Origin of the sequence: Fulvivirga lutea (assembly GCF_017068455.1) — a bacterium.
In the GTDB taxonomy this organism is placed as follows: Bacteria; Bacteroidota; Bacteroidia; order Cytophagales; family Cyclobacteriaceae; genus Fulvivirga; species Fulvivirga lutea.
This window is the reverse complement of record NZ_CP070608.1, coordinates 2501000-2558670: the sequence shown is the minus strand read 5'-3', so window position 1 is coordinate 2558670 and position 57671 is coordinate 2501000. Positions and strand designations below refer to the sequence as shown.

The 57671-nt window shown below is 37.3% G+C and carries 46 protein-coding genes (2 of these 46 running past the window's edge); 31 read left to right on the top strand and 15 right to left on the bottom strand.

Annotated elements, in window-relative coordinates:
• The 6 genes from JR347_RS11530 to JR347_RS11505 all read right to left on the bottom strand — a co-directional run.
• A protein-coding gene (locus tag JR347_RS11530; RefSeq protein ID WP_205720759.1) for an alpha-amylase family glycosyl hydrolase crosses the window boundary here: on the bottom strand, positions 1-51 show its 5' portion. It extends 3054 nt beyond the left edge of the window; the window shows 51 of its 3105 coding nt (coding positions 1-51); the start codon lies at positions 49-51; the stop codon falls past the left edge of the window.
• Positions 52-113: 62 nt separating this feature from the next.
• Positions 114-1571, bottom strand: coding sequence for a SusF/SusE family outer membrane protein (locus JR347_RS11525; protein WP_205720758.1), 1458 nt, complete (start codon positions 1569-1571; stop codon positions 114-116).
• A gap of 11 nt (positions 1572-1582) precedes the next feature.
• Complete coding sequence (locus JR347_RS11520) at positions 1583-2404, bottom strand: DUF4961 domain-containing protein (protein ID WP_205720757.1); 822 nt, start codon at positions 2402-2404, stop codon at positions 1583-1585.
• 1 nt (position 2405) lies between these two features.
• Positions 2406-2918 carry a DUF5004 domain-containing protein gene (locus JR347_RS11515; RefSeq protein WP_205720756.1) on the bottom strand — a complete coding sequence of 171 codons (513 nt, stop codon included), beginning with the start codon at positions 2916-2918 and terminating at the stop codon, positions 2406-2408.
• Between the two features lie 19 nt (positions 2919-2937).
• Positions 2938-4314 (bottom strand): RagB/SusD family nutrient uptake outer membrane protein, encoded by a 1377-nt coding sequence (locus tag JR347_RS11510; protein ID WP_205720755.1) that lies wholly within the window; start codon positions 4312-4314, stop codon positions 2938-2940.
• A gap of 13 nt (positions 4315-4327) precedes the next feature.
• Positions 4328-7339, bottom strand: coding sequence for a SusC/RagA family TonB-linked outer membrane protein (locus tag JR347_RS11505; RefSeq protein WP_205720754.1), 3012 nt, complete (start codon positions 7337-7339; stop codon positions 4328-4330).
• 442 nt (positions 7340-7781) lie between these two features.
• Between JR347_RS11505 and JR347_RS11500 the strand changes: the two genes are divergently transcribed.
• The 6 genes from JR347_RS11500 (at position 7782) to JR347_RS11475 (ending at position 16345) form a co-directional block, all read left to right on the top strand.
• Positions 7782-8813 (top strand): LacI family DNA-binding transcriptional regulator, encoded by a 1032-nt coding sequence (locus JR347_RS11500; RefSeq protein WP_205720753.1) that lies wholly within the window; start codon positions 7782-7784, stop codon positions 8811-8813.
• Positions 8814-8993: 180 nt separating this feature from the next.
• Positions 8994-11420, top strand: coding sequence for a glycoside hydrolase family 31 protein (locus JR347_RS11495; protein ID WP_205720752.1), 2427 nt, complete (start codon positions 8994-8996; stop codon positions 11418-11420).
• Between the two features lie 37 nt (positions 11421-11457).
• Positions 11458-12822 (top strand): alpha-amylase family glycosyl hydrolase, encoded by a 1365-nt coding sequence (locus tag JR347_RS11490; RefSeq protein WP_205720751.1) that lies wholly within the window; start codon positions 11458-11460, stop codon positions 12820-12822.
• A gap of 26 nt (positions 12823-12848) precedes the next feature.
• Positions 12849-14372, top strand: a complete 1524-nt coding sequence (locus JR347_RS11485; RefSeq protein ID WP_205720750.1) for an MFS transporter — start codon at positions 12849-12851, stop codon at positions 14370-14372.
• The gene (locus tag JR347_RS11480; RefSeq protein ID WP_205720749.1) at positions 14362-15552 is read left to right on the top strand and encodes an alpha/beta hydrolase-fold protein; all 1191 of its coding nucleotides are present in this window, start codon (positions 14362-14364) and stop codon (positions 15550-15552) included. Before JR347_RS11485 ends, JR347_RS11480 begins: the two co-directional genes overlap by 11 nt.
• A 43-nt stretch (positions 15553-15595) precedes the next feature.
• Complete coding sequence (locus JR347_RS11475; protein WP_205720748.1) at positions 15596-16345, top strand: transporter; 750 nt, start codon at positions 15596-15598, stop codon at positions 16343-16345.
• Here JR347_RS11475 and JR347_RS11470 read toward each other — a convergent pair.
• Together JR347_RS11470 and JR347_RS11465 are read right to left on the bottom strand one after the other, a co-directional pair.
• Positions 16342-17916: an ArnT family glycosyltransferase gene (locus tag JR347_RS11470; protein ID WP_205720747.1), complete on the bottom strand. Its 1575-nt coding sequence runs from the start codon at positions 17914-17916 to the stop codon at positions 16342-16344. The genes JR347_RS11475 and JR347_RS11470 overlap by 4 nt on opposite strands.
• Positions 17917-17936: 20 nt before the next feature.
• Positions 17937-19610, bottom strand: coding sequence for an AMP-binding protein (locus tag JR347_RS11465; protein WP_205720746.1), 1674 nt, complete (start codon positions 19608-19610; stop codon positions 17937-17939).
• A 376-nt stretch (positions 19611-19986) separates the two neighbouring features.
• Between JR347_RS11465 and JR347_RS11460 the strand changes: the two genes are divergently transcribed.
• From JR347_RS11460 to JR347_RS11420, 9 genes are all read left to right on the top strand, one after another.
• Positions 19987-20463 (top strand): Lrp/AsnC ligand binding domain-containing protein, encoded by a 477-nt coding sequence (locus JR347_RS11460; RefSeq protein WP_205720745.1) that lies wholly within the window; start codon positions 19987-19989, stop codon positions 20461-20463.
• A gap of 114 nt (positions 20464-20577) precedes the next feature.
• Positions 20578-22023, top strand: a complete 1446-nt coding sequence (gene sufB / locus JR347_RS11455) for a Fe-S cluster assembly protein SufB (protein WP_205720744.1) — start codon at positions 20578-20580, stop codon at positions 22021-22023.
• A gap of 56 nt (positions 22024-22079) precedes the next feature.
• On the top strand, positions 22080-22838 hold the full coding sequence (sufC, locus tag JR347_RS11450) for a Fe-S cluster assembly ATPase SufC (RefSeq protein WP_205720743.1): 759 nt from the start codon (positions 22080-22082) through the stop codon (positions 22836-22838).
• A 7-nt stretch (positions 22839-22845) separates the two neighbouring features.
• Positions 22846-24162, top strand: a complete 1317-nt coding sequence (gene sufD / locus JR347_RS11445) for a Fe-S cluster assembly protein SufD (protein WP_205720742.1) — start codon at positions 22846-22848, stop codon at positions 24160-24162.
• A 1-nt stretch (position 24163) separates the two neighbouring features.
• Positions 24164-25408 carry an aminotransferase class V-fold PLP-dependent enzyme gene (locus JR347_RS11440; protein ID WP_205720741.1) on the top strand — a complete coding sequence of 415 codons (1245 nt, stop codon included), beginning with the start codon at positions 24164-24166 and terminating at the stop codon, positions 25406-25408.
• Entirely contained in the window at positions 25405-25839 is a 435-nt protein-coding gene (locus JR347_RS11435; protein ID WP_205720740.1) for a SufE family protein, read from the top strand. Before JR347_RS11440 ends, JR347_RS11435 begins: the two co-directional genes overlap by 4 nt.
• Entirely contained in the window at positions 25836-26162 is a 327-nt protein-coding gene (locus tag JR347_RS11430) for an SUF system Fe-S cluster assembly protein (protein ID WP_205720739.1), read from the top strand. Before JR347_RS11435 ends, JR347_RS11430 begins: the two co-directional genes overlap by 4 nt.
• A gap of 46 nt (positions 26163-26208) precedes the next feature.
• Positions 26209-26625, top strand: coding sequence for a BrxA/BrxB family bacilliredoxin (locus JR347_RS11425; protein ID WP_205720738.1), 417 nt, complete (start codon positions 26209-26211; stop codon positions 26623-26625).
• Positions 26626-26856: 231 nt separating this feature from the next.
• Positions 26857-27792 (top strand): ion channel, encoded by a 936-nt coding sequence (locus JR347_RS11420; RefSeq protein WP_205720737.1) that lies wholly within the window; start codon positions 26857-26859, stop codon positions 27790-27792.
• A gap of 14 nt (positions 27793-27806) precedes the next feature.
• On the opposite strand, the gene JR347_RS11415 is transcribed toward JR347_RS11420, so the two are convergent.
• From JR347_RS11415 to JR347_RS11405, 3 genes are read right to left on the bottom strand one after another with little or no spacing between them, the layout of a single operon-like run.
• Positions 27807-29789 (bottom strand): cation:proton antiporter domain-containing protein, encoded by a 1983-nt coding sequence (locus JR347_RS11415; protein ID WP_205720736.1) that lies wholly within the window; start codon positions 29787-29789, stop codon positions 27807-27809.
• 46 nt (positions 29790-29835) lie between these two features.
• Positions 29836-30756, bottom strand: a complete 921-nt coding sequence (locus tag JR347_RS11410; RefSeq protein WP_205720735.1) for an NAD-dependent epimerase/dehydratase family protein — start codon at positions 30754-30756, stop codon at positions 29836-29838.
• Positions 30753-31433: a phosphoadenylyl-sulfate reductase gene (locus tag JR347_RS11405; RefSeq protein WP_317192599.1), complete on the bottom strand. Its 681-nt coding sequence runs from the start codon at positions 31431-31433 to the stop codon at positions 30753-30755. Before JR347_RS11405 ends, JR347_RS11410 begins: the two co-directional genes overlap by 4 nt.
• A gap of 72 nt (positions 31434-31505) precedes the next feature.
• Between JR347_RS11405 and JR347_RS11400 the strand changes: the two genes are divergently transcribed.
• Entirely contained in the window at positions 31506-31751 is a 246-nt protein-coding gene (locus tag JR347_RS11400) for an acyl carrier protein (protein ID WP_205720734.1), read from the top strand.
• Positions 31748-32932, top strand: a complete 1185-nt coding sequence (locus JR347_RS11395; protein WP_205720733.1) for a cytochrome P450 — start codon at positions 31748-31750, stop codon at positions 32930-32932. The genes JR347_RS11400 and JR347_RS11395 overlap by 4 nt, the downstream gene beginning before the upstream one ends.
• On the opposite strand, the gene JR347_RS11390 is transcribed toward JR347_RS11395, so the two are convergent.
• Positions 32925-33413 carry a hypothetical protein gene (locus JR347_RS11390; protein WP_205720732.1) on the bottom strand — a complete coding sequence of 163 codons (489 nt, stop codon included), beginning with the start codon at positions 33411-33413 and terminating at the stop codon, positions 32925-32927. The genes JR347_RS11395 and JR347_RS11390 overlap by 8 nt on opposite strands.
• A 170-nt stretch (positions 33414-33583) precedes the next feature.
• On the opposite strand from JR347_RS11390, the gene JR347_RS11385 reads away from it, so the two are divergent.
• The 8 genes from JR347_RS11385 (at position 33584) to JR347_RS11350 (ending at position 45716) form a co-directional block, all read left to right on the top strand.
• On the top strand, positions 33584-37414 hold the full coding sequence (locus JR347_RS11385; RefSeq protein WP_205720731.1) for an FG-GAP-like repeat-containing protein: 3831 nt from the start codon (positions 33584-33586) through the stop codon (positions 37412-37414).
• A 1-nt stretch (position 37415) separates the two neighbouring features.
• Positions 37416-38318, top strand: coding sequence for a PorP/SprF family type IX secretion system membrane protein (locus JR347_RS11380; protein ID WP_205720730.1), 903 nt, complete (start codon positions 37416-37418; stop codon positions 38316-38318).
• Positions 38319-38406: 88 nt separating this feature from the next.
• Entirely contained in the window at positions 38407-38814 is a 408-nt protein-coding gene (locus JR347_RS11375) for a 6-pyruvoyl trahydropterin synthase family protein (protein ID WP_205720729.1), read from the top strand.
• Positions 38777-39466, top strand: coding sequence for a GTP cyclohydrolase I FolE (folE, locus tag JR347_RS11370; protein ID WP_205720728.1), 690 nt, complete (start codon positions 38777-38779; stop codon positions 39464-39466). Before JR347_RS11375 ends, folE begins: the two co-directional genes overlap by 38 nt.
• A 147-nt stretch (positions 39467-39613) precedes the next feature.
• Positions 39614-41881: an aconitate hydratase gene (locus JR347_RS11365; protein WP_205720727.1), complete on the top strand. Its 2268-nt coding sequence runs from the start codon at positions 39614-39616 to the stop codon at positions 41879-41881.
• Between the two features lie 98 nt (positions 41882-41979).
• On the top strand, positions 41980-43122 hold the full coding sequence (locus tag JR347_RS11360) for a hypothetical protein (protein WP_205720726.1): 1143 nt from the start codon (positions 41980-41982) through the stop codon (positions 43120-43122).
• Positions 43119-43781 carry an IPT/TIG domain-containing protein gene (locus tag JR347_RS11355; RefSeq protein WP_205720725.1) on the top strand — a complete coding sequence of 221 codons (663 nt, stop codon included), beginning with the start codon at positions 43119-43121 and terminating at the stop codon, positions 43779-43781. Before JR347_RS11360 ends, JR347_RS11355 begins: the two co-directional genes overlap by 4 nt.
• 150 nt (positions 43782-43931) lie before the next feature.
• Positions 43932-45716, top strand: coding sequence for a glycoside hydrolase family 15 protein (locus tag JR347_RS11350; RefSeq protein ID WP_205720724.1), 1785 nt, complete (start codon positions 43932-43934; stop codon positions 45714-45716).
• Here JR347_RS11350 and JR347_RS11345 read toward each other — a convergent pair.
• On the bottom strand, positions 45703-47883 hold the full coding sequence (locus JR347_RS11345; protein WP_205720723.1) for a bifunctional alpha,alpha-trehalose-phosphate synthase (UDP-forming)/trehalose-phosphatase: 2181 nt from the start codon (positions 47881-47883) through the stop codon (positions 45703-45705). The genes JR347_RS11350 and JR347_RS11345 overlap by 14 nt on opposite strands.
• Before the next feature lie 170 nt (positions 47884-48053).
• On the opposite strand from JR347_RS11345, the gene JR347_RS11340 reads away from it, so the two are divergent.
• The 5 genes from JR347_RS11340 to JR347_RS11320 all read left to right on the top strand — a co-directional run bounded on the left by JR347_RS11340 (position 48054) and on the right by JR347_RS11320 (position 54860).
• The gene (locus tag JR347_RS11340; protein WP_205720722.1) at positions 48054-48683 is read left to right on the top strand and encodes a helix-turn-helix transcriptional regulator; all 630 of its coding nucleotides are present in this window, start codon (positions 48054-48056) and stop codon (positions 48681-48683) included.
• Between the two features lie 113 nt (positions 48684-48796).
• Positions 48797-49882, top strand: a complete 1086-nt coding sequence (locus JR347_RS11335; protein ID WP_205720721.1) for a hypothetical protein — start codon at positions 48797-48799, stop codon at positions 49880-49882.
• 73 nt (positions 49883-49955) lie between these two features.
• Positions 49956-51065, top strand: a complete 1110-nt coding sequence (locus tag JR347_RS11330) for an imelysin family protein (RefSeq protein ID WP_205720720.1) — start codon at positions 49956-49958, stop codon at positions 51063-51065.
• Positions 51066-51081: 16 nt separating this feature from the next.
• Positions 51082-52446 (top strand): HTTM domain-containing protein, encoded by a 1365-nt coding sequence (locus JR347_RS11325; protein WP_205720719.1) that lies wholly within the window; start codon positions 51082-51084, stop codon positions 52444-52446.
• Positions 52446-54860 carry a TonB-dependent receptor gene (locus JR347_RS11320; RefSeq protein ID WP_205720718.1) on the top strand — a complete coding sequence of 805 codons (2415 nt, stop codon included), beginning with the start codon at positions 52446-52448 and terminating at the stop codon, positions 54858-54860. The genes JR347_RS11325 and JR347_RS11320 overlap by 1 nt, the downstream gene beginning before the upstream one ends.
• Positions 54861-54955: 95 nt before the next feature.
• Here the strand turns inward: JR347_RS11320 and JR347_RS11315 are convergent, their stop codons facing one another.
• Complete coding sequence (locus JR347_RS11315; RefSeq protein ID WP_205720717.1) at positions 54956-55486, bottom strand: ferritin; 531 nt, start codon at positions 55484-55486, stop codon at positions 54956-54958.
• Between the two features lie 353 nt (positions 55487-55839).
• Complete coding sequence (locus tag JR347_RS11310) at positions 55840-56022, bottom strand: hypothetical protein (RefSeq protein WP_205720716.1); 183 nt, start codon at positions 56020-56022, stop codon at positions 55840-55842.
• A 240-nt stretch (positions 56023-56262) separates the two neighbouring features.
• On the opposite strand from JR347_RS11310, the gene JR347_RS11305 reads away from it, so the two are divergent.
• Positions 56263-57671 carry the 5' portion of a TonB-dependent receptor gene (locus JR347_RS11305; RefSeq protein WP_205720715.1) on the top strand. The gene runs 1051 nt beyond the window's last position, so 1409 of the gene's 2460 nt are visible here — the first part of the coding sequence; it begins with the start codon at positions 56263-56265; its stop codon lies off the right edge, out of view.

Genomic DNA, 57671 nt, shown 5'->3' with positions numbered 1-57671 from the left:
AATGAACTGAGAGCCAACAAAAAGCAGTAAAAAAGAAAAGATATATTTCATAAGAATGCTTTTAAAAAGAAATAGCGTGGCGAGCCACGCTATTTCTGATAAATAATATTGATTTATTCTTCAATCAAAGCATATCGACCATCCAAATCATTGAACCAAATTGTATAAGTTGCTTCAGTAACTGGAATATTTGGTCCTCCAAAAGAACCTTGACCATAGGGAGCAGTGTCTGAGCCCCAATTTACATCCCAGCCATCATTTGCTCTAAATTTCATTTCTCCATTAACTAAAGATTCAGACGTAATAAACCAGATGTGAGAATCAACGGTAGACTGAACCATATCGGTATCAGGATCATTCCAACCATTTGGAGTAGCGCTACCAATAATTGCAACTGTAGTATATGAAGCAGAACCTGTAATATCAACAGGTTCAAAGGTATAAGTTCTTGTAGCCCCATTAAACACAAACTCATAATAACCAGCAGAACTCACATTTATTGTTCCAGGGTCGCTACCTGTACCATCATTAACCCCCAAAATGCCGTCTCCTACACTTCCCCACTGTGGTTGCCATTGACCTTTTACTTCCAATATTTTGAAAGCTCCGGCATTAAAGTATCCTTTATAATAAAACTTACCCGTATTAACCGGATCTCTGAACAAGGCTGGGTTGTTATTATTATTATCCCATCCAGCTGCGGTTGCATCACCTACTAAGAATAATTGAGGGATTTCAACTAAATATCTTGTGATTGATACACTATATACATTTGATATTGATGAAAAATTACCACTTGTAGCAACAACGCGCCAGTCTAACATAGCTGTTGCTCCTGGATCAATTCCAACATCAGCCAACGCATCCTCTAACTGTTGAAATGTTAAAGTCAGATAATTTTCCACTCCACTGTTATTCGATGGTAAAGTTAATAATGGTGTGTCAAAATCGCCCCCATCAGCATCTGCCTGCCATTCGTAAGTAATATCTCCGCCTGTCGAAACAAATGATTCTTGCCATATGATTTCAACTATTTCATCAGGAGTAGCAGATATTAAACTTACACCAGCCCCATCAGAAGGAGATATTAAGAAGAAATTTGACATTCCATCTTCACCTCTTTCTAAAGTAACTGTACTAGTTTCAGCTGTTAAAGTATAATCACCATTATTGGCAATAACATTCCAGTTGAAAGTTACAGACTGACCTTTTGCTACACCTAAACTTGATAAAGCATCATCTAATTGCGAATTTGTAAAAGTTAACTGAGTAGAAAGACCTTCATTATCTGAAGGTATGCTCAGTGCTGGATTAGTTATGGAACCTGATTCATCAAAAGCTACCCATGTATAAGTTACATCTGAGTTTAAGCCAGAGACAGCTTCAGTCCATGATACAATAACTTCTTTATCAGGCTCAACTAAACTTACGTCAATTGTTCCTTCTACAGGGATAAGCGAAAAGTTGTCTAGTGATTCTTTTCCCGTTACTGGAGCATCTATTTCCTCTTCACTACAAGAAGCAATAAAGAAAAAACCTGCTATTAAGAATAAACATATATTAATTTTCATAATTCAATAATTTAATCCAGTGATAACAAAAACAGTTCGTGTCTGGTGGCAGATTTTCTCAAACCATCAGAACTTACATAATTGTATTTAATTGAAATAATTTCATCTCCTGTGCCTAATTGAAAAAGGTTTTCAGGTATGATGGTTAGCGAAAATAATTTATACCCTCTTTTAGTCATTTGAAGACTAGGTGTGTTGATTACCTCATCTTCTGATACAATTTCGAAATCTGATTCTAATGTACCATTGGCTCTTCTAATGTCCGCAACAGGAAATACAAATACTTCATTAAGATCATTTACAGCATTATCGTCAGACAAACTCTGATCAAAATAAATTGTAACAATGTCTTCCTGAGTAAACTTTGAGGGGAATGATCTATTTTCATTAGGCACGAATTCAATAGGTGTTACATCAACAGTAAAATCCTGTGTTTGAATACCGTCACCCCAGTCAACACTCTTTAGTACAAATCCAATTTGTTGTATTTCACCAGGAGATTTTCCGAAAAATTCAGTCGGCACAAATGTAATTGAATAAACATCCGGGTTGTCAGGGTCTCTTGTCATTTTCGCAGGATCTGTTTCCGGACCTCCAGCAGGGTTTATGTTTGATGGAGCATCGCAATTTGCTGTACAACCACTCGAAATAAATACCCAAGCCCATACATCGCCATTGAAACCAACTAAGCTCTCATTCGAACTAAGAGATGCATCTATTGTAAAAGTTACTTCATCCTCAGCCGTAAAAACAGCAGGGTTTGTCCTAACAAGCTGTGCACTGGCATTAAATGCCACCACTATAAATAATATGAATATTGCTATATTTTTCATGTTACTGTCTTTCAAATTTATATTCATAACTAAGGAAGGCGTTTGTTATTTCACCTTCACTATTTCTTTGATACCTGACAAACTTTAACGTCAGAACACCTTCTGATAAGCCTTCATAAGTTCCAATATCAATAGTTCTGCCACCTTCAAATAATATTTGAGAGGGGAATTCTTGATTATCAAGTGAATAAGTACCTGAAGTTGAACCCACTATATTTGGTGAGTTACCAGCAGTTACCGAATAAGTTCCATCTGCATTTAGTGTTAGAACCAAATCAGTAAAATCAAATAATGAGGTTATATCCTCTCTTAAAACAAACTCTGGAAAGCCCTTTCTAACGGCATCTTCATCTGTTTGTATAACACTTGTTAAAGCCCACGTACCAGAAAGTAATGCGGTTTTACTTTCAGCAGGCTCCAACTTAAGATCCTCTATATCATCGCTACATGCTGTTACAACAAGCAAAGTAATTGCCAGCATATAAGTCCATTTATTTTTTATAATATTTTTCATAATCGCTTGATTCATTTAATTAGCAATCGTTTTGTTGAATGGAAGGATTACCATTTACTTCCGAGTTAGGTATTTTGAATAACAACTCACACGAATTGTAAGGTATGCCCTGAATATTTTGCTTAGTTCTTTTTAACTCATGGAATCTATCACTATACTCAAAAGCCATTTCCAACCTTCTCTCCTCTCTTATTTGTTCTATTAAATCAGCTTGGCCGCTAAATGTCACCGTTAAGGCAGGATCGTTAAAAGCTCTCCTTCTCACAGTTTGTAAATCAGCTGCTGCAAGGTTCAACTGGTTATCTTGTGCATAAGACTCTGCTCTGATTAAAAGAATATCGGCTAATTTAATAACAGGTAAATTGATAACAGGTTGGCCATTTCTATCATATTTAGCCACATAATATCTTTCCTCTCCACCAGAACTTGCTGATCTTAAATTATACCAGCTAGAACGTGTATCATTAGGATTTGATGTAGCTAATTCACCAAATTCAAAACTCGCATAGAAGTTTGGATCTTGATTATCCTGAGAATAAGTACCCACGATAGCAGCTCCGGCATCATCAGCAACAATACTATTAAATTCAAATATAGACTCATCACTATGATCAATTTGCCATAAGTCATTTACACTTGCATTTAATGTATAGCCTCCTTGAGTAACAACAGCATTCGCTTCAATTAATGCATTGTCATAATCACCTTGTTGAAAATATACTTTAGCAAGTAATGCCCTCGCTGCCATGGCAGTCGCGCGGCCATCTAGATCAGCAGTCATTAATCCCTGCGCATTAATTAAATCTTCAATGATTTGATCATATACAGCTTGAACTGTCGCTCTTGGCTGCGATGAAATTGATCTACTGGCAGTGATTCTTAAAGGAACACCTAATTGTTCATTTACCTGTCCAAATTCATAAGGAAAGGCAAAATATTTAATCAATTCAAAATGACAGAACGCTCTGATAAATAAAGCTTCTCCAACAAATTGATCTCTTTCAGCACCAGATGCAAAATTATCGGCCTCCAAAATCACATTATTAGCTCTATTAATAGTTAAATAAAGCTCATTCCACATTCCTCGAACTGTTGTATTCTGAAAATTAAAATTCAGCGTTAATATTTGAGAAATATCAAAACCTGTTGAGTTTGCTGGCGTTGTTTCAATTTCTTCTGCCATCAAACTTCCTATCCAGTTACTTACGCCACCTAAAGCACCGCCCGATCTAAACACCGAGTATGTACCTATGAGGGCAAGTTCTACATCTTCTATACTATTAAAAGCTTCATCAGTAAGTATGGTATTTTCGCCTTCTGGTTGAAAATCCAGCTCACATGAAGTAATACTTGTAATAAAAAATGCAAGTATTAGTATGTTAAATATTTTCTTCATTTTCATAATCAATTTAGAATGACACATTTATACCTGCAGTTATTGTTCTAGCTTGTGGAGGAGTAAAATATGTAGCACTCGCTCTTAAACTTCTATCCAATGGATTTTGGTTATCTCTAACAACTTCAGGATCTCCTTGGTCATATTCAGTGAACAATAGCAAGTTGGTAGCCTGAACAAATACCCTTGCTCTTGAAAGTTTATATTTCTGCAAGAAATCGCTAGGCAAGTTGTACCCAAGTTGTAGATTCTTCAATCTTAAGAAGTCTCCATCTTGCAAATACAAATCAGAGTTGATAAACGGTGTATTGAGTGATAATGCCGGATATTTAGCATCTCTGTTATCAGGTGTCCATCTATCAAGTATTTCTCTTCTTTGATTAAAGCCAGCTATTTGCGCTAATTGCTGTGGTCCCTCGCCATTATAGATTTGGAATCCAACAGAGAAGTTAAATAGCACGCTTAGATCGAAGTTTTTATATGAGAAAGTGTTTGTAAACCCACCAAAGAAATCAGGGAAAGGAGAACCTGCTCTAACAGCATCATTTACCTGATCTGGCGTATAAGTCTGATTACCGTTTATATCTAAATATATTGCTCTACCATTGTTAGGGTCTGGACCGACATACCTTTGCAAATAAAATGTCGCAAAATCCTCCCCTTCAAATAGTCTAATTTCACCACCATCACCTGAATCAAAAGCCTGCGGTGGTAGCCCAGAAAGGTCTTTTACAGTGTTATCTATTGTCGTGAAATTAAGATCAGTTGTCCATTTAAAGTCTCCAACTAAGTTTCTTGACGTTAAACTTAACTCAAATCCTTTCACCTCAACTTCCAATGCATTTTGTAGAACATTGGTGAATCCTGAAGAAGAAGGAACATTGGCATTAAAGACAAGGTTATCAGCATTTTTAATGTAGTAACCAAGTGTACCATAAATTCTATCTCCAAATAAACCATATTCTAACCCTACATCAAACGTGGTTGTCTCTTCCCACTGCAAGTCAGGGTTATCAAGTCTTTGTGGCGCAATTCCTCTTATTAAGTTCTGATTATTGTTGTAGTTGGCATTAGTGATGAACAAACCATATTCTTCATAATTCCCAATTTCTGCGTTACCCGTAACACCATAAGCAGTTCTCAACTTTAAGAAACTTAAGATTTCATTATTAGCAAGAAAATCTTCTTCTGAGATAATCCAACCAGCTGAAACTGATGGGAAATATCCCCATAAGTTGTTCTCTCCAAACCTTGATGAAGCATCAGCTCTCATGGTTGCCGCGAATAAATATTTATCTCTGAATTTGTAGTTAACTCTTGCGAAATATGACAAGAAGCTAAATTCCTGAAGATCTCTTCCAAAATCAGTAACTGATGCAGGGTCAAATTCATCTTTAGTCCTACCGTCTATCTTGCCTTCGAGGTTATTTACATTAAAACCTTTCGTGTCAGTTCTTGAGTAATTGTAACTCTGACCTAATAGGAATGTAAAATTGTGATCGGTATTTAAAATTCTGTTGTAAGTAAGAGTATTATTGGTTGTATAGTTTTTCACAAATACATCTCTACTATCACCGTTGCCTAATGCCGCACCTTGGCCCGGTCTAAATTGGTCTTCATTTTGATCTAAATAGTCTATACCAAAATCAGTTTTAAAACTTAACCCTGGAACAAACTGTCCTAAATCATAAGAAACTGATGCATTAGCAAAAGTTCTGTGCTCAGTAGTTCTGTAATCGTTTCTAAGATCTAGTAATGGGTTCGTAAAAGGAACTTCATCCCACAATGTACCATCTGCCTCTCTTATTGGATAAATAGGTAAGGCTGATCCTTGTGCGCGGCCCAAACCACCGGCAAAACCAACAGGTACACGATCATTCGTACTGTAAACCTGATTTAATCCAATAGATACTTTCAAATCCTTAGTTATATTATAATCAAAATTTACCCTTCCACTCAGTAGTTTAAAGGTGTTTCCTTCTAAGAAACTGTTATCTTCTTTGTAAGTACCATTAGCATACAATCCATATTTATCGGTTCCTTTGCTATAACTGGCATTAAAGTTTTGGATGAATCCTTTTCTTAGAACTTCATCTTGCCAATCAGTGTCAGTAGCAAGAGCTTCTTCTCGAGATATTCCACCTGGTAACGGTGCAGGTCCTACATTTCCATCATTTTCCCAAGCCTCCTGATACAGTTGGACATATTCTGCAGAATTCAACAGGTCCTGACGAACAGTCTCCTCGTTGAAACCAGCATAGTAACCTATATCAACTTTTCCTTTACCTGACGTACCTCTTTTGGTTGTTATTAAAACAACACCATTAGAAGCTCGCGATCCATATATCGCAGCTGCTGCTGCATCCTTTAACACTTGGATTGACTCAATATCATTTGGGTTTAAACTGGCCAACGCATTTGTGTTGGAAGCTATCTGCTTACCACCACTTCTACTTAAATCTCCAGAAGTAATTGGAACACCGTCCAATACATAAAGTGGCTCAGGGCTACCCGAAATGGAAGTTGAACCTCTTACACGGACAGATATAGCAGAACCGGCAATACCACTACCTTGAATAACCTGAACACCAGCAGCTTTACCTGTTAGTGCAGACTCAAAACTTGGTAACGGTTTACTTTCTATTTCACTCGCACCAAGCGAAGAAATAGAGCCTGTTACGTCTACTTTTCTTTGAGTACCATACCCAACGACAATTACTTCACTCAACTGCTGAACATCAGGCACCAGCTCCACGTTAATGTTTGTCTGATTGCCTACTTGAATTTCCTCAGTAACATACCCTATAAATGAAAAAACCAGTGTAGCATCTGGGCTAACACTGATTGTGTAATTTCCATCGATATCTGTTACTGTTCCCTGAGTGGATCCTTTTACCAAAACGTTAACGCCTGGTAATCCTCCACTTCCCGTTTCCGTCACCTGACCGGAAACTTTGATTTCTTGTGCCCTAACTGTGACTGTTGAGAGACAGAAAAGCACAATAAAAAGTAAACTATACTTCATAAGATGTAGGTTAATATATTAATATTTTAAGATTTAGGTACGCTGCAGATAAAAAACAAAAGCTCAACCCGTAATATCTACACAAACGATTGCATTGATCATCAGAGGTAAATATGAAGAGTTTTTGTCTGTTTTTTACTGTTTGCATACTATCTAATATTCACAAAAAAGCGGATTTAAACAAGTTTTAGGGGCTTTTTATTCAGATTGTTTATCGAAATCGAGACCGCAATCGTTTGCGATAAAATTGTATTAAACAAAAGATTAAGAGTGATTCAAAAATCAGGTAATATTTTGTTAACAAATGAATAATTGCACTTTTTTAATATTTAGAAGAATTTGAAACAAATTGCATCGATCCAAAATTTTGCTAATCCTATTAAACAATACACCTCCTGTTTGCTTATATTGGCAAGTCAATAAACAGTTTTAAAGATTAGAAATGAGAAGCGTTCAGGTTACGATTAAAGATATTGCAAGAGAACTAGGTATTTCACCCTCCACAGTATCAAGAGCACTTAAAGATCATCCTGACATAAGTATCGAGACAAAGAAAGCAGTAACCGAACTGGCGGAAAAACTCAACTACACTCCCAATTCAATAGCGCTTAGCTTAAGACAGCAGAAAACCAATACTATTGGTGTTATTATTCCTGAGATTATTCACTTCTTCTTTTCAACCGTAATCAGTGGCATTGAAGACATTGCCTATGATGCCGGATATAGCGTTATCGTCTCACAATCGAATGAGTCGTACGACCGTGAAGTGATGGATTCAAAGGCACTCTTTAATAATCGGGTTGATGGCATGCTTATTTCTTTATCAAGAGAAACTACACAGTTCGACCACTTAAAAAGCTTATTCGATAGAGGAGTACCTATGGTGTTCTTCGATCGCGTAACCGATGCCATTAATTGCAGTAAAGTAGTGGTGGATGATTTTGGAGGAAGTTTTGAAGCAACAGAACATCTTATTAACCAAGGGTACAAACGCATCGCACACCTTTCAGGTCCTAAAAGCTTAACTATAAGTGAAGTACGCTTGGAAGGTTATAAAGCAGCTTTAGCAAAACATAATATCCCCTATGACGAAAAACTGGTAATGAGAGATAAAGCTTCTGAAGATGAGCAATCAGCCAAGAAATTAACAGAACAACTTCTTTCAGGGCCCAATCCCCCTGATAGTTTGTTTGCTATCAATGATATTGCTGCTTTAGGTGCTATGATGGCGGCAAAGGAAAAAGGATTGAAGATACCTAAAGACTTTGGTATTGTTGGATTTAGTAACTGGCGATTCACTTCTTTGACAGAACCACCAATGACCACTGTGAACCAACCAGGGTTTGAAATGGGTCAAGAGGCTGCCCGACTTTTGATCAAACAAATTGAAGCCAAAAACGATGAAGTAATTGAACCTGAAACAGTGGAGTTGAAAACTAATCTTGTGATAAGAGGTTCTTCAGTACCAAAATAGAAAATTTTACAAAAGTCTATAGTCAGTCCAATAACTGACTTTCAATTTCAATCGAAAACGCAATCGTTTGCGGCATTTTTTATTCATTTAAGCTACATTTTTAAACAATATTATCACTAATTTGATAATCGTTTGCATGAAAAATTCGTGCAGAATTGGCGAAATTCAGATTAAATTGTGATGATAGATACACCTATTTCCACTCGAAATAAAACCAATAATTCTCTCGGGAATTTAAAAGAATATAAGACCTCTGAAGGCTTGTTAGAATGTGTGCTTGACAATGCCTTTGTCAACATATCTGTATATAGTGATAGCGTAATTAAAACGCATATAAGCTTTGATGGTCATTGGGATCATAATCCGTACAGTGTTATTCAAAGTCCATTGAACCGTGAACTCACAATTAGTGATGAAAACGGTTGCATTGAATTACACACATCTAAAATCGTTCTAACTATTAACAAATCTCCTTTCAGGTTAACATTTAAAACTTCTGATGGAAAAGTAATTAATGAGGATGATCAAGCTTTTGGGACAGCTTCAATAGGTGAGCAAATAACTACCTATAAAAAATTACAAAATGGTGAACGCTTCATAGGATTAGGAGAAAAAACCGGTCCTTTAGATAGAAGAGGGTCAGGTTATCAGCACTGGAATACAGATCATTTTGGCTACGGCCCTGAAAGTGATCCATTGTATTGCTCCACTCCATTTTACATAGGCCTTCATAACGGTCTTTCGTATGGGGTATATCTGGATAACTCGCACAAGTCTCATTTCAATTTCGGGGCATCTAATGACCGTTTCAGCAGCTTTTCAGTTGATTCTGGTGACATGTGCTACTACTTCATTTATAATGATAACGTACAAGGAATATTAAAATCTTATTCAGAATTAACCGGGTTTATGCCACTTCCTCCTATCTGGAGTATAGGTTATCAGCAGTGCCGGTACAGCTATTATCCTGATAAGCAAGTATCCAGATTGGCCGAGACGTTTCGCGACAAAGAAATTCCAGCTGATGTTATTGTTTTGGACATCCATTACATGGAGAAGTACAAAATATTTACCTGGGATGGTGAAAAATTCCCAAATCCAAAGGCGCTGGTTGGCCATTTAAAGTCTTTAGGCTTCCATGTGGTGGTAATGTGCGATCCCGGAATTAAAATTGAAGAGGGTTATGAGGCATATCAAAGTGGTATCGAAAACGATGTTTTCATAAAATATCCTGATGGTTCTAACTATTCAGGTTCCGTTTGGCCTGGATTGTGCCATTTCCCGGATTTTACAAAAGATAAAACAAGGCACTGGTGGGGTGAGCAACTGAAGTCTTACACAGAAATTGGAGTGGATGGTTTCTGGAACGACATGAATGAAATAGCCACCTGGGGTCAGATGTTACCCGAACTTATTGAGTTTGATTTTCAAGGTGATAAAGCCACTGCTCGAAAAGGGAGAAATATCTATGGCTTTCAAATGAGTAGAGCTACTTATGAAGGCACGAAAAACAACCTTAATGGATTAAGACCTTTTAACCTGACAAGGGCAGGCTTTTCAGGTATACAAAGATATGCTGCCGTTTGGACAGGCGATAACGTAGCCAACGATGAACATATGTTGGTTGGTGTACGATTGGTGAATAGCATGGGACTTGCTGGAATTGCCTTTGCCGGGTACGATGTAGGTGGGTTTGTGGGTAATGCAAATGAAGCATTATTTGCGAGATGGGTTCAAATTGGTGCCTTCTCCCCTTTCTTTAGAGGTCATTCCATGATCAACAGCAGGGATTCAGAGCCGTGGTCTTACGGAGAACAAGTGGAAGAAATTTCTAAGAATTACATCACACTCAGATACAAGTTAATGCCTTATCTGTACTCTTCATTTTATGAGGCTACACAAACCGGTTTACCAGTATCTAGAAGTTTGGCTATTGACTACACTTTTGATAACAAAGTTTATGACCACGAATATCAAAATCAGTATTTGTTTGGTCAAAGTATATTGGTTGCCCCTGTAGAAAGTAATAAACATTTGACAAAAGTTTATTTACCTGAAGGCGAATGGTACGATTTTCTAACTGACAAAAAACACCAGGGAAATAGCGAAATTATAGCGGAATGTGGCATTGAGAATTTACCTGTATATGTCAGGGCTTCGGCTATTATTCCTGTTACGCCTCAAGCCAAAACAAATACTCAGAATTTAGGCAATGTATTAGAACTTCATATTTACAAGGGTTCAGAGAACAACTCTTTCGTTTATTACGAAGATGATGGTGAAAGCTTTGCGCATGAAGCAGGAAGCTACTACAAAAGAGTTATAAAATACGTAGCAGATAAAAATCAAGTGATTATTAGTGAAGTAGATGGTGCTTACGATTCAAAAATTAAAAATCTACACATCTGCTTCCATGGTTTTAAAGGCATCAACGAATGCACCATTAATAAGTCAGGAGTAAATGCTGAACATCACTCCTACCGATTTACAAACCCTATTTCAAACTTTGACCCTATTGATAGTGAAGTTTGCGATGGGTTAAAAATTGAACAAATCGCTACAATTAAAACAAAAAATTTAGGTTCGGAAATAGTTATTAGCTGGTAGAGATATCAGCTATTTTTTTACTTTCAAAACATTAACAATGAAACACAAAATCCTTGTAGCAGCGTTACTAACTGCTATAGTCTTCGGGTGTGAGCCAAAAAAGTCAACTGAAGAAGTTACTACCGAAGAAAGTACCCTAAAATTTCCAGAAAAGGCCAAGGGGATGAACATCTATGAGGTGAATGTACGACAGTATACTAAAGAAGGTACAATCAAAGCATTTCAATCTCACTTACCGAGGCTTAAAGAAATGGGGGTTGATATTCTTTGGATTATGCCTGTCCAGCCTATTAGCGAGAAAAATCGAAAAGGTCCTCTTGGTAGTTACTATTCCATTCAGGATTACACTGCCGTTAACCCAAACTTTGGTACAGAGGCTGATTTTAAGGATATGGTAGATGAAGCCCACAAAATGGGCATGTATGTAATATTAGATTGGGTAGCTAATCACACAGGCTTCGATCATGCCTGGGTTGAAAAAGAAGGTTATCATAATACCGATTCGCTGGGTAATGTTACCTGGCCTGCAGGCACCGACTGGACGGATGTGGCTGACTTGAATTACGATAATCAGGAAATGAGGCAAGAAATGATTACCGAAATGGATTGGTGGCTGACTGAAATGGATATTGATGGTTTTAGATGCGATGTTGCTGGTGAGGTACCACAAGATTTTTGGACAGCAGCTATCGATTCTCTCGAACAAACTAAGGATATTTTTATGCTTGCCGAGTGGGATGAGCCCTGGCTGCATGAGGCGGGATTCCACATGACTTACGCCTGGGGGCCGCACCACTGGATGAATGAAACAGCCAAAGGTCATATAGATGTAGATTCATTAGAATCATTAATAAAAGGCGATATTGAAAGATATGGCAATAACGATTTTAGAATGATGTTTACAACTAATCATGATGAAAATTCATGGAATGGAACAGTATTCGAGCGTTTTGGAGAAGGACACTTAGCATGGGCAGTGTGGGCCTTCACAGTGCGTGGTATGCCTTTGATTTATAGTGGGCAAGAAGCCGGCTTGAGTAAACGTCTGAGATTCTTTGATAAAGACACTATTTCATTTGACAGCATTCCTTACGAAAAATTCTACACGAAACTGCTCGAGCTAAAACATACCAATGCTGCATTGCATAATGGACAATGGGGAGGCAACCCTGAATTTATTGATGACGGCAATAATAATGTCTCGAGTTTTATTCGTGAATATCAAGGTAACAAAGTTGCAGTGATAGTAAATTTATCAGGTGAGAAACAATCCATTCATCTACAATCAATAGCCAATAATAGTGAGCTTAACGATTGGATGACGGGTAAAAGTGTGATCTTAAATGAAGACAAAAGCACAGAACTCAATGCCTATGAATACCTGGTACTAGTGTTGAAATAATAAGTGCGAAAGCTATTTAAAATACGATGAGTGAAATATCAATAAATTCAGAAAAGCCCAGACTAAACTTTTGGCAGATATGGAATATGAGCTTTGGGTTTCTAGGTATCCAATTCGGATTTGCCTTACAAAATGCCAATGTAAGCCGTATTTTCGAAACGCTAGGCGCTGATGAAGGCAATTTAGCCATTCTTTGGTTAGCAGCTCCGGTTACAGGCTTATTAGTCCAGCCGCTTATTGGTTATTACAGTGATAGAACATGGCACCCAAAATGGGGACGAAGAAGGCCATTCTTTGCTGTTGGTGCCGTTCTTGCCTCTATTGCTTTAATCATCATGCCCAACTCATCTGTCCTCTGGATGGCGGCAGGCACACTCTGGTTAATGGATGCTTCCATCAATATTTCAATGGAACCTTTTAGAGCTTTTGTGGGCGATATGTTGCCACCTGATCAGCGTACCAAAGGTTTTGCCATGCAAAGCTTCTTTATTGGAATTGGTGCCGTTGTAGCATCTTTCTTACCATGGATTTTTACCAACCTCATAGGTTTGAGTAACACAGCTCCTCATGGCGAAATTCCTCCTTCCGTTAAGTGGTCATTCTATGTGGGTGCTGCTGCCTTCTTTTTAGCGGTTATGTGGACAGTTTTTTCAACAAAGGAATATCCACCCGAGGAAGAGGAAGATGACCTGTTCAATCAACCAATTATCATTAAATACCCACCCAGTACGTACCTTTCAATTGGTATCGGAATTCTGATTCTAACTGCAGCCATAGGCTACTGGTTTTATTTTGCGCAGTTAGATAAGAAGTTATTCGTTTTGTGTGGTATTCTTGGAATTTTTGGTCTTGCCTATACTGTTTCTGCGCTTTTCATGTATAAGGATAAATATAGAAATGGCTTTGTACAGATTGTAAGAGACTTTCAAAACATGCCAAAAACAATGATACAATTGGCATTTGTGCAATTCTTTTCCTGGTTTGCTCTATTTGCTATGTGGATATATACAACTTCTGCAGTAACAAGTCATATTTATAAAGCCACGGATACTGTATCTACCTTGTATAATGACGGTGCTGACTATGTGGGAATATTATTTGGAATTTATAATGGAACATCTGCCCTGGCCGCTCTGCTTCTTCCAATATTAGCTAGGTACACCAGTAGAAGAGTTACACATATGATTTCATTGGTTGTAGGTGGATCAGGATTATTATCGTTCTATTTTATTCAGGATCCTACCCTATTAATAATTTCCATGTTGGGTGTAGGTATTGCCTGGGCAAGTATCTTGTCAGTGCCTTATGCCATGCTATCATCATCTATTCCATCTGAGAAAATGGGTTATTACATGGGCATATTCAACTTCTTTATCGTTATTCCACAAATTGTAGCTGCCAGTATTCTTGGCTTCTTATTAACTACATTCTTTGAAAACCAGTCCATCTTTGCACTAATTATTGGTGGTTCTTCAATGATATTCGCAGGATTTTTAAGCTTGCTAGTGGATGATAAAGATGAGGTTCATATAGAACAAAATGCAGCTTAGAATAGTATTCTGTTTAATCTTAACCTTGTTTTCTAAAGGTGTTGATGCTCAACAAAAAGAAAACAACCTGCTATACCAACTGGAGTCAGCCATCAAGAATAACAATGAGTCAGTTGCTGCTCAGGTTTGGGATTCTATTGCACAAGGTAAACAGCCTTATATATGGGGAGATTCAGTAGCATTTATTTATCACGGAAAAGCAAACTCAGTAAGCTGGAATGGTGATTTTAATGGCTGGGGAAGTGATACTAGATTTGACAATAAAGGTTCTCGCATAGGAAATTCTAATTTTTGGGAATTGAAAACCAGTTTTCCTGCTGACGCCAGATTTGATTATAAAATTGTAGTTGATGGTCATTGGATTTTAGATCCGGCCAATGAGGCAATTCAAATGGCAGGTATTGGAGGTTTATCTCCAAATTCTGAACTAAGAATGCCTGAAAGCAAGCCTTCGCAGTGGACAGAAGATACTGCCAGGTCAAAAGGCCAACTAACCAACTGGACAACTCTTCCAAGTGAGTCTTTGGGTTATGATGTTAATTACAAAGTTTACTTTCCTGACAACTACAGCAAGATCAACGCTTTGCCCACTATCTATTGTACTGATGGTAATGAATATACCCACCCACAACTGGGAGCCATGGTAGAAATCCTTGATAATTTGATTGAACAAAAGAAGATTGAACCAGTCATAGTCGTTTTCATTGATCCGCGTGATCCGTCAAATCCGCAACATAACAGGCGTATGGATGAATATAATCTCAATGAAAAGTTTTTAAGTTTTGTTACACAGGAATTAGTACCACAAATTGATTCTACATACAAAACCGCTAAAGACAGAGCCCATAGAACTATTATGGGCACTTCAATGGGCGGCCTAAATGCTTCCTTTATTGCCGCTAAAGCCCCGGAACTTTTTGCCAATTTACTTATTCAATCTCCTGCGTACCGGTATCGGCCAGCAATTTATAAATCGGTAAATAATAGTAAAGTATGGCCACTAAAAGTGAGTATTTCAACAGGTGTATTTAATGACACTCAGGCGGCTGCTCTTAAGATGAAAGAGATTTATCTGACTCATTTAGATTCCTTACAGTACATCGAAGTAAATGAAGGACACAGCTGGGGAAGCTGGAGAAACACTCTTGACGATCAATTAATCTATCTCCTCAGTAATTAACAAAGTTCTTTGAGTTAATTGTTTTTTTTAGTTAGTTCAAACTATGCGAATTCTATTAACTCTGCTATTATGCGTTCTTTTCATTTCTGTTCAAGCGCAAGAAACCATTTTCACTGACCGCCCTAATGTAACTGATGCGGTAAATGTTCTAAACAAAGGAACCATGCAAGTGGAAGTGGGCTATCTCAATTCAACCACAGATTTTGGAACTTCTGAAGTGACATTTAGCACGATACCAAATTTCTCGTTTAAGTATGGTTTGACAGATAGGGTTGAGTTAAGACTATTAACCAACTATGGTGTTCTCGATTCTCCCGGACAGGACAACATCAGTGGCCTAACCCCCATCACATTTAGTCCAAAATTCTTTCTTATTGAACAAGATGGTATCATCCCAAAAGCATCAGTTACAACTGCTTTTACCTTCTCTGATACCGGTGAAGAAGCCTTTCAGGTGGAAGACTTGAATTATAACTTCAGGCTTCTTTTTGAGTATCAATTCAATAAACTAACCTGGACAAATTCAATAGGTTATGATTTCTTGGATAATGATAATTCAGCTCTGGCCTATACCACTGTTTTAGGCTACCCTATTACAGATAAATTAGGTTCATTTGTTGAACTGTATGGTTTTGGTGAATCTGACACTAGCGATGCTGCACAGAATCTGGATTTTGGGTTTACTTATTTGGTTAGCAACAAATTACAGATAGATGCTATCTATGGCTTTAACATAGATGACAATGCAGATTCGACCATTTTTGGATTTGGCTTCGGCTACAAAATCAACTAGTTAATCTTGTAAATGTTGGCTGTCTGATCCCTGTGAATTCTTGGGTTAAAAAAGTGTAATAGCCGATCTAAAGCTGATGGCTTAATCTCCTTTTCAAAAGTTAGCTGTTTACCTGAAAATATGCTTTTCACCATGTCTTTTCTGGCTTCCAGTTCTTTCACACCCTGAAAAATAACATAATTAGGCCTTTTTTGAGCATCAGAAAACTCATCAAGAAGTTCACCTTTAGTCTTTCTTGGATCAAAACTGAACACCACTTTGTGGTCATCGGCCAGTTTTTCTTCTTTGGTTAAACCTAGAATGCCCTTGTCCCATTCATTGTAATCAGAAGAATTCTCGCCCAAATAATAAACTGGTGGCTGTTTAACACTCTTTTCATTTTCAATCAACACAGCTTCAACATCCTGTTTTTGTGACAAGTAGTGCAATGGAGCTACCCTATCTTTTTTTGAGAATGTAAAGGACATAAATAGACCGCCAATGATATTCACAGTCCAGAAAAACTTCCATGATATGGATGGAATAATCTTATACTTACTCCAAAAATCAGAGCTGTCGGCCCAGCTTTTCCAACCGATTGTACCCATAACAACAAGTAATGGGAACATTGGAAGAATAAATCGCTCTTGCTGATTGGGAAAGGCAGAATGAAACACAAAGAAAACCAGCACTGCAACAAATATGAGTGGTTCAACTTTATATGATCTAATGAACCCTATCATTAGAAAAACACTGATAGGCGGTATTAAAAACCCAAATGTGGTAAGGGTAAACTTGAATGGGGACCCAGAAATGAAATTATTAGCATTAGAACTGTTGTATGCGAAGTACTCAACGATGGAATGAAATGGGTAATCAAAAAATATAATATCTATCATCCCAACGGTGAGGAATGCTGCTATTAAATAGCCTAAAGTAAATAAAACGCTGCCTGTCCACTCTTTACGGTACAGCAACACAAGCCCAAGACCACCGGCAAATAATATAGTGTGATACCTAAACGCAAATGCCAGCCCAAATAATAGCCCGGCTAAAACCCATGGTACCGTACTTCTGATTTCCTGCCTCAAATTCTTAATCAAATAATAAAATCCTATCATTATTGGCGGAATACACACCATTTCTACTAAAAATCGTACGCCCATAAATGGGAAAAACCATAGTAGAGCAAGGATCCACCCCACTAGTTTAGCCTTCTTTTCATCGGATAGTAAGAGAGCAAGTCTGTAACCGAAAACGACAATCAGTACAGAGTAAAGCGCATGAATAATTCTTAAGAAGGTGGTTTTTACATAAGGATCGGAAGCTCCAAAAAGCTCTACCACCCAAATAAATCCTGCATTAATACCTGCATAAAACATGCTGTGTTTTGGCGGAATACCAGTTTCCAACCAATGCGGAATGCCATTAGCCCAACTCTGGGCAACACGAGTTACATCAAAATGATCATCATGAAAGGCATAACCCTCAGAAAAAAGAGCTGCAAGCAGCCTCGCAATTACAGCTACTATTAAAATAGTTTTAAAAGGGTACTGAGCGTAATACTCCTGAACTCTTTGGTTGATGGTCACTAATAAAGTTGTTTATTCTATTACTTGGCTTCTTCTGCGTCTCTTAACTCTCGCCTTATAATTTTACCCACATTAGATTTCGGCAGTTCATCACGAAATTCAATATACTTTGGTCTTTTATAGCCAGTAAGATTTTCGTCACAATAGGCATCTACCTCTTCTTTCGTTAATGACTGATCACTCTTCACAATAAATACTTTCACCGCTTCTGTTGATTTATCATCTGGTACACCTATAGCAGCTACTTCCAATACTTTTTCATGATTAGCAATAACATTTTCCACTTCATTCGGATAAACATTAAAGCCAGATACGTTAATCATGTCTTTCTTGCGATCCACAATCTTAAAGAAGCCCTGCTCATCCATCATACCCATATCACCAGTTCTAAACCAGCCACCTTCAAAGAATACCTGAGAGTTATCTTTATTTAAATAGCCACTCATTACTTGTGGCCCTCTGGCGCAAATTTCACCAATTTCCCCTTGAGGCAATTGATTACCATTTTCGTCAAAAATGGCCATATCTGTACTTGGCGTAGGTAAACCAATAGTGCCTCTCTTATGTGTACCATCTAATGGATTACATGATAATACAGGAGACGTTTCACTTAGCCCGTACCCTTCGCATAATGGTGTGCCTGTAACTTTCTGCCATTTCTCGGCAACAAAATCCTGCACAGCCATACCTCCACCAATAGTAGCTTTCAAAGCAGAGAAGTCAATTTTTTCAAAGTCAGGCTGATTAAGCATCCCATTGAAAAGTGTATTCACACCGGTCATCAGAGTGAATTTCTGTTTCTTCAACTCACCCAGGAAGGCTTTCATGTCTCGTGGGTTTGTAATTAAGATATTTTTAGCCCCTATTTTGAACATAAAAATACCGTTCACAGTCAGCGCGAAAATATGATAAAGAGGAATGGCTGTAACCATTACTTCCGTTTTACCTTCTTCTAAAAGCGGGTTAAACCACCAAATGATCTGTTCTGTGTGCGAAAGCACATTTCTATGCGAAAGCATTGCCCCTTTCGAAACACCGGTAGTACCTCCGGTATACTGTAAAAAAGCACAGTCTTCCTGTGAAATTGCTGGTTTATCTAACGAAAGTTTAGCGCCCTTAGCCAGCGCAGTCTTAATAGAAACGGCTTTAGGTAAGTTAAACTTAGGAACCATTCCTTTGATATACTTGACAACAAAATTTACAATTCCACCTTTAAGTCCGCCAAGCAAATCACCAAGACCAGTTGTAATTACATGCTCAATTTGGGTGTTGGAAATGATTTTCTCCAAGTTATATGCGAAGTTCTCAACTATAACAATGGCTTTAGCCTCCGCATCTTTGAATTGATGCTCCATTTCTCTGGCCGTATACAATGGATTTGTATTTACGATTTTCAAGCCTGCTCTCAGTCCACCCATTAATACCACAGGATATTGAAGACAGTTTGGCATTTGTATGGCTAACGTATCCCCTTTCTTCAGCCCACATTCTTTTTGAAGATATGCGGCAAATTGCATTGACAACTTATCCACCTCATCATAGGTCAGGGATTTTCCCATATTTTCAAAAGCCACTTGGGATCTATAGTTATCAAATGCCTCTTCAAACATCTCTACTAAAGAATTATGCTTTAAGGCATCTATTTCGGAAGGAAGTCCCTTGGGATAGCTCTTTAACCAAACTTTATCACTCATCAGTTCAAACGTTTTAATTCAAATGGTTAAAGATATTACTAATCACCCATCTCAACAAATAAAAAAAGCGGTTCTATTAGAACCGCTTTTTGAGCAACAATTAAACTTACAATAATGAGAGCTGTAGGAGAAGGATTCGAACCTCCACGAAGCAGTTAGTCCAGCCGGGTGGCGGATTTATCCTGAACTCTTCACCCTCGAGACCGGAGGGCTTGTCTGCCTGTTTCAACACCCTACAGTGTATGTCCTTCTGACACTTCAAATATAGCCATACGAGTCTTTTATTAAAATTTTAATACATTTTGAATAGAATATTTACATACTATTTAATATATAGCTATTTTTATTTCAATAATTATAAAATTACATATCAGATATGCCTCAAAATTTAGAAATTGACAATGTGGATCTTCAGATTTTAGATATTCTCATGAAGAATGCTAAAAAACCTTATACCGAAGTAGCTAAGCAGGTATTTGTTTCAGGTGGTACTGTGCATGTTAGAATGCGCAAAATGGAGGAAGCAGGTATTGTAACAGGCACCACACTTGAAATTGACAATACCAAGTTAGGATACGATATCACTGCCTTCATCGGTATTTTTCTGGCTAAAAGTGCGCTTTATGATGATGTTATCAATCAACTAAAAGCCATACCAGAGATAACCAATGTGCATTATACTACTGGCAACTATAGCATGTTTGCTAAAATCAATTGCAGAGACACTCAGCATCTAAAAGACTTATTACATGATAAAATTCAGCGTGTAGATGGAATAACAAGGACAGAAACAATGATTTCACTAGAAGAAAGCATTAACAGGCCTATTCCTATTACTCAGGCTCATAAGTAAAACATATGCTTCCATAAGACATTTCTATCTAAAAAATCCAAATTGGGGAACATCCTTCCATAGTTTTTGTTGTACATTTGCGATGTAATTTGAAATTAGTCTAAATAATAACTGATGAGTAAAGACGATCAAATTTTAGAGGAATTTACCTCCAAAGAGTACGAACACGGTTGGAGTATTGATATTGAATCTGATCAGGCCCCAAAAGGTTTGACAGAAGATACTATACGTTTTATATCAGCCAAAAAAGAAGAGCCCGAGTGGCTACTTGAATGGCGACTAAATGCCTTTAGCAAATGGCAAAAAATGAAAGAGCCGAAATGGCCTAACGTAACCTACCCTGCTGTAGATTATCAGGATATCATTTACTATTCGGCTCCTAAAAAGAAAAAGCAATTAAATAGCCTTGATGAAGTTGATCCTGAATTGAGAGAAACTTTCAAGAAATTGGGGATTTCTTTAGAGGAACAAAAAAGATTAACAGGTGTAGCTGTGGATGCTGTTATTGATAGCGTTTCTGTGGCAACTACCTTTAAAGATAAGCTTGCCGAATTGGGAGTTATTTTCTGTTCATTTAGTGAAGCTGTAAAAGAGCATCCTGAATTAGTAAGAAAGTATTTAGGATCTGTAGTGCCTGCGGGAGATAATTTCTTTGCAGCACTGAATTCCGCTGTATTTTCTGATGGATCATTTTGCTATATACCAAAAGGAGTAAGATGCCCAATGGAGTTATCAACGTACTTTAGAATTAATGCGGCAAATACTGGTCAGTTTGAAAGAACGCTCATTATCGCAGAAGATTCTTCTTACGTATCATATTTAGAAGGTTGTACTGCTCCACAAAGAGATGAAAATCAGTTACATGCAGCTGTTGTAGAAATATATGCTGCTAAAGATGCTGAAGTAAAATATTCTACCGTTCAAAACTGGTTCCCAGGTGATAAGAATGGTAAAGGTGGTATTTACAACTTCGTTACAAAAAGAGGTTTGTGCGCTGGCGATAATTCAAAAATCTCCTGGACACAAGTTGAAACTGGTTCTGCCGTAACCTGGAAATATCCTTCTTGTATACTAAAAGGTGATAATTCTCAAGGTGAATTTTATTCAGTAGCAGTAACTAACAATTACCAACAAGCAGATACTGGCACTAAAATGATTCACATTGGTAAAAATACCAAGTCAAGAATTGTTTCTAAAGGTGTATCTGCAGGGCATTCACAAAACAGTTACAGAGGTCAGGTGCATGTAATGAAACGTGCTGAAGGTGCTCGAAACTTCTCACAATGCGATTCCTTGCTTATGGGTAACCAGTGCGGTGCACATACATTCCCATACATAGATATTGAGAATAGCACTGCTCAGGTAGAGCACGAGGCTACAACCTCAAAAATTGGTGAAGACCAGATATTCTATTGTACACAAAGAGGTATCGATGAAGAAAGTGCCGTAGCACTCATTGTTAATGGATATTGTAAGGAGGTTCTTAATCAATTACCAATGGAGTTTGCCGTTGAAGCTCAAAAGCTGTTGGCTCTTACTCTTGAGGGTTCTGTTGGTTAATCAAACTCAAATTCAGACATATTTTAATTATCAAATACTAACTACTAATTACTAGTATGCTTAAAATAAAAAACTTACACGCCTCAATTGAGGGTAAAGAAATTTTAAAAGGAATTAATCTGGAAGTAAAAGCAGGTGAAGTACACGCCATCATGGGACCTAATGGTTCGGGTAAAAGTACTTTAGCTTCAGTACTTGCAGGAAGGGAAGATTATGAAGTAGATAAAGGTGAAATTGATTTCGATGGCAAAGATCTTTTGGATTTAGCTGCAGAAGAAAGAGCCAGAGAAGGCGTATTTCTTGCATTTCAATACCCAATAGAAATTCCAGGTGTAAGCACAACCAACTTCATGAAAACAGCGCTCAATCAAGTGAGAGAGTATAGAGGTCTGGAGCCTTTAGATGCTGTTTCCTTCCTTAAAATAATGAAGGAGAAAATGCAATTAGTTGAGATTGATCAGTCACTTCTTAGCAGATCATTGAATGAAGGTTTCTCCGGTGGTGAGAAGAAAAGAAATGAAATCTTCCAAATGGCGATGTTAGAGCCAAAATTATCAATACTTGATGAAACTGATTCAGGTCTTGATATTGACGCCTTGAAAATAGTTGCCAATGGTGTTAATAAATTAAAGTCAAAAGATAACGCTACAATAGTGGTAACTCACTATCAAAGATTATTGGATTACATCGTTCCTGATTTTGTACATGTATTGTACAATGGCAGAATCGTTAAATCAGGCAACAAAGATTTAGCACTTGAATTAGAAGAGAAAGGTTACGATTGGATAAAGGAAGAAGCTAACGCAACAGCTTAATCTATTTATGGCAGAATTAGCAGAAAAAAGCAAAGTAATGGAAGGTATAGTAAATCGTTTTAATTCATTAAACACTTCTTCTGATTTTCATAAGAACAGAAAAGAGGCGATGGATTTGCTGAATACTATTGGTTTACCATCCCCAAAAAATGAGGAATACAAATTCACCAACATTACAAAAATACTGGAAAAGGAGTTTAACTCAATTCCACATCAGTTCAATTCAAAAATTCAGAAAGAAGCAATTCAGAAACTGGATATTGAGGGGTTAGATGTTCACAAATTGGTATTTATTAATGGTGTTTATTCATCGGAATTATCTGATAAAATAGATATTAAAGGTGTTACGGTAAAGAATATTCAACAGGCCATTGAAGAGAACGATGAATCATTGAACAAGTACTTTGGTAAAGCAGCTAAAAGTAACAGAGATGCATTTTTGGCTCTCAATACTGCCCTTACCGAAGATGGTGCTTTAATTCACGTTTCTGATAACATAGTTGTTGAAAAGCCAATAGCATTATATTTTATTAATGATTCTTCTGAGTCTACAGTATATTCTAACTCCAGAAATCTTGTGATAGCCGGAAAAAGTTCACAAGCTAATTTTCTTGAGTTTTTTCTAACTGAAGGTAATGAATCTAGTTTTTCTAATATCGCTTCTGAAGTTGTGATAGATGAAAACGCTCATATTGGCTATTATAGAGTACAAAATAATAAAGAAACTGCTTATCAGGTAGGCACTACGCAGGTGCATCAATCTCGTTCAAGCGTATTTTCAGCCTATACATTTACGCTGAATGGGGCTATCATAAGAAATAATCTGAATGTAACTGTTGATGGCGAAGGCTGCGAAACAAATATGTATGGGCTTTATCTTATTAACGGTAAAACACATGTAGATAATCATACAGCAGTTGATCACGTTCAGCCGCATTGTGAGAGTAATGAGCTGTATAAAGGCATTTTAGAAGATACTGCTAAGGGAGTATTTAATGGAAAAGTGTTTGTGCGTAAGGAAGCACAGAAAACCAATGCTTTTCAATCTAATAAAAATATATTGTTATCTGATACTGCTGTGGTGAACACAAAGCCTCAGCTGGAAATTTGGGCAGACGATGTTAAATGTTCGCATGGCTGTACAACAGGCCAGCTTGACGAAGATGCACTATTTTATTTGCGCTCACGTGGATTAAGTAAAGATAGCTCACGGGCTCTACTACTTTATGCATTTGCTATTGAGGTATTAGAAACAGTAAAGCTTGATCCGCTTAAAAATTTCCTTGAAAATCTGATTTCAGAAAGATTACATAAAGACTTTTAATATGCCTTCAACAAGCAGCATAAAGACCTTAGATATCAGTAAAATAAGAGAGGAATTTCCGGTGCTTCATCAGGAAGTGAATGGTAAACCTTTGATTTACTTTGATAATGCTGCAACTAATCAGAAACCTAAAGTGGTAATTAATGCTTTGGCTGATTATTACAAAGGATATAATGCCAATATACATAGAGGCATTCATACTTTGGCCGAAAAGGCAACTAAGGCATTTGAGGAAACACGACACTATCTAAAAGGCTTTTTGAATGCCAAAGAAGTTGAAGAAATAATCTTTACGAAAGGAACATCTGAAGGAATCAATCTGGTTGCTTCTTCTTTTGGTAGAAAGTTTCTGAACGAGGGTGATGAAATTGTGATCAGTGGGTTAGAACATCATTCCAACATTGTGCCGTGGCAGCTGATTGCTGAAGAAAGAGGTGCTATAATTAAAGCTATCAACGTTTTAGATAATGGCACGCTGGATATGGACCATTACAAATCGCTCCTATCTAACAAGACTAAGATTGTTGCGGTAAATCATGCGTCTAATAGCTTGGGAACAATCAACCCAGTTAAGGAGATTATACAAGAGGCTCATAATGTTGGAGCAAAAGTATTAATTGATGGCGCTCAGGCAACTGCTCATCTAAACATTGATGTTCAGGATTTGGATTGTGACTTTTATGCTATTTCAGCACACAAATGTTATGGACCAACCGGCACGGGAGCTCTTTATGGCAAAAGAGAACTTTTAGAGGCAATGCCTCCTTACCAGGGCGGTGGAGAAATGATAAAAGAAGTATCTTTTGAGAAGACAACTTACAATGATGTCCCGTACAAATTTGAAGCTGGTACGCCTAATATTGCTGATGTTATAGCCTTCAAAAAAGCGCTTGAATTCATAGATGAAACAGGCAAAGAGAGTATTGCAGTTCATGAAGAAGAGTTATTGCAATATGCCAGACAAAAATTTTTAACAATCCCCGGGCTTCGTATCGTTGGTGATTCAGATCACAAAGTAAGTGTTCTTTCTTTCCTGATAGAAGGAATACACCCATTCGATATTGGCCAAATGCTGGATGCGGGCGGAATTGCAGTTAGAACAGGCCATCATTGTACTCAGCCTTTAATGGATCACTTTGGAATTGAAGGAACTGTGAGGGCTTCCTTCTCCGTTTATAATACGAAAGAAGAAATAGATCGAATGACAGAAGCTCTTCAAAGAGTCGTTAAATTTTTAAAGCCATGAGTCAATCGATTAAAGAGATACAGGAAGAAATAATAGACGAATTCGCCATTCTGGATGGAGACATGGAAATGACTAATTTCTATGTGATGGAATTAGGCCAAAAGTTACCTGAATTTAACGATACTGATAGAACTGAAGATAATATTGTAAAAGGCTGTCAATCCAAAGTATGGCTAACTGCTGAGTTAGATGGTGATAAAGTAATTTTTAAAGCCGACAGTAACACGGCCATTACAAAAGGGCTTGTTAGCTTGTTGGTGAGAATACTTTCAGGGCAAAAAGCTTCTGAAATTGTGGATGCAGAAATCTTCTTCCCACAACGAATTGGTATGGAACGCTTTATTGGCACGCAACGTTCTAATGGCTTTGGTGCCATGATCAAACAAATGAAATTATACGCATTGGCTTTCAAAAGCAAAATAGAGGCATGAGCGAAGTACAACAATCAGAAACAACATTGAGAGACAAGGTTTTAGAGGCCATAAAGAATGTTTATGACCCGGAAATACCTGTAGACATCTATGAATTAGGCTTGATATATGAAATCAATATTCACCCTGTAAATAGTGTTTATATTTTAATGACGCTTACCTCTCCAAACTGTCCGGCAGCAGAAACAATACCTGCTGAAGTAGAGGAAAATATTAAAAAAATTGAGGGAGTAAATGATGTGAATGTGGAGATTACATTTGATCCACCCTACTCTCAAGATATGATGAGTGAAGCAGCCAAGCTAGAGCTCGGATTTTTGTAAGAACTTAACTAATTACTAACTACTTAATACTAACTACTAAATAAATATGTATCCAGAAGAACTAGTAGCACCCATGAGAACAGATTTGACATCTGTAGGGTTTAAAGAATTAAAAACAGCACAAGATGTAGATAATCATCTAACTGATCATAAAGGAACTACACTAATGGTTATCAACTCAGTGTGTGGCTGTGCAGCCGGTGCAGCAAGACCTGGTGTAAAATGGGCTGTTGAGATGACGAACAAAAAGCCTGATCATTTAACTACAGTATTTGCTGGTGTAGATCAGGATGCGGTAGCCAAAGCAAGAGAGTATACACTACCTTACCCTCCTTCTTCACCGTCCATCGCTTTGTTTAAAGATGGCGAATTGGTACACTTTGTAGAAAGACACCACATTGAAGGAAGAAACGCTGAAATGATCGGTAATCACTTATTAGAAGTATTCAACGAGTACTGCTAACAAGAATTTGAGTTAAAACTATGAGCCTCTTAGAATCTAAGAGGCTTTTTTATTGGTATGCTTTAAACTCCCCTCTCGGGAGGGGTTGGGGGTGGGCTTATTTTTACAAGGATGGATCTATCTTTCCAAACACATTTTACCCTCCCCTTGCCCCTCTAAGGAGGGGAATAACTTCCTTTATAATAACACCAGAGTCACCATTATTTTACCACCTTTTATTAGCTTTATAAAATGGCCAAACGGAAAAATACACAAGATCCGGGAACGGGAACTGATTACAAACAATATTCCAAGCGAGTAATCAATAAAGATGGCTCATTTAATGTATTAAAAAGTGGACTAAAACCCAGTTATCGAAATACCTATCAGGAACTAATAAAGATGAGTTGGCCGCAATTTTTTGTGGTAATATTTGCCTTCTTAATTGCTGTAAATGCACTATTTGCTCTTCTCTATGTAATTACTGGCGTTGATGGTATTAGCAGTATTGTTCCCGGTTCTTTTGGTTCCGATTTCCTAAACGCCTTCTTCTTTAGCTTCCAAAGTTTTACCACGGTTGGTTATGGCGCCATGGCTCCAATCAGCACCGATACCCATATTATTGTTCTTCTCGAAACGGTGTCTGGCTGGCTTTGCTTCGCTTTAGTAACGGGTATCCTATATGGTCGGTTCTCAAAGCCTTCTGCCCGATTAAAATACAGTAAGAATATTCTTATCGCACCGTACAAAGACAACATCAATTGCTTGCAATTCAGGATTGCCAACATGCGCAAAAGTATGTTGATTAATATGGAAGCAACCGTAATGATTGTCTTGGTTGATAAAAAGAAAGGCCAAACTACCAGACAATTCTTACCTCTGGAATTGGAACGAGACAAAATACTATTCTTCCCTCTCAACTGGACTATCGTGCATCCAATTGATGAAAAAAGTCCGCTCTATAATAAATCAATAGAAGATTTAAGGAAGTTAGATATGGAAGTACTCACACTAATTAAAGGCTTTGATGATACCTTTAGTCAAACCGTTCACTCTCGTTATTCATACAAATGTGATGAGCTTATAATGGGTGCTAAGTTTGTTCCTGCTTACGATACCATAGAAAGTGGTGATTTCATGCTCGATTTCGATAAAATGGATGAGTATGATAAACTAGAACTTAATTAATGAATAGCAACTTGCTAAACCTTTAGCAACTTATTAAGCTCAGTAACTGCTTCGGGCGTACCTACAATATAAACAATGTCATTCTGATTAATCACTGTATCGCCATCGAGTTCAGCAATAAAACTGCCATTGCGCTGGATGGCAACGATGTTAACCCCCCAATTTTGTCTGATAGCCGATTCCTTTAATGATTTCCCTACAATGCTGTTATCATCTTTAGAAACTGTTGCACTTGTAATTCTTAAGTTAGGAATATTCAATCTGCCTGCTTCCATTTCAACTTCAGGACGAATCATTTTGTAATTATCCCCCCTAACAAGGTGAACAAGATTGGTAATTTGATCATCAGGAATAAGATATTTATATAAGACTCGTGTAAAAATCTCTATACTCGTTTCAAATTCCTCTGAAATCACTTCATCGGCACCTAAGTTCAGATTACTGGATATCTCGTTAATATACCTGGTTCTAACAATGATAAATACAGTACGACAGATATCTCTGATTGAGCTCACCACCTTCTTTGTGATAGGTCCATCAGATATAGCCACAACAGCAACCCTGGCACTCCAAACTTTAACTTGCTCCAAAATAAAAGGGTTCGAGGCATCACCAAATAATATAGGCTCGCCATTGGCCTTTTCTTTGTGCACAGTTTCGGCATTCATTTCAATGATAACGTAAGGTATACCTGTTGCCTTAGCTGCTTTGGCTACATTTTTACCATTAACACCAAACCCAATAATTATCAGGTGATCTTTTAATGATTTAATATTCTCCTGATCATCTACCTTTTCATTCCAGTAGTTGAATTTTGCCAGACCTTTTGAAAGTTGTGTATTGCTAAAAGATTTCACAATTCTATCAGAAAACATGAATGCAAAAGGTGTTAATGCCATGGAAAGCACTGAAATACTAAGAAAATACTGATTAGTTACAGCATCAATCAGTCCATTTTCAATGCCTACTTTTGATAAGATAAAGGCAAACTCCCCTACCTGAAAAAGTGCTAGCCCTACCAGAATAGTTACCCTTGGTGGATACTTTAATATAGATGCGGCCATTGTACCAATTGTACCTTTAATAAAGAATACTGCTACTGTAAAGCCAATAATTACCCCGGCATTCTGCAAGAAAAATGAAATATCCAATAGCATTCCTATGGATACAAAAAAGAAGCTGGTAAATATCTCTCTAAAAGGCATTATCTGACTCGTTGCCTGATGGCTATAATCTGATTCGGAAATAATGAGGCCTGCGATAAAAGCACCTAAAGGCAGAGAGAGCCCAATGCTCGATGTAAGCCAGGCCACGGCAAAACAGGACACTACTATTGTGAGAATAAACAATTCTCTACTTCTTGTTTTGGCAACTTCAAAAAGTAAACGTGGAAAGATGTATCTGGCGGCTAAAATCACCAACCCTACAACAAGTAGTGTTTTAAGAACAAGTGTCAAAAGCGTTAACCAAACATCATCTGATTTACCTGCCATTATAGGGGCAAGCAACATCATTGGCACTACGATAATATCCTGAAAAATAAGTATGGCCAGCGTTATTTTACCATTCGGACTGTTGATCACACCCCTGCTCTGTAAAATATTTAAAACAATGGCTGTGCTACTTAATGAAAATAGAAAGCCTATAAATACCGCCTGACTAATTCCATAGCCAAAATAAGTGGCAATCAGACCAGCAACAACAATAGTAAGCAATACCTGAAACGCACCTCCAAGAAAAACAGCTTTCTTAATGGCCGCTAAACTCTTCAATGAAAATTCTAATCCGATAATAAATAGCAGAAGGATAATGCCTATTTCAGATAATACCTCCACTTCGTGAGAAGCCTTCACCAAGCTTAAACCATGTGGTCCAGCCATGATACCTGTAATTAGGAACCCTAAAATGGTGGGCAGCTTAAACTTTTGAAAGATTAATATAACAATAACCGACAACCCAAGTATAATTACAATATCAGGCAGAAGAGGAATACTCATGAGTCAGCTAAGTTTAGTTAGAATCGTACAGTGTAAATTTAAGGTATTAAAAACTAAAATGATTTCTGAATTCTACCAGCTCCTGAGCGAATGATTTGTCCGTTGTTATTCCCAATTTATCATTAAACTCATTATTCACCTTCACCTTCAATTCACGCAATTTAAGGTGTTGATTAACAAAAATGAACTCAAGTTCAGGTATTTGTTGCTTCAATTCATCTACAATATCTAATACCAACAAATCTCGAGTTACAAGGTTATAGACACCCGTATTTACCTCCGTAGTTACAAGTCTTGAAAGTGCAGCTTTTATTTGATCAATATGTACGAATGAACGGTATTGCCTACCATCGCCATGTATCGTAATCTTTTTATTGAAGTTGGCCTCAAAAGCGAATTTATTAATTACCGCATCGAAGCGCATACTTTTACTGTAGCCATACACATTCCCACATCGTAGGATAATGGTATTCATTTTATCGCCCAACCTGCTTACATGCTCCTCACCTCTCATCTTAGAAATGCCGTAGAATGTTTTTGGGTTCGGTGAAACTGATTCATCCACAGCCTTTTTAGATGAACCATATACGCTTGTACTACTTGTATAAATAAGTTTTTGAACGTCACTGGACTCTAAGGCATATACTAGCTCCGCAGTTCCCCAATGGTTCACCTGCTCATAAAAGTGAGGGTCGGTATTGGCAAATGGAGTAGTAACTTTTGCTGCTAAGTGATATACAATCTCCACACCTTCCAAAACCTTCTTCAATTGTCTGGAGTCTAGCAACTCACCTTTCACAAATTTTACCTTCTCATAATTAGGCATTTTGCCATTAATAAAAAGGTTGTGATTAGCTCTGCTTAAGTTATCGTATACAATGACTTCTTTTACTTCAGCATTCTGCGCCAGCGCATACACCAGCTCCGTTCCAATATATCCGGCTCCACCGGTAACTACTATTTTCATTTGCTAACTAAATCTGTGTGTAACCCACACTCTGTTTTATTCATACCATACCAGCGTGCTTCGCGCTCCATCATTTCAGGATCAACCTTTCGAGTACATGGTTCGCAACCAATACTTAAAAAGCCATTTGATTCTAACGGATGCTTAGGCAGATCGTATTCCTTCTGATATTGATAAATCATTTTGGCGTTCCAATCCAACATCGGATGAAAACGGATGGTATCATGTGGAGCTGGTTGCTCTACCTTCATAGCTTTTCTCACAGCACTTTGATCGCCCCTGACACCATTAATCCAAACATCATGTCTAAGAAGTAAAGCATCAACGGGTTGCGTTTTATTTAAGTAGCAGCAATGATCAGGATCCGAAGTAAACAACAGCCTACCTTCAGAGTCACGCTGCATAAATTTGGGAACGTCCGGCCTCAAATCTATCACATTGGTTAACCCGAAAGCGTCTTTCACCTGATCCCTAAACTCCACCGTTTCCGGGAAATGGTAGCCAGTGTTAATAAAAACAACGGGTATCGATTTATTGATTCTGCTTAAAATATGAAGCAATACTATACTGTGCGATTGGAATGAAGAAGTGGTAAACAACTTCTTGCCATCTGCTTGGTATTCGGTAATTTTTGATTTTATTTCTTCGAAAGTCATATCTTCGATTGAAGTTGCCAAAGATATCTAAACACTTCGGTGATGAAAATAATTTGGTTAATTACTGGATTGTAAAAATTAATTTACTCATTCATGACTTCTACTCCTTTAAAAGACTTTATCAAAGAAGTAATTGCAAATGAAACCGGCATCAAGAGTTCTGCGATTAAGGATACTCAATCATTTTTTGAACTCGGCATCGATTCAATTACAGCTGTCTATTTGCTGGAACTTGTTGAAAAGAAATATGAAATTGAACTTACTCCCCTCTACTTTTGGGATTACCCAACTATTGAAAAGTTTGCTGATAAAGTAGAACAAGAATTGAGAATAAAATGAACCTCTGGAGGCCGCTGGATACTGACAATATTAATAATCCATACCCAATGTATGAAGAGATCCGAAATGCAGGTGGAATCTACAAAGCGCAAACAGGAGAAATTATTGTAACAAATTACAAATCGGTAGAGGCCATATTAAAAGATAAAGAGAATTTCAAAGTTGGTAATGGTAAAGAGTGGATAGAACGTGGTGTTGAATATTTTAAAACCAAAGACACAGACCTAACTTCAATCACCGATGCCATCGATAAGTTTATTCTCTTAATAAACCCACCCGAACATCAGGAGATAAGGAAATTTATTTCTGAAGTATGGAATGAACGAGAGGTTGAAAATATCATTCTAGCTAATTGTAATGAGCTAATTGATAGTATAAAAGACAAAAGTGAGTTTGATTTAATTGAAGACTTTGCTTCTCACTTACCAGCCATGACGATTTCCAGAATAATGGGAATAGAAAGCGATAGCTACAAAGAGCTACAGGGTCATGGCGAAAAAATGATTAAGGCATTAGATTTCTACTTGAAATTTGAAGACCTCTTGAAAATAGAGGAATCTGCAAGAGCGTTTATTAATTACTTCAAGAAAGTAATTAATAAACCTCCTGCAAGCGGTCTTATTTCTAAGTTAACAAGTGCAAACTCAGCTAGAAACAAACCATTATCAGAAAAGCAGTTGATATCCATTTGCATTTTTCTATTTGTAGCTGGTGAAGAAACCACTGTAAGCTTTATCTCTACCTCAGTCTATAACCTTATTAGAACTAATCAATGGAAAACATTGAAAGGCGAAGATGTAGAAAATGTCATTGATGAACTTCTGAGATTTGATGGCCCTGTGCAGTTATTGGGTAGAATTGCCTCAAGTGATGTTGAGTTGAATGGAACAACAATTTCAAAGGGAAGTACAGTTACCTTATGCCTGGCGGCAGCAAATCGAGATCCTGATCAATTTAAGAATCCAACAGTTTTAGATCTTACCCGCAAACCTCGCCATCTGGCCTTTGGCACCGGTAATCACTTTTGTTTAGGAGATTGGCTCGCAAGAAAGCAAGCAGGTATTGCTCTATCTATGCTTATTAAGAATTTCCCAACACTGCATTTGAGCAACAACAAATTTACCTGGCGAAAACAATTAGCTATTCGAAGGTTAGAATTACTACCGGTACTTATTAAATAGTAGCTCCCTTGAAGTATTTTAATCTAATTTCAGCCTTATTTTTAGTATAGCCAACAAATGTTAACCCCGTAGCCGTGTATACCGCCTTTCTCTTAATTTTTTGAACCCTTTGATCTTCAATTAGTGTGATTACACCTACGCATTCAGATTTACCTTGTAAATAATCCTGTTCTAATAAATTTATAGTTTCAGAAGCAAGATAGTCTACAAGTCCAGGTATTCTAAACTCAGGATGCATCATTGTTCTGAAATTAAAAAACCATAATTGGTTTAAATGGGCAATTTGTTTTGGAACTGCAGTAGTCACTCCTATTACTTCACCATCGCTATTAGTGGCCACAAAAACAGTTTCTTCAACTCTGTGAAATGGATTCACACCATCTGGTAGCGCATTTAACCTTTGCCAAAAATCAATAATTTGTTCATTGTATTTGGTGGTTTTCCAATTGCAGTTAATAGTTATTTTATTAAAATCTTTCACTTATTGTAGCTGGTGAACATTCCTTAACATGCCTAAAATACATCGAAGTTTATAGAATATCTAGGTTACTTCAGGCATACTTTGAGAATATAGCTTAACGAAGATTTAATAGTAATGATTTTTAAATTGCTGTGAAATATTAGTAACTTCAAACCAACCAACTAAAAACAATGAAGCGCCAAAACCAACAATTATATAGCGCCTCGCTGGCTAAATACCGAAAATTCAGAGAACGCTATTTAAAAAACGTTCAAAATGGAAGGTTTTTTAAGTTCTCATCAAAAAAGAAGCATCAGATTATTAGTCGGCTAAAACGCCTTTATAATCGGTTGATACAACTAAAGTTTCAGCTAAAATTTGCAGCGGCAGCAGGTTCTCTTTCACTCATTATAGCAGCAGGTGGTGTCAAAGCTCAGGAACTGGGTCCATTTGTTCAAAATGATGTAAAAAATCCTTTTTTTAGACCCGATTTTAATGGTAATTTTCTCAGACCAACTTTTGGTGACATTGATAATGACGGTGATCTGGATTTGCTCTATGGCATTAGTTCAGGAGACCTTTACTTTTACCGTAATATAGGGACTCCCACTCGTGCTAAATTTGTTAGGGATAACACCCACCCTCTTGAGTCTATAGATGGACCTAATGGTTATGCTGCACCTGAATTAATTGATATAGATAGTGATGGTGATTTAGACCTAGTCGTTACAGACAAAAACTCTGCGTACTCAGGAGGCGTTTATTTCCATCTGAACAACGATTTTGAAAATGATGGAATCATTGGAAATAACCCCTCATTCACTAATATTACTGGTGCATCAAACCCCATAAATGGAGTTTCTGGTACAGATCAGGACGTTAAATCCAATTTTGTAGATATTGACGATGATGGTGATTTAGACGTATTTTTGGGCCAAGATAGTGGACCTAATGGCGGTTACGCTTCCTTGTTATTTTTTGAAAATGATGGTGGTTTCAGTAGTCAAACTTTACCCTCTTCACTGCCTTCTTATTTCGAAACAGCCTCTGGTTACCAAAACATAACACCAACGTTTTTTGACGTAGACGGAGATGGTGACATGGACTTGTTTACAGGTTCAACTACAAGTCAAATTCGCTTCTTTAGAAATACAGATATCGATTCTTCAGACCCTGGTGATACAGATATAGGTGATGACATTGCCTTCACTGAGGTAACTGGCGCTGCAAATCCATTTAATAGCTTCATTGTTCCATCAGGTGACGGTGCTATCACTTTTATGGATTTGGATGATGATGGGGTTGATGAAGCACTTATAGGATCGCAATTTGGATTTAGCTACTTTGAAAACGATGGTGCCGGAAATTTCACAGAAGTAACCGACTTTACTAACCCTTTCGGACAGGTAGATTTTGATTATGATCCTTCACCCACAGCCTGTGATATTGATAATAACGGGGATTTGGATATTATCATAGGAAATAAATATAATTCATCTCCAAGTGAACTTTCATTATTTAGAAATAATGGCGATGGAACGATTGATGAATTGACCGGAACGAGCAATCCTTTACCAATTATTACAGATTTTGTTAATCGTTTAGTTCCTGAATTTGCAGATATTGACGGTGATGGAGATATGGATTTGTTTGTATCCGCTTACGATAATTCTGGCGGACCAGGCTTTGGTAGAGTGCTATTTTATAGAAATTCTGATATTGATTTATCTGGTGATCCTGGAGATGTAACTGTTGGAGATGACCCATCTTTCGCACTCGAAACCAGCCCACTGTCAATCACTGAAAACTACATAAGGTTTGGGCACACCATAGGCGATTTTGATGGCGATAGCGATTATGATATTTTATTAGGCACAGATAACTTTTCATCCAATTTTAGATTTTTTAATAATAATGGCACAGCAACCTCGCCTAGTTTTGGTACAGCAGACCTTACACTTTTACCGAATCCGTTAGATCCCGGTTATAGCGTTGCCCCTAAACCTGAATTTGTAGACATTGATCATGACGGGGATTTAGATGTAGTCTCAGGATCAACCTATTTTTCTACGGCTAGTCTATCTGGCACATTAGAATTATTCGAAAACAATGGTTTAGGCGGATTAACAAGAGTTAGTACAGGTAATCCTTTTAGTGGAATAGACTTAGGTAACCATTCAGATCCATTATTTATGGATTTTGATAACGATGGCGATTTGGATGTTTTCATTGGTGAAAGATATGGCCGTATAGAATTTTTGGAAAACCAAAACATCCCGGCACAAATAAGCACAACAGCTTCTACAACTATTACTCATAATGAGGGCGACTCTCCTTTGCAATTAGCGAGTGGCTTGTCTATTTCAGATGCCACGAATGATCCTATTAGAAAAGCTAGAGTTGTAATTGAAAATTATATTTCAGGTGAGGATTTGCTTGATTTCGATCCCGGATTTGGCACTTCAGGTGCTTTTGAGACTTCAGGTCCTAACGCAGGTATTCTCACAGTGAATGTTCCCCCCACTACGACAAATAGTGAGCTTGCCATGGTTCTATCTGGTGTTACCTATGAAAATATTGGGTCTACAGTAACGGCAACCCCTAGAACAATACGGTTTGAAGTAATTGATTTCGATAACACCAACCCGGGAAGCGGTGATGTTGTTTCAATCACAGTGAATGTCATCCCTACTCCAAATGATCCTCCTGTACTTTCAACTACTTCGGGAGATTTGACTTATACGGAGGGAGATGGTATTGTAGCCATTGATGGTGGACTTACCGTTTCAGACTCAGATAACACTAATTTCACAAGTGCTACAGTAAGCATATCAAACAACTTCGCCCCTGCCGAAGATTTCTTAGAATTCTCGGATCAAAATGGAATTAGTGGAAATTATAACAATGCAACAGGAGTTTTAACATTATCAGGTACGAGCAGTGTAGCCAACTACCAAACGGCCTTAAGATCTGTATTTTATTCAAACGTCTCGAACAATCCATCCAACCTCACAAGAACAATTTCTTTTGAAGTAAATGATGGAACGGACCCAAGCAATATTGGTACGCGAAACATTATTGTGGTTCCCGTAAATGACGCACCAACATTAGCTTCTGAAAATGGTCTGAATCCGTTAGGTTATACTCAAAACGCTGCTGCAATAGCAATTGATCCACTTATCGAAGTTTTTGATTCAGACAATACAACTATAGCCAGTGCCTCAGTTACACTAAATGGGTTTATAGCTGGAGATGTGCTGCAATTCAATGATCTAAGTGGAATTACTGGCAGCGTAAATGCCGGCACACTCAACTTATCAGGCTCTGCCACACTGGCCCAATATCAAACAGCATTAAGAAGTGTATTATTTCAAACTTCTAATGGAGCGGGTAGCCGTACAGTAAACTTTGTTGTGAATGACGGAACAGATTCAAGTTCTCCTTACACTCGAACGATAAACATTTCAAATGCAGCATCGCAGCCACCTGTTGTAAACACCACTCCGGCTACCACACAGGTAGGAAGTGTTATAACCATTGATCTGTGCAATATTATATCCGACCCGGATAATTCCTTCGAGGAATTAACGATTACGGTTGTGAGTATACTTTCAGGGGCAAGTACAACTATCGATGGTTGCGACTTACGAGTAGATTATTCTGGACTGAATTTCTCGGGAGAAGATATCATAGTACTTAGAGCCACAGACCCTGATGGTAATACCGATGAAAATTCATTAACCATCAATGTTGAATCTGCCGAACCTGGTGGTGAGCTAATTATTTATAATGCTGTATCTCCAAACAATGACGGATTAAATGATTGGTGGGAAATTGTAAATCTTACTACTCCAAATGAGATTAAGCTTTTTAATCGTTGGGGAGATTTAGTTAAAACATTAACTAATTATGAAAGTATTCCGGATAATACACAATTGAACGATATCCCTGCAGGAACCTATTTCTATAAAATAGAGAGCCCGCAAGGCAGTTATGAAGGATTTTTAGTGATAAAGAAATAATATGAAAAAGCTACTACCACTATTATTCGCCATTATCTACTGCTCAGCTCAAGCGCAGCAAGATCCTTTGTATTCTCAATACTTGAACAACCCAATTGTGCTCAATCCAGCATATGCAGGTATCAATGATGTATTTACAGCCTCCGTAGGTTACAGAGGCCAATGGAACGGATTGGAAGGAGCACCTACGACACTATCAGCAACGGCACATTCCTCTTTTTTGGACAATAAAGTGGGAGGTGGTTTGGTAATCATTAGAGATGAATTGGGTATAACTACCAATACACAAATTAATATGACCGGCTCTTATAAAATTGAGTTTGGCGACAACATCTTCTCATTCGGTATGCAGTTTGGAGTAAATAGTTATAGAGACGATAATGGGGAATTGGCCGTGCGAGATGCCGGAGATGCACTTTTTGAAGGAAGCCAGAGTTTTACAAAAACCAACTTTGGAGCGGGCGCGATCTTAAAAGGTTCTAACTATTTTGTTGGCTTATCGGTGCCCAGGTTGGTAAATAGCAAAGAAGAGTTTGGTAACGTAGAATCAGAAATTTTTTCCAGGCACTACTACCTAGGCCTTGGGTATGTATTTTTATTAAACACAAGCTTGTCACTTAAAACTGGTGCACTCGTTAAAGCAGTTTCTGATGTTCCGGCTTCTGTGGATTTAAGTAGTAGCTTATTATTTCTTGATCGGTACTCAGCAGGTATACTCACCAGAAACTTTGAAACGTACGGAATTATTTTAGGCGCCTTGTTAAAGGAGAACATTAGGTTTAATTATACCTTCGAAGTGCCAACGAATCAATCAGTTGGAACCCAGTTTAATACCCACGAAATTGGTCTTTCCATAGACCTTGAATTATTAGACGGCCACTTTATTAAAGAACGATACTTTTAATCCATTTCAACCCTCTTCCTTAAAATTCAATATTAATATGATTCTTGTTTGAACATTAATCATATTTGTGCTGTTTGAATTTGGACAGATGAGAATAAGCGTTTTTAGAAAAGAACATTTTAATGCAGCACATCGCCTTCATAATGCGGAATGGGATGAAAAAACCAATAACCGCGTTTTTGGCAAATGCAATAACCCTAATTATCATGGGCATAATTATGATCTAATAGTTAAATTAACTGGAGAAATAGATCCTAAGACTGGCTACGTGTACGATATGAAAGTACTTAGCGACCTGATAAAGGAGAAAGTATTAAAAAAATTCGATCATAAAAATCTCAATCTAGATACTGAAGAATTCAAAAACCTAAATCCTACTGCTGAGAATATTGCCGTAGTTATCTACAACATCCTTAGAAAGGAAATTGACAAAGCCCTGGATTTAAAAATCAAACTTTATGAAACAGAAAGAAATTTTGTTGAATATCCAGCGTAATTACAACGAAGATGACGAGATAGCCGATGCACATGTAGGCACTTCTATAGAAACGCCCATGCGCAAGGATGCTTTCGACCTTTCAGACGATGAAAAGATAAAAAAAATAGAGAGCCATTTTACAGAGATAATGAATATTCTGGGGCTCGATTTAACGGATGATTCATTGAGTGGCACGCCACATAGGGTGGCTAAAATGTATGTGAAAGAGGTTTTTAGTGGATTAAATCCTGAAAATAAGCCAAAGGCAAAATTATTTGAAAATAAATACAAGTATGATCAAATGCTTGTTGAAAAGGATATCACTTTCTATTCACACTGCGAGCATCATTTTGTGCCTATCTATGGTAAAGCACACGTTGCCTACATTTCAAGCGGTGAAGTGATCGGTTTGTCGAAAATCAATAGAATTGTACAATACTTTGCCAAAAGGCCACAAGTGCAAGAGCGTTTAACAGTTCAGATTGCTAAAGAATTACAAAAAGTGCTCAAAACAGAACATGTAGGTGTAGTTGTGGATGCAAACCATATGTGCGTGGCCTCCAGAGGAGTTGGCGACACCAACAGTAAAACCGGAACAGCCTTTTTTGGTGGTAAATTTAAGGATGCTCAAATTAAGAATGAGTTCTTAAATTATATCAACAGCAAATGACCCAAAGCTCATTGAATTTAATGAAAGTCACTTTAAATCAATTAAAGTGACTTTTTTATTATATAATTAGTAGGTATGCATACTTTCTTGCGTAAACTATAATTCGTAACTTTAACCATCAATTTTAGAAACCGTAACTAACAAAATATGGCATTTGATTTAGACATGATTAAGGCAGTTTACGCTGATATGGCTGAAAAAATAGAGGCTGCCCGTAAAGTGGTAAATAAGCCACTTACACTTTCAGAAAAAATACTTTATTCTCACCTGCATTCCGACCAGAAGTTGGAGGCTTTTAAAAGGGGGAAATCGTATGTAGACTTCGCTCCTGACAGAGTGGCCATGCAGGATGCAACTGCACAAATGGCACTATTGCAGTTTATGCAAGCTGGTAAGAAGAAAGTGGCAGTACCTTCTACAGTACACTGCGATCACTTAATCATGGCTAAGAAAGGTGCGGTAGAAGATTTGAGAAATTCACTTTCTGCAAGTGGTGAAGTGTTCAACTTCCTTGAATCTGTTTCTAACAAATATGGCATTGGATTTTGGAAACCGGGTGCTGGTATCATTCACCAGGTTGTTTTAGAGAACTACGCCTTCCCTGGTGGAATGATGATAGGAACTGATTCACACACTGTAAATGCAGGTGGATTAGGTATGGTTGCCATTGGTGTGGGTGGTGCAGATGCTGTAGATGTTATGGCCGGCATGCCATGGGAACTGAAATTCCCGAAACTTATTGGCGTAAAACTTACAGGTAAACTTAGTGGCTGGACTGCTCCTAAGGACGTTATTCTTAAAGTAGCAGGTATTCTTACGGTAAAAGGTGGTACTGGCGCGATAGTAGAATACTTTGGCGAAGGTGCTAAATCAATGTCTTGTACCGGTAAAGGAACCATCTGTAATATGGGAGCTGAAATTGGCGCTACTACCTCTACTTTCGGTTATGACGAATCTATGGACAGATACCTTCGTGCCACAGCAAGAGCAGAAGTTGCTGATTTAGCTAATGAAATAAAAGAGCACCTAACTGGTGATGATGAAGTGTACGCTAATCCTGAAAAATACTTTGATCAGGTAATTGAAATTAACCTTTCTGAATTAGAGCCACACATTAACGGGCCATTTACTCCGGACAGAGCTACTCCAGTTTCACAAATGAGAAAAGAAGCTGAAGCCAATGGTTGGCCAATGCATGTTGAATGGGGTTTAATAGGATCATGCACCAACTCTTCGTATGAAGATTTAACAAGAGCCGTTTCAATAGCAAAACAAGCTGTAGATAAGAAATTAAAACCTAAATCAGATTTTGGTATCAACCCAGGTTCTGAGCAAATAAGATTTACTGTTGAGCGTGACGGTATACTCGATGTATTCGACAAATTAGGAGCAAGAGTATTCACAAACGCCTGCGGCCCATGCATTGGTCAGTGGGATCGTGCCGGAGCAGATAAAAAAGAGAAAAATACCATTATTCACTCTTTTAACAGAAACTTCTCAAAAAGAGCGGATGGTAATCCAAATACACATGCATTTGTAACATCACCTGAAATGGTGGCAGCAGTTGCTATAAGTGGGGATCTTGGTTTCAACCCTTTAACTGATACACTAACAAATGAAGATGGTGAACAAGTGAAGTTAGATCCACCGTCTGGCTTTGAACTTCCGGAAAAAGGATTTGATGTGGAAGACAATGGCTATCAAGAACCTGCCAAAGATGGAAGCAGTGTTGAAGTAAAAGTAGCACCTGACTCGAAAAGATTACAATTACTTACTCCTTTCGAGCCATGGGATGGTAAGAACATCACAGGCATGAAACTTTTAATCAAAGCAAAAGGTAAGTGTACTACTGATCATATTTCAATGGCTGGTCCATGGTTAAGGTTCAGAGGGCACCTAGATAATATTGCAGATAATACTTTAACAGGAGCAGTTAATTACTTCAACGATGCTACCGATAAGGTTAAGAACCAGTTAACTGGCGAATACGGACCAGTTCCTTCTACTCAAAGAGATTACAAAGCCAAGGGTATCCCTACCATTGTTGTAGGAGATCATAACTACGGTGAAGGATCGTCAAGAGAGCATGCAGCAATGCAGCCAAGACATTTAGGTGTAAAAGTGATATTGGTTAAATCATTTGCCAGAATCCACGAAACCAACCTGAAGAAGCAAGGTATGTTAGGTTTAACTTTCGCTAATGAAAGTGATTATGACAAAATTCAGGAGGATGATACGTTTGATTTCTTAGACCTTGACAAGTTTGCTGAAGACAAACCACTAACAATGAGAATCAATCATGCTGATGGTTCGTCTGAAGAAATTAAACTAAATCATACTTATAATGAAGCTCAAATAGGCTGGTACAGAGCAGGTTCTGCGCTTAACTTGATTGCAGCTAAGGAGAAGAATTAATGCACTTCTAAGTGGATTTAACTTAAAGGAACCTATTTAATCATAATAAATAGGTTCTTCTTTTTTTTCAAAAAGTTTATAACTTATAAATAATTTCAATGATAAAAAAAGTCTTTTACACTGCTCTTTTTTGCATTATAGCTCATTTAAATACGGCTCAAAACGTTTTCAAAAGTGATTTTATCATAACTAATGAGTATGATAGTATTTTTGGTCTAATTGAAATTATCAAACCAAATAAGCTAATTCAATTCGAAACAAATAAAACCTATAACACATACGGCCCCGATCAAATAAAAAGATTTGGGCTAAAAGATGGAACCGTGTTTAGTACAGAGATCATCAGCGAACAATTCGTAAATGTTCTGATTGAAGGAAAACTTAGTTTATATAGTTCAAAAGAAAGCTATATTCTCATAAAAGAAGGACAAAAAGATCCGTATATTCTGAATAAAGAAACAAAAGATAATAAATGGAAAGGTTATTTATCTTATATGACAAGAGACTGCCTAAGTTCCGATCAATTCTCAAAATTAAACCTAAGATTAACCTCCCAAAAATTATATGAGATATCTAAGGCATATAACATTTGTGATAAATCTAACTATATATCCTATTTATCTGATAATAAATGGATGAAAATTAACTACGGCCTTTCTCTTGGTATGGTAAATTCGATAATAAAAGTTGGGAGGAAGGATGCTAATTCTAACCATCTTCCCGACAAGTATAGTTCGATAGATCCTACAATTGGAATTATGTTTGAGTTTTCCACTCAAAATCAACAAAGAAGTACATATCAAATTGAAATGATTGTTTCAAAATCTGATTTCTATAATCATAATGTGATCTCAACTCATCCAATTAATTTTGAGAATAATGAAACTTATCTTGAGTTTACAACCTTAAGTTTTCCTATTACCTACAGGTATTATCTAAATGATAAAAACAATTTCTATTTCAACTTAGGTCTCATAAATGATATACAGCTTTCATCCAGATCATATTTCAGAAGTGAAACAGTAGCGTCCAATGACATTTTCGTAAAATCTGAAGCTGAAGCTATAAATAGTACAGCCTATCAAGCGGGATTATTAGCAGGAATAGGCTATAAATTAAGTTATAACAAGCTTAATTATGAATTGAGGTCTTTTTACTCTATGTCAACCAAGTTCAATAGCTCTGGTAGATTTAACTCTAACTTCAATAAAATTTATATCTCTTTAATTGTTTCCAAATGAAGTCTTATATAAAAATTATCACCGTTTCGGCTATATTAATTTCTTGTAAAAATGATGAAAGACTAGTAAGAGAATATCCAATTCCTGTGTTAACCGAGATTGTAAGCATTGAAGATAATAGTGCAACTTTTGGCGGAGTAATTAATAATATTGAGAATAGTAATATTCAAGAATATGGCTTTCTAATTAGATTAGATGATAAGATACGTTATGATAACTCTGAAATCATCAAAATGACAGATTTAAACAACCTTCAAAACTTTCATGGTGTATTAGACAGAGTTATGATTGCAGATAGAACATATTATGTTGTAGCCTACGCTAAAACCAATAAGTTTACTATCTATGGGGGTGATGTTATGAGTTATACAGCTAAGGGTAGTTTTCCCCCGAAGATATTAGAAGTTAGTCCTATGCAAGGTAAAGCTGATGATGAAGTTTTGATATCGGGAGAAAAGTTCAGCTCTAATTTTAATAAGACATGGGTTTACCCTGATAAAAATGATGAGAATCTCATATTGGCCAACTCACATACAATTTCTGACAAAGAAGTTATTTTATTTATTCCGCCAGTTTTAGAATCAGGGGATTACAAAATACTTATTCAATCTGGAGGTGTACTTGTTAGTTCAAGCCAAACCATTTTCATTAGTAATTAGAGATTATTTACTTAAACAGTAAAAAGTTAATTATTGCCTTAGTCATTCAAACGATTTAAATTAACTCAAATGAACTTGGAGTGATGTATCTGCCTTAATCGATAAAATTAGGCTTGCATCCCCTACTCCATTGGCGTAATTTTAAATCTTATGGCAAAGAAACATACTTACGATTATGGCCTCATTGGCAACTGTTCATTTCAGGCTCACATACATAAAAATTCAAGTATCGATTGGATGTGCTGGCCACGCTTTGATAGCAGCTTTATTTTTGGAAAGCTATTAGATGATAAGAATGGCGGTGAGTTTACATTATTTCCTCATGATAAGATTTTAAAATCGGATCAGCGCTATTTAGAAAATACCAACATTCTTTGCACAGAAATAACTTCGGAGGAAGGCAAATATAGGATCACAGATTTCGCCCCAAGGTTTTACCAGTTTGATAGATATTTTAAGCCGTTAATGCTTATCAGAAAGGTAGAGCCTTTAGAAGGTTCACCGAGGGTGAGAGTACGTTGCAAGCCTGTAGGTGATTACGGAAAAATTCACCCTGAACAATATGAGGCGAGTAATCATATAGAATATTTAGGGCTCGAAAAAGAACTAAGACTCACAACAGACTTTCCATTAGCCTACATCATTAACGGTGAGTCCATTGTGCTTAATGAAACTAAATATCTTGTACTTACTTATGGAGCTCCTTTAGAAGCCCCTTTGAAGAGCACTTGTGAGCTTTTTCTGGAAAAAACTAAGCTTTATTGGCGAGGCTGGGTAAAGAACCTTAGCGTAAGCAATTTCCATCAGGCCGACATCAATCGCTCAGCATTAGCCTTAAAAATACACCAGTATGAAGATACTGGTGCGATAATCGCTGCAGGTACAACCAGCTTGCCGGAAGCTGATGGAAGTGGCCGCAATTGGGATTACCGCTATTGTTGGATGCGGGATGCCTATTATACACTCACTGCATTTAATAATATAGGTCACTTTGAAGAATTGGAGCGGTATTTCAACTATATCGTAAATATTTCAGTTAAAGTTGAAGACAGGTTTCAACCGTTATATGGTATTACGGGCGAAACGGCACTTGATGAGCTTATTCTAGACCTGCCTGGTTACAAGGGAAATTCTCCGGTACGCGTTGGTAATCAGGCTTACACACATGTTCAAAATGATGTGTACGGACAAGTTCTGGTTTCCTTACTTCCCTTATACACTGACAAACGATTTATCAATGTTGAGCGCTCAGACTCTTTAAAATTGATAAAAACACTTCTTAAGAAGATAGAGGATTTAATGGATGAACCAGATGCAGGGTTGTGGGAATTTAGAAACTTTGCTCAATACCATAGTTATACTTATTTATTCCATTGGGCTGGTGCATCGGCAGCGAAGAAAATTGGCAAATCATTTAATGATAAATCCATTGAAAAACTGGCCGATAAACTGATCAAGGCTTCTTCAGATAAAATTGAAGCCTGCTTAGATAAAGACAGAGGAGTTTATACTCAGGCTATTGGTACCAAAAACCTGGATGCAAGTGATTTACAGCTAATTATGATGAACTACCTGGATCATAATTCTGATATTGCTAAAAAGCACTTGAAAGCGTTAGAAAAAGATCTTAAAACTAAAGAGGGATTATTCTTCCGATATAAGCATAAAGATGATTTTGGTGAACCGGAGACTACTTTTTTGATTTGTGCATTTTGGTATGTAGAAGCTCTTACCTGTGTAGGTAGAGTTGATGAAGCCATCAAGACTTTTGAACAGCTTGTTTCTTATAGCAACCATGTTGGTCTATTAAGCGAAGATGTAGACGCAGCCAATGGTAGCCAATGGGGTAATTTCCCGCAGGCCTACAGTCACGTTGGTTTGGTGAATGCAGCCTACAGAATAAGTAGAAAGCTTGACAAGCCTAATTTTTTGTAAGCTCGTTAAGCAGCTTGCTTACCACTTCCGGGCTCTCGACACTATACTTGGCAGCTGAATGGATATCGCCTACCTTAATTGTATAGGCATCGTCAGGTAGTGCTTTAAAAGTATCTTCATCGGTCCAGTCATCTCCAAGCGCCATAATAAATTCTGGTTTGTAATGGTTTACCCATTTAGAAGCTGCTTTACCCTTATTCACTTCTATGTTCTTAATCTCCACCACTTTATTACCTTCCAGCACCTGAAGATTCATATTTACAGCCAAATATTTTAAATGACTGATAATTTCACGCGCTCTGAGCTCTCCAAGACCAGTTTCCACTTTTCGGTAATGCCAAACCAATGAATAATCTTTCTCTTCGATAAAAGACCCGGGAGTTTTATTTACATAAATATCAAGGATATCTCTGATCTCATCTTTCCAACTATTATCGAGACCTTCAGCCATGTGCCACTCGCCTTCTTTATCCTTCAACCAAACGCCATGCTCAGCAATAAAATCTACAGGCAAATGCCCTAGCCAGCTTTCAAGAGTAGTTCTATCTCTCCCACTTATAATCACCACTTGGTTTTTTGGATTAGAAGAAAGCTTATCCAAAATATTGAGTAATGCTTTACCCGGTTTTACAGCTTGTGGATCGCTATCAAAGGCCACGAGTGTTCCATCATAGTCGAGAAACAACATTCGTTTATTATTGGATTCATAGGCCTTAACAATTGAGTTTTGAGTTTTTTTATCCACCACCTTAGTAGCTAATTCATCTCGCTTACGGGTTACATCATCCAGTTTACCCAAAAACAAGCTCACCCAATGATGAATATTAAACTTCTTCAGGGTTTTCTGCATAATAGAAATGTGCTTCTTCTGTTCTTCCTCGGTCATTGTTAATGCCCTATATATAGCATCAACAACCTGATGTTTATCATTTGGGTTAACAATTAAGGCGTCAGATAACTCCTTACTTGCTCCGGCCATTTCACTTAAAATCAATACTCCCGTTTGGTCCAACTTACTGGCTACATATTCCTTACACACGAGATTCATTCCATCGCGCATAGGCGTAACCATAGCTACATCTGCCATTCTGTAAAATGCCGATAAATCCTCTAAAGGAAAAGATCTATAGAAATAATGAATCGGAGTCCAATTAACAGTTCCATATTTTCCATTGATTCGCCCTACAAGCAAATCCACTTCTTCTTTTAAATCCTTATACTTTTCAACACTATCTCGTGAAGGTACTACTACCATCATTAATGAAACCTTACCTTGATACTGCGGATATTTCTTCAAGAAAATATCAAATATTTGAAGTCTTGCGGGAATACCTTTTGAGTAATCCAACCTATCAATAGAGAGTATCAGCTTTTGATCTCCCAGAGATGTTCTGTATTCAACTTCTCTCTTGAGAGTTTCCGGGTGGGCTGCCTGGCTCGCATATTTGTCATAATCAATTCCTATTGGAAAAGAATCGGTAACAACAGTGCGTCTATCTTTTTGTATCTGACCATGGTGGTTACTGATATAGCATATTCTACTTACGGCACTCAAAAAGTGGCGCATGTCATCATACGTATGAAAACCGATCAAATCACTACCAAGAACGCCATCCAACAATTGCCTTCTCCAGGGCAATAATCTAAACACCTCAAATGATGGAAATGGTATGTGCAAGAAAAAGCCAACACTTACATCTGGTTTCCTTTCCCTTATCATTTGGGGCACAAGCATGAGCTGATAGTCATGAACCCAAACTTTATCACCGGGTTCCAATTCGCTTAAAATTTCATCGCAAAATTTCTGGTTTACCTTTTCATAGGCATCCCAATAAGATTTTCTATATAGCGCATATTGATTGAAATAATGAAAATTAGGCCATAGCGTTTCATTACTAAATCCCTCGTAATAAAGTGTAATTTCTTCCTGAGCAAGAAACACAGGTTTCATATTTTGAGATTCTAGCTTCTTCTTTGCCTCAAGTTTTTTGTCCTTTTTCTTAAAAAAACGTCCTGGCCAACCAACCCATAGATTATTACCCTTTTTATAAATTGACCCCAATCCTGTGGCTAGTCCACCTTCGCTGGGTTTATAGACTAATTCACCATCATTTTTCTTGAGAACTTTTACTGGTAATCTGTTTGAGACAATTATGGTTTTGGACATGATTTTTTAGTTAAAGACTTTTATCATAGTTACTAACACACGGTTAGAAAGTAAAGTTATAGTCCATATTCTTGGTCAAAAATGGAATAATCTAAATTTTAGAAGCAAAAATTTCATGATAGTAGCGCCAATAATTATATTTGTTTAGAATTAATCTAAATTAATATAGATTGAAAGTACCTATTCTAATTCTCGATCCTCAATTTCTGACCAGAAACGGATTATTCCACCTACTTGACAATGTAGACATACTGGATTTGGATATGCACGAAAGCATTTCAACAGTGGAGCAATTAGATAAATACAAAATAATAATAACCGATTATTTAGAACCTTATACGGTACAAGAAAAGGCAGATTTCAGAGATTTACTACTTAAAGATTATGCCGACAGGTTATTAATAATTTCTGCTGATAGAGAAAAGAGTAGAATTAAGAGTATGATATCTCAAGGGGTAAAAGGGTATTTAACTAAAGATTGCGATTCTGACGAAATTCTTTCAGCTATTAATGTAATATCAGATGGCAACAGATTCTATTGCAACAGAGTATTGGAAATGCTATCGCACATTGAAGGTAATAACCCTGATGACTGTGAACCTGCAGATTTAAGTAATCGGGAATTAGAAGTAATTCAGTTAATTGCGAAGGGTTATAGAACCGCTGATATAGCCGATGAACTCTTTATAAGCGTGCATACAGTGAACTCGCATAGGAAAAATATTCTCAAGAAATTACGTCTAAAATCACCTACGCAGCTGGTTGCTTATGCACACGAAATTGGCCTAATCGATACGTAGGCCTCACTACTTCTAGTGATTTTTATTTTTATTTAGACTTTTTCTAAACAATACTGATTGAAGTGTATTTTATTTGCACACATAGTTTAAAACAAAACATAAAATATACACCAATGAAGAAAAAGTTACTGAATGCTTTACTAGCTATTTCTATTTTTACATTCGGCTGCGAAGATGATGATGATCCAGCTGTACAATTGACTATACCTACTTCGTATTCGTCAACTTCTTTTGCTGCTAACACTACTGCTGAAAACACAGTTGTTACAGAATTAGGAGTAATGACTAGTGCGGCAAACGATGCAGAGGCCAACGCTCAAGGTGCAACACCAGTTGCTGATATTTCATATCCGAGCAATCTTTCTGCAGTAACACTGCCTGGTTATAGAACTAAAGTTCAAGACTGGTTGGTTGAACTTGTAAAGTCAGCCAATGATGATGATGCATTTCAAAATCCAGGCAGCGGGACACCTGCAATTGATGAAGAAGGTGGACTATTGGGAACAAGGTTATTAGATGAAAACGGATTGGAATTAGAGCAAATGGTTCAAAAAGGATCATTCGGTGCAGCTCTTTATAATCATGCACTGTCAGTTATCGAAGGTGACTTATCAAATAGCTCCGCCATAGATAAACTTGTTGCTATCCATGGAACAGACGCTTCTTTTAACCCGGAAACAGCTACTGCTGCGGCTACTTATTCTGTAAGAAGATCAAATCAATTAACAGAAACAGGATTCTTCTATGACATAAAAACTGCATTAATCACGGCAAAAGCAGCTATAGAAGGTGGTTCTGCATTTAACGCAGAAAGAGATCAGGCTATAGCCGATTATTTAATGGCTTGGGAGAAATCAAACTTTGCAACAGTAATTTTCTATTGTAATTCAACTAAAACTCAATTACAAAATGCAGGTTCAGATGAAGCAGCTTTAGGAGACGCGCTACATGCTTATGCTGAAGGTGTAGCATTTGCCCATGGTTTTAAAGGCGTTAGCAACAAACTCATTACTGATAGTCAAATCGATTCAATACTTGAATTATTATTAGCTCCGGATGGTGAGACTCCTGAAAGTTACCGTTTCTTGAATGAAGCTAACTTAATTGCAAATCTGGATCAGATTATAGATGACATTCAAACTATTTATGGATTCACTGATGCGGAGGTAAATACCTTCTTTGTGAATAACCCTGAGTAGGAAAATTATAGAGTTAAACTAATATGAAAACCTTGCCTTTCTTAAGGGTAAGGTTTTCAGCATAAAAAGACATATGAATAGAAATAGAAAATATTTGAAATTAGCAGCAGTTGGTTTGGCACTCATAGGTTTAATTCAATTGTCTGCATGTGGTGATGATGAGGTGTCATCTACATCCAATAACTTCGATAGAACAGCTATGCTTTCTAGTTTAGCTACTAATTTAATCGTACCCAATTTTCAAGCATTACAAACCAGCGTAAATCAATTATCCGCTGAAGCTGATGAATTTAGTGCTAATGCAACGGTAGCAAATTTGCAGAGCTTGAGGCTGGCGTGGGTACAGGCAGTTACTGATCATCAACATTGCTCTGCCTTTGGCTTTGGCCCCGCGAGTCTGCCACTAGGCCCTTATGCAACCGTGCTAGGCGTATTTCCAGTGGATGAAGCTCAAGTGGAAGCTAATATGCTGAACCCAGACTTCAACCTTGAGGCAAGCTTCGACCGCGATGTTAGAGGTTTCTTTGCCATTGAATACCTTATTTATGGCAACGGCCAAAGCGATGAAGAGCTAGTTGCGGCATTCGATCAAAATCGAATTGATTATTTACTTCTTCTCGTAGATGAATTAAAGATCACGTTTGATAACATAGTTAACGAATGGAACGGTGGTTATTTTGAAGAATTTACTACTGACAACAGCACTTCAGCCGGTAGTGCAGTGTCTCAGCTATACAATGAATTTGTGAAAGATTATGAGAATCTAAAAAACTTCAAAGTTGAACTACCTGCCGGATTATCAGCTGGTCAAAATAGTGCTGACGGGTCGTTGGTAGAAGCGTTATACAGTGGTATCAGCAGAGATTTAATCGTAGAACACTTCAATAATTCCAAAAATATTTATTTAGGAAAGTCTAGAAGCGGCACAGAATTAACAGGTTTTGATGAGTACTTGAAATCAGTTGAAGGTGGTGAAGCACTTGTCATTTCTACCCAATCAGCAATTGATGCTATCGATAATGCGATAACAAATTTACCACAAGGTAGATTGTCGAATAATATAGAGGCCCAAGAGCTAGTGACATTGGCCAATTTATTACAAGCAAATACCGCCAATTTTAAAAGCTCAATGAGTTCACTACTAGGGATAAGTATCACATTTAATTCAGGAGACGGAGATTAAATAGTAAATGGCAGGTATGCTAACATATCGCAATATCATCAATTATATGGGGCAACCGACTTCGATTGCCCCATTGGTTGTTTTTAGAATTGTGTTTGGCTTACTGATGCTTTTTAGTACTATCCGCTATGTTTGGATGGGATGGGTAGATACTCAGTTGGTGGATCCCCTACTCCATTTTAGTTACTACGGTTTTGATTGGGTACAACCCCTTGGGCGATTGGGAATGTACACAGTTTTTGCAATCATGGCATTTGCCTGCCTGGGTATTACGCTGGGGTTATTCTACAGAATATCTGCAATCATTTTTTTTCTGTGCTTCACATATGTAGAACTTATTGACATCACCTATTACTTAAATCACTATTACTTCGTCAGCATAGTGGCCTTTCTTTTCATTCTTGTCCCAGCCAATCGATTTTTCTCGCTGGATGTTAAGAGAAAACCTGAGTTATCTCTGAGCCAGGTTCCTAGATGGATGATTCTAATTTTTAAACTTCAAATTGCCATTGTTTACATCTATGCAGGCTTAGCAAAAATAAATTATGATTGGCTCATTAAAGCTTTGCCTCTTTCCATCTGGCTACCAGCAAAAACAGGAATTCCCATTATTGGTCCAATCTTTCAATATAAATTTACTGCATACCTATTTAGTTGGATAGGTATGTTTTTTGACACTTTTATTGTATTCGGTCTTCTTTATAAAAAGACAAGGTGGTTAGCATATGTAGCCGTTATAATTTTCCATACACTAACAGGGCTGTTGTTTCAAATTGGTGTGTTCCCTATTGTTATGATTTTTGCTGTCACAATATTCTTTTCACCTTCATTTCATGAGCGACTTATCAAGACTATAGGTGGTTTATTTTCTGATACAACTATTTCATTTAATGCCGATCATCAATTCAAAAAACAATCTTTAAGAGTCCACTACTCACTCACTTACTTTTTAGTTCTATTTTTCTTATTTCAAATCATTTTTCCATGGAGATACATACTTTACCCGGGCAATATATTTTGGACGGAAGAAGGCTACAGGTTTTCCTGGCGAGTGATGCTGATGGAAAAAGCTGGTACTGCAACTTTCTTCGTAAAAGACGGTGAAAATGGACGAGAAGGTTCAGTTATTAACCATCAATTTTTAAATTCGCACCAGGAAAAACAGATGGCCATGCAGCCTGACTTAATTCTGCAATTCGCTCACAATTTGGAAGAGCATTTTAAGTCAGAGGGTATGAAAAATCCAATAGTTAGAGCTGAGGTATTGGTAACACTAAATGCACGGCCAGCAAAATTGCTTATAGATCCATCAATTGATTTAACAACAATAAAAGACACCTGGGGCCATAAAAAATGGTTAACAACCTATAGAGCGGAATAATGAAAAAGTGCCTTATCACCATATTGATATTATTCCAGACGCTATTATCGTATAGCGAGCACTATCTTATAACAGGAAAAGTAGCCAATGAACTTACTTCAGAGCCTTTTGAAGGAGCAACAGTTTTTGTGCGTTCATTAAATATTAATACCGAAACAGACAGTCAGGGTAATTATTCTTTAAAGCTTCCAGAAGGAACATACGTTCTTGAAGCTTTCAGTCTGGGAATGGCCATAGCCTCCAAATCAGTTACTGCCAATCAAAACATGGTAGTAAACTTTTATTTGTCAGAATTAGCTGGAAACCTTCAGGAAGTTGAGGTAAGAGATAGCCGCCAGAGTTTAGCAGGAATATCTCGGCTACAAGCAGTAGAAAACTTCGGAATTTACGAAGCCAAAAAAAATGAATTGATTATTCTTAATGATTTCGCAGCCAATAAGGTTAATAATAATGCTCGTCAAATTTTTGCTAAAGTTCCCGGTTTAAATATCTGGGAAAGTGATTTTGCAGGATTACAACTTGACATTGCAGCTCGTGGGTTAGGCCCGGGAAGAACTGCCAATTTTAATACTCGACAAAATGGTTATGATATGAGTGCCGATGCGCTCGGTTATCCAGAAAGCTATTATCTACCCGCCATGCAAGCCGTAGAGAGGATTGAAATAGTAAGAGGAGCGGCTTCCTTACAATATGGAACTCAATTCGGAGGCATGCTTAATTTCAGGTTAAAAGAAGCTCCTAATGTACCTTTTGAAATGAATGTGGAACAAGCGATAGGTTCCTTTGGAATGGTTAGTTCCTTCGCAAGTGTGGGCGGTAAATTAAACAAACTTGACTACTATGGTTATTACCAATATCGCGAAGGAGATGGTTGGCGAGAAAATTCAGAATTTGAGGCACATACGGCTTTTGCCAAATTAGGTTGGCAGGCAAATGACCGACTAAAGTTTGGAATTGAACATTCCTTCCTTTCATACAAAGCACAACAACCCGGTGGTTTAACAGATGAACACTTTAATAATGGAAATCTAGAAGAATCACTCAGAAGCAGAAATTGGTTCAGAGTATCATGGAATCTATTAGCTGCTACATTGGAATACCGATTCAATGAAAGAACTCAATTCAACCTAAAGACCTTTGGCCTTTTCTCACAAAGAGATGCGCTTGGTAATTTGGAGCAAATAGGTGTGCCAGATAACCCTAACGAAAGTCGCACACTAATCAGTGATAAGTTTAATAACCAAGGTTCTGAAATGCGTTTAGTCCATCGTTACGCGGTTGGGAACAAAAACTCAGCAATTGTAGTAGGCGCAAGGTATTACAATGGCCTTACAGACAGAAAACAAGGTGATGCAATTACAAACGATGGCTCTGATTTTGAATTTTTAACTCCTGAAGATCCTGAAGAATTTGATTATGAGTTCCCTAGCCAGAATTATGCGTTTTTTGCTGAAAACCTTATTGATTTAACATCAAGACTAAGTTTAACATCGGGGTTCAGACTAGAACATATACGAACAGATGCTGAAGGTACCTGGAACCTGAATCGTTATGACTTCGCTGGTAACCTAATTTCATCAACAGAAAATGAAGATGCCTCATCAGAAGTGCGCACATTTCCATTGTTTGGAGTGGGATTGAGTTATTATATTAATGATAACTTAAGTTTCTACAGCAACATTTCGCAAAACTTCAGATCTATTACATTTAGCGACTTACGGGTTGTCAACCCTAATTTCCAATTGGATAGTCTAATTACAGATGAGCGTGGTTATAATGTAGACTTAGGCATACGCGGACGATTAGCAACCTGGTTAAACGTTGACATCAGCGCATTTTTAATGCGATATAACGATAGAATTGGCCTTTATGAACTACCGGGAAGCACAACCCTGTTTCGAACCAATATAGGCGATTCTCGCCATATCGGACTTGAAACTTTTTCTGAAGTTGATATTTGGAGGTTAGCAGGAAAAAATTCAAGGAAGTCTGGCTTAGGCCTCTTTTTAAATATGTCTATTACTGAGGCTTATTACATTAACTCTGACATAACATCTATAAGAAACAGACGCGTAGAATATGTACCAGAAGTAATGTTAAGAACAGGATTGAACTATCGCTATAAAGGTTTAAAAGCTACCTATCAGTTTTCATACTTAGGACAGCAATTTTCGGATGCCACCAACTCCACTTTTAACCCCAATGCTCTAACTGGTATCATACCTTCCTATCAGGTAATGGACGCTTCCGTAGAGTATAATTTTAACCAATTTAAGTGCACAGCAGGAGTAAATAACATACTCGATGAAAAGTACTTTACGCGAAGAGCGGAGAGCTACCCAGGCCCGGGCATCATACCGGCCACACCGAGAAGCTTTTATTTCTCCTTAGGCTTTAAATTAGATAGTAAATAACATTTCTCTGCCTTAGCTAAGATAGAACCCTATTAAGTCTATAAATAAAAAAGGCTACCTGAATCAGATAGCCTTTCATTTTCATGATTTATATGCTAATTGCCGCCATCATATTCTATATCAAGAATACGTTCTTCAAACATGCCCAAGGCAATTTTATCTTCTCCTAGCACATCGAATAATTCAACTGCTCTTCTTGCAATATATTCTTCTTCAATTTGTTCTGAAACAAACCATCGCATAAACTCTTCAGTAGCAATGTCATTATATTTTCTGCACTCACCCACTATTTCATGGATGGCATCAGAAACAGCTACTTCCATCTCCAACGCTTTTTCAAACACTTCTCTTAACGTTCCAAAATCGTGCTGGCTATCACCAACTGAAGGTGAAACCGCATCGCATTCCATGTCACACAAATAATGGAAAAGCTTCAATTGGTGTTTACGCTCTTCTTCAGACTGTTTAAAAAAGAAATCCGCACTGTTATCGTAACCTCTTACATCGCACCAAGCCGCCATAGCCAAATATGCTGCTGAGGAATGCGCTTCCATCTTAATTTGACGGTTAATAATTTTTACAATTTCTTCTTTAAGTATATGATGTTTTCGCAAAATGTCTTTCATGTTTTTAACTATTTATAACTATTAACATACTCTCCAATTAAAAGTTAAAGACGTTTCTTCTTAAAATCTTTTGTATGGAGGAATTCAATGCTAATGTATCAAACGTTCCGTTTAGAAGCTCTCTAAATTGTAATATATGATGCAAATTTAACATTAAGAACCTATCACAATGAGGTAGGTGTATAATCTCAATATCAGGAGAATTGGTGTCAAACAACTCCATAAGATCTAAACTCATTATTTTCTTTTTAAAAGAATATAAATCACATAATGAAAAGGTAATCTCATCATTTTCATATCTCAGCAAAAATGAGTTGGATAGATTACACTGCGTAATTGCAGCATTTCTCGTTCTAAATATCTCTTCCTGCATTGTTTAATATTGCATATAATGTTGGACAAGAACCACAATACTTCCCCTTCTTTTTTAGGTACTTTTCACAGCACTTCTTTTTCAACTTCTTACCCTTTTTCTTCTTTGCCTCATACTCTTGAAACAATTTAGATACAGGTAATTGAAGGGGGATATTGTTCATTCAGTTTTTCTAATTTAGAATGTTTCTAAAGACAAAAATAAGAACTAAATTTTTATTTAGATTAATTCTAAATGATTTTAAATAATAAATTTTTTCGTTCCAAAGAAACTGCTACTCATTTAACTCCCTCATGATTAAAATCACTATTTATAGTGATTCATTTTCACTATTAGTGGCGATTGATTGACTACGCCAGTGCATATAGTTTTGCTATTTAGAATTAATCCAAATAATAAACATATGCAAAGATTTATAGTAACATTATTAGTCAAACTATTGCCTTTATGCATAGCTGCACAGCATGGTACAATTAAAGGGCAAGTGTCATCTATTGATGGTAATCCGATTGAATTTGCCAATATTTCAATACAAGAATTAATTACTGGTACAGCCGCAGATGGTAATGGAAAATTTGAAATCACAAAAGTGCCTGAAGGTGACTATACACTAGAAATTAGTGCCATAGGGTTCGAAACAAAAAATCAATCAATCCAAATTCTAGCAAATAAAACACTAGAAATTGATATCGTTTTACAAGAAAGTATCACAAGTCTTCAAACGGTAGAGATTCTGGGAATTAAGGAGCGTAGTTACTCGAATGATGTATCCTTTTTAGGTACTAAAACTGCCACGCCATTACTAGACGTTCCACAATCCATCAACTATGTGACGAAGGAGCTTGCATTAGATCAGGCTGCCTTTAGACTGAATGATGTGGTTAAAAACATCAGTGGTGTAAACCAATACAGCTTCTATAATGATATAACCATTAGGGGCTTTCGAGTACAAGGCCAGCGAAACTCAGGAATGTTGGTGAATGGAATGCGAGCGATGACGAGTTTCTGGAAACAGCAACTAATTCCACACATAGAACGAGTTGAAGTCATTAAAGGTCCTTCTTCTGCCCTATTCGGGAATGCATCCCCCGGTGGAAGTATCAATAGAGTTACTAAAAAACCTTTGGCTGAGAGCAGACAATCAATCAGTTCAACAGTAGGTAGTTTTAATACATTTAGAACCTTAGGAGATTTTACAGGCTCGATTAGCCAAGATAATTCACTGCTTTATAGATTGAATTTAGGCTATGAAAATTCAGGTAGCTTTCGTGACTTACAATTCGATAAAAATCTTGTGATAGCTCCTTCCTTTTCTTACTTACCTAATGATAGGACAAGACTGAACTTTGATATCGTTTATCAAAACTCACAAGGTAGATTAGATCGTGGTCAAGCTGTGTTTGGTAATGGAGATTTGTACTCTGTACCAATAAGTACATCACTAAGTGCTGCTAATGATTTTCTTCATGAGGAGAGTGTTAATGCAACAATCTCTTTAAGGCATGAGTTGACAGATAGAATATCATTCAATAGTATTTACATGCGATCTAGCTATGGTGAAGATTTGCTTGAACATAGAACAGCTAACACTTTCGCCACTTTAGCGGAGGGAAATAAAGACCCTGAGCAAGTTGAAATGCGCGTGTTTATTCGAAAAAGAAATTGGGATAACGATGGCTTCAATAATTTCTTCAATTTTAATTTAACTACCGGGCCTATTGAGCATCAACTATTAATTGGCTATGATTACTTCCAACAACTATTACAACCGGGAGGCTCTCAGCTCGAGGCCAGAGGGTATTTAAGTGCCGA

Bases quoted from the DNA above. Each gene is read 5' to 3' on its own strand.
- JR347_RS11355 (WP_205720725.1), top strand. From the start codon at position 43,119: ATGAAGTCTTATATAAAAATTATCACCGTTTCGGCTATATTAATTTCT.
- JR347_RS11375 (WP_205720729.1), top strand. From the start codon at position 38,407: ATGAGAATAAGCGTTTTTAGAAAAGAACATTTTAATGCAGCACATCGC.
- sufD (WP_205720742.1), top strand. From the start codon at position 22,846: ATGGCAGAATTAGCAGAAAAAAGCAAAGTAATGGAAGGTATAGTAAAT.
- JR347_RS11460 (WP_205720745.1), top strand. From the start codon at position 19,987: ATGCCTCAAAATTTAGAAATTGACAATGTGGATCTTCAGATTTTAGAT.
- JR347_RS11495 (WP_205720752.1), top strand. From the start codon at position 8,994: ATGATAGATACACCTATTTCCACTCGAAATAAAACCAATAATTCTCTC.
- JR347_RS11420 (WP_205720737.1), top strand. From the start codon at position 26,857: ATGGCCAAACGGAAAAATACACAAGATCCGGGAACGGGAACTGATTAC.
- JR347_RS11505 (WP_205720754.1), bottom strand. From the start codon at position 7,339: ATGAAGTATAGTTTACTTTTTATTGTGCTTTTCTGTCTCTCAACAGTC.
- JR347_RS11515 (WP_205720756.1), bottom strand. From the start codon at position 2,918: ATGAAAAATATTATAAAAAATAAATGGACTTATATGCTGGCAATTACT.
- JR347_RS11350 (WP_205720724.1), top strand. From the start codon at position 43,932: ATGGCAAAGAAACATACTTACGATTATGGCCTCATTGGCAACTGTTCA.
- JR347_RS11310 (WP_205720716.1), bottom strand. From the start codon at position 56,022: ATGAACAATATCCCCCTTCAATTACCTGTATCTAAATTGTTTCAAGAG.
- sufC (WP_205720743.1), top strand. From the start codon at position 22,080: ATGCTTAAAATAAAAAACTTACACGCCTCAATTGAGGGTAAAGAAATT.
- JR347_RS11385 (WP_205720731.1), top strand. From the start codon at position 33,584: ATGAAGCGCCAAAACCAACAATTATATAGCGCCTCGCTGGCTAAATAC.
- JR347_RS11425 (WP_205720738.1), top strand. From the start codon at position 26,209: ATGTATCCAGAAGAACTAGTAGCACCCATGAGAACAGATTTGACATCT.
- JR347_RS11525 (WP_205720758.1), bottom strand. From the start codon at position 1,571: ATGAAAATTAATATATGTTTATTCTTAATAGCAGGTTTTTTCTTTATT.
- JR347_RS11415 (WP_205720736.1), bottom strand. From the start codon at position 29,789: ATGAGTATTCCTCTTCTGCCTGATATTGTAATTATACTTGGGTTGTCG.
- JR347_RS11335 (WP_205720721.1), top strand. From the start codon at position 48,797: ATGAAGAAAAAGTTACTGAATGCTTTACTAGCTATTTCTATTTTTACA.
- JR347_RS11465 (WP_205720746.1), bottom strand. From the start codon at position 19,610: ATGAGTGATAAAGTTTGGTTAAAGAGCTATCCCAAGGGACTTCCTTCC.
- JR347_RS11330 (WP_205720720.1), top strand. From the start codon at position 49,956: ATGAATAGAAATAGAAAATATTTGAAATTAGCAGCAGTTGGTTTGGCA.
- JR347_RS11490 (WP_205720751.1), top strand. From the start codon at position 11,458: ATGAAACACAAAATCCTTGTAGCAGCGTTACTAACTGCTATAGTCTTC.
- JR347_RS11435 (WP_205720740.1), top strand. From the start codon at position 25,405: ATGAGTCAATCGATTAAAGAGATACAGGAAGAAATAATAGACGAATTC.
- JR347_RS11485 (WP_205720750.1), top strand. From the start codon at position 12,849: ATGAGTGAAATATCAATAAATTCAGAAAAGCCCAGACTAAACTTTTGG.
- JR347_RS11345 (WP_205720723.1), bottom strand. From the start codon at position 47,883: ATGTCCAAAACCATAATTGTCTCAAACAGATTACCAGTAAAAGTTCTC.
- JR347_RS11475 (WP_205720748.1), top strand. From the start codon at position 15,596: ATGCGAATTCTATTAACTCTGCTATTATGCGTTCTTTTCATTTCTGTT.
- JR347_RS11480 (WP_205720749.1), top strand. From the start codon at position 14,362: ATGCAGCTTAGAATAGTATTCTGTTTAATCTTAACCTTGTTTTCTAAA.
- JR347_RS11440 (WP_205720741.1), top strand. From the start codon at position 24,164: ATGCCTTCAACAAGCAGCATAAAGACCTTAGATATCAGTAAAATAAGA.
- JR347_RS11510 (WP_205720755.1), bottom strand. From the start codon at position 4,314: ATGAAGAAAATATTTAACATACTAATACTTGCATTTTTTATTACAAGT.
- JR347_RS11430 (WP_205720739.1), top strand. From the start codon at position 25,836: ATGAGCGAAGTACAACAATCAGAAACAACATTGAGAGACAAGGTTTTA.
- JR347_RS11395 (WP_205720733.1), top strand. From the start codon at position 31,748: ATGAACCTCTGGAGGCCGCTGGATACTGACAATATTAATAATCCATAC.
- JR347_RS11410 (WP_205720735.1), bottom strand. From the start codon at position 30,756: ATGAAAATAGTAGTTACCGGTGGAGCCGGATATATTGGAACGGAGCTG.
- JR347_RS11315 (WP_205720717.1), bottom strand. From the start codon at position 55,486: ATGAAAGACATTTTGCGAAAACATCATATACTTAAAGAAGAAATTGTA.
- sufB (WP_205720744.1), top strand. From the start codon at position 20,578: ATGAGTAAAGACGATCAAATTTTAGAGGAATTTACCTCCAAAGAGTAC.
- JR347_RS11325 (WP_205720719.1), top strand. From the start codon at position 51,082: ATGCTAACATATCGCAATATCATCAATTATATGGGGCAACCGACTTCG.
- JR347_RS11380 (WP_205720730.1), top strand. From the start codon at position 37,416: ATGAAAAAGCTACTACCACTATTATTCGCCATTATCTACTGCTCAGCT.
- JR347_RS11500 (WP_205720753.1), top strand. From the start codon at position 7,782: ATGAGAAGCGTTCAGGTTACGATTAAAGATATTGCAAGAGAACTAGGT.
- folE (WP_205720728.1), top strand. From the start codon at position 38,777: ATGAAACAGAAAGAAATTTTGTTGAATATCCAGCGTAATTACAACGAA.
- JR347_RS11520 (WP_205720757.1), bottom strand. From the start codon at position 2,404: ATGAAAAATATAGCAATATTCATATTATTTATAGTGGTGGCATTTAAT.
- JR347_RS11400 (WP_205720734.1), top strand. From the start codon at position 31,506: ATGACTTCTACTCCTTTAAAAGACTTTATCAAAGAAGTAATTGCAAAT.
- JR347_RS11320 (WP_205720718.1), top strand. From the start codon at position 52,446: ATGAAAAAGTGCCTTATCACCATATTGATATTATTCCAGACGCTATTA.
- JR347_RS11360 (WP_205720726.1), top strand. From the start codon at position 41,980: ATGATAAAAAAAGTCTTTTACACTGCTCTTTTTTGCATTATAGCTCAT.
- JR347_RS11365 (WP_205720727.1), top strand. From the start codon at position 39,614: ATGGCATTTGATTTAGACATGATTAAGGCAGTTTACGCTGATATGGCT.